Source organism: Hominimerdicola alba (assembly GCF_900112155.1).
Taxonomy (GTDB): domain Bacteria; phylum Bacillota; class Clostridia; order Oscillospirales; family Ruminococcaceae; genus Hominimerdicola; species Hominimerdicola alba_D.
The window spans coordinates 48,816-94,160 of sequence record NZ_FOKQ01000014.1; the positions used below are offsets into that span (position 1 = coordinate 48,816).

The following is a 45,345-nucleotide window of genomic DNA, read 5'->3' on the forward strand; positions in this document are numbered from 1 at the left end:
GCTGATACGGTGGAAGATACCACTGATACCGATACGGAAGAGTCTGAAATGACAGAAAACACCGATGATACGGCTACTGACGATGAAGCTGATACAGCGGAAGATTCTGCTGACACCGATACGGAAGAGCCTGAAATACAAAAGAACATGGAAGGATCAACCGATGATTACAATATCAACCATTCAGATAATAACGAATCATCGACAAAACACATGGACTTTGATGAACATCAGCCAGCTTCAAGTGTATCTGAATATATGAATAGTCATGGGTATGGTAGGGATGATTTTGCAACATACTCTCAAGATCCAGAATGGCGTAATCTCATGCGAAAAGAGTACCCTGATTATGAACTGCCTGAGTTGACGCAAGAAAATGCTAAATCTCAGTTATCCGATTACATGAATGCTCATAATTATGGACAAGATGATTTTGATACATACTCACAAGATCCTGTTTGGAGAGAACTTCAAAGTGCAGCTTATCCTGACTATGAAATGCCACCCTTACGAAGAAAATTGACGGATACACAATCAAGAGAGTTGATAAACGGAAAAATACCCAGTGAGTTTTTTGCTTCTGACACTTCTGAATCATCATCAGATGCTGACACAATTGCAGAAAAACCAATATTGGAACAATTGACAGAAACGGAATATAATGAAATCAAAAAAAATGATCCCAAAACAGCAAGTCAGTTACTGACTGATTTTAATGCCAGACAAATTAAACCTGATGATTTAAGAACACTTCCAAGATCAATAAATTTTGATAATGGTTCAAAAATGGAAGTTATTGATGAGGAACTAACATCAGAATCTGCAACGCTTCAAAATACTGATACAAAAGAAGAACTTACTGTTTATCCAAATCCAATGGGAAGAATATCTCATATGGATGGCAGACAAGGACAAAATGACATCGGTATGCATCAAGATTGTGGAATAGCAAGCACAGCAAAAGGTATTAATGATTTGTATTGCCGTGAAGTTACAAGCGAGAACAGATTAGCAAATTATGCATTGGATACTAAAAACTGTAGTATGGAATACAATAATGATGGTACTGTCGATTATTACAATAGCGGTGGAACTTATGAGAAAAATGTCAAAGAGTTCTATGAAGCCAATGGATTAGAAGCAGACGAATATATGAATAGCGACGTTCCGGATATTGATTATGTAGGTGAACAAATAAAAAATGGTGGCGTAGCAACAATGGCTGTTAATCACGATCTTATGTGGAATTATGATAAAGCAGTTGAATTTGATCCCAGCACAGTTGATATGAATCGCTATCAATCCGATTCAAGATATGCCGATAGAGTAAATACCTATATGAGCATTAAGAATGGAGATGGCGTTTTTAAAGCCGATCATTTTGTAAATGTTTCAAATGCAGTTTATAATTCTAATGGTCAACTAACACATTTTATCGTTTCAGATACAGGTAACGGTACAACAAAAATGTTGCCAAAAGAATATCTGTCTCGTGCATACAGAGGTTCAGGCAATATACACATATCTGCCAAAGGTTGTGTCATCGCAAGGAGGAAGTAGCTTTGAACGAAATAATTGAAAAAATATATGATTCTCCTGAATACAAGACAAAGGGAAAACAGATCCTATACAAAGATGTTTTTATATGTAGAAATAATAATGCTTGGCTCGTTGTTTTTGTGATACAGGTGAGTGATTTCGATGGAAAAAGCAGTAAATATCGTTATTCAGTTTACAACGTAAACGCCCATAAGGTATTACAAGCTGATACAGATGACTACCAAAAGATAGTTTCAGCATTCCCAGCTCTTGACTCGCTTGATTACAATGGTGGAAGAATGGATTTTATCCAGTTTCAAAATCAGAAAAAAATAATATCACAGGTAATTGATACGCTGGATACAAACGGTGTGTTGAACTCTGATGAAATATCTGTTTATTTAGAGTATCTTTCGATTATGAATAACATGACATCAGATTCCGTAAAAAAGGTCTATTCATTTTTTAAGGAGGAAATCTAATGGGACTTTTCAGAAAAAATCCAAATGAGGTGGCTTATACTGGCGGTGAAAAGCATTGGGCTGATGTAATAAAGAACTCAGGTCCGGGCGAACTGCTAATATGGAGACAGCCGGAAGAGGATTTCAATACCAATTCTACACTTATTGTAATGCCCGGAGAAGAAGCTATTTTTATCAAAGGTGGAACCGTTGAGCAGACTTTTGATAACGGTACATATAAGCTTTCAACAGAAAATTATCCGTTTATCAGTCGCCTTCGTAATGCTTTTACTGGCGGAGTAAGTACATTTAACTGTGTTGTTTATTTTGTAAGAAAAGCACATAGTGTTGAGATCAGATGGGGTACTGACTCCCCGATACAGGTTAGAGATAAAATGCTTGGCATTGCTACAAAGCTTAGAGCAAGAGGAGCATATAAGGTTCAGATTGGTGACCCTGTGAAATTTTTAGAAAAACTTATTGGCAATAACGTATTCTATCAGACGCAGGAAGAACTTAACAAGTATTTTATCAGTGAATTTCAAAGTAAAGTCAAGTCTGTCATAGCAAGAGCAATCAATGAATCGAATACTGAAATACTTGGCATCGATTCCAGGCTTGATGAACTGTCTGATACAATAGAACCGTTCATGCAGGAAATACTTGATGATTATGGTTTGAAGTGTGTTAAGTTCACTGTCGCGGCTATCGATATTGATGATGATGAACTTAGAAGGAGATATGATGAGATAGGTGTTGAAAAACTGAGAAATGCTCAGGCTGATAAAGCTGTTATGGGTATTCTTGGTGATGACTGGGGTAAACAACAGGCGGCTAACATTCTTGGCAATCTGTCGATGAACCCCGGAGCTGGCGGTGTAGCAGCTACTGGCGCCGGAATGGGAATGGGAATGGCGGCAGGTGGTGTTTTCGGCAATATGGCACAACAAATGTTTGCACCTATGAGCAACAGTACGCCCGTTCAACAACCACAACCTTTTCAGCAAGCACCTTCTGGAAGATTCGCACAGCCGACACAAGGTAATAATTCTCCAACATCTTCTAATACATCTCAGGAAGATCCTATGGAGGTTTTGGGCAAGCTCAAACGAATGCTTGATGCGGGTTTGATAGAGCAATCGGAGTATGATGCTAAAAAAGCCGAAATATTAAGCAGAATGTGAGGTGTCCAATATTGAAGAAAAATGTTCTGTGGATTCTTTTGGATTTAGTATTCCTCATAGTCTTTAATACGGTATTCTTTGTTGCTGGTGGTACAGACCATAATGCTTCAGTATGGATTTCATACGGCTTTATTCATCTGTCTTATATTTTGTTAATCATAACACCATTTCTGATTAGGAAGTCAAGCAGTGCAGCAGTATTTGGTTTTTCACTATATTCGATTTCTTCAACTTATTTTCTTGTTGAATTTATAGTTGGCGTGATTTTCTGTCTTATAAATATGGAATCATATAAACCAGCGTTAATAGTCCAGGTAATAATTGCCGGTTTTTATGCAATTATGCTTATTTCAAATATGATAGCAAATGAAAGTACAGCTGATAGCATCGAAAGGCATGAGATTGAGTTGAGGTATGTTAAAGATTGTTCAGCTCGTATTCTTCCATTAGTAGATATGGTATCAGACAAAAAGATAAGAAAAAAAGTTGAAGCGGTTTATGATATGATACATGGCAGTCCAGTTAAATCAAGCAATTCTGTTCGTCAAATTGAATTAGATGTGATAGATCAAATTGATTTGCTTGAAGCTGCTGTTAACAGTGAGGATAAAGAAAAAATTGAAACGGTTTGCAAAAAGATCACAAGATTAGCAGATGAAAGAAACAGACAACTGAAATATAATAACTGATTAAGACAGACTCTCTAATGATACACGAATAAGGAGCGTTTCCTTTAACGGCAACGCTCCTTATTGTTTATTCTTCCACATCGGAACACTCCGACAGTCCGTGTATGAGCTGAATGTATATGCACTCTGCTCGTTCACGCTCCTCGCCCTCTGTAGTCATCATAAGTTCGAGGAAATACGCCTTAGCTTCTTCGTAGTCCGTCCAGACCTCACGCTTACCGTTGCAGACGGTCGTGACGGTACGGCTTCGGGGCATTGCCAATTCAGGATAATATAACATATCGCACCTCCGTGATATTTATTGTAGCTATATTATATATCACAAGATGGCAGGAGTCCAGCTCTGTGCGAGAACTGTAATAATCTTTGTGCAGGGCGCAGCAACAGAATAATAATCCCCGGTGTAATATGCCTTATATCGCAAAACGCTCTCTGAACGCTCAGGGGGCGTTTACTATTTCAGGGTATCAGTTTCCTCATAATCATCATGGACGGCTCTGAGAGGCGTTTCCGTTCGCCAGAGAGCCTGTTATCATTCAAGATAAGAGTTCTTATTTTTAGTCTGTGTCCGCTGACGGCTTTTCTCCCTCTCACGCTTCATGTGCTGTTCGTTAAGGTACTGACGCACCTGTCTGGTGTACTTCATTGCTGTGTCATGCTTAATGATATATGCCTTTTGTTTCGGGAGAAGTTCGTCACGCTTGGCTTTCATTCTCTTTAACAGCCCTTGTAAATCTTTCATTAACGGCTGTGAACCATCGGAGGTATACTTTGTGATATGTTCCTTGATGTAGGCTTTTGTTTGTTCAAAGTCCTCGATTTCCTCGGAGTGCTTTTTCCTGTATCGGCTCTGTTTCCAGCCAGATAATCCTGCATACTCGTTATATGTCGGCAGGAGTTCGTTGTAATGTTTCATCTTGGCAATGATCGTTTCAACAGTTTTGATATGTGTTTTCAGCTCTGCAAGCTCGGCTGTATGGTCATCATCGTGATGGGTATTGTGCAAAAATCCAGAGAAATCGTAGAATGAGGTAATGCCGCTGGCTTCAAGTTCTGCAATGATCTTGTCGCTGTTACGCATACCCCTGATAGATGCCCATTCATCATTCTTCTTTTCAGGTGCTTTACTTTCGGTCGACTGAGGTGCAGGCGGTGGAGTTTCAGGCTTATCGTACAGCGGTGCAAGAAATTCCTCTGCTGTAATAACAACTCTGTCAGTGTCGGGCTTGGGTGCTGTCTGTGTAGCTGTCGGCTGAGGTGTCTGTGATGCTTTTTGTTCACGCACTCTTGCAAGAAATTCGTCGCTGATGAGCCGATTGTTCTGAACAGGTTCGGCAGGCTTTGGCGGTATAGGCTTCGGCTCTGTCTTGGGTGCTGTGATTTGCTTGGGCGGTTCAATGAGCATATCGGGAGTGATGTTCGCCTCTGACAGCTTTTCCTGTATCTCTGCTATCTGCTCGGTGATACGTTCGGGAGTATAATCTGCCCCCAGCGTGTCGGCTCTCGTAAACCTCTGCTGACCGTCACCTGACAGCTTGAATTTCAGCTTGTACTTGTTTTTCGGAGTATAAACATACTCGATGCCGCTGAAGGTACAGTTGCGGAGAAAATCAGCAAAGTCACGGCTATAAAGCATAACCTCTGCAATTCTGATACGGAGCTTGTCTTTCCACGACTTGCCCTCTTTTTGCATAGTGCGTTCATGATGTGATACACCTTTGCCCTTCGGGTCGATAAGTGATAAGCCGTGTTCTTTGCATATCTCGTCGGATATTTCACGCAACTCTGCCCACGCCCGTTCCGACTTCCTGCCTTGATTATGCTCGGTGGTGAAACTTAGTCCGTTGTAGAGGTTCGTGTTATTGAAAATGATGTGGCAATGCAGGTGGTCTTTATCATTATGAACGGCGATAACATACTGATAATCGCCTTTAAGATAACGGTCACAAAGCTCCTCTCCGATTTGCATAGCCTGTTCGGGTGTAACTTCATCGGGAGCAAAGCTCTGTATCATGTGATATGCGAGGATTTGTGTTCGTCCTGTTCCTGTGTCTCGGACGGCTCGGAAGTCCTCGCTTGCTCCTGCGCTGTCGGCTCGGCAAGCATAAGAGTTGACATATACACCGTTGACGGTCTTATCTCCGTTTGTGATGTAAGCGATCGCCGCACTGACTGTTGCCCTGATTGTATGGATAGAAGTGTATGCCAAATCTCGTTTACCCCTTTCTTTATCTCGGTAATATCCTCAGCATAAATATGACCCGTGCTGTGAAGTCGGATAAGTATCTGATTGATATTTGCCCCGATACGTTTCATAAGCCTGTTGCTTTCAGCTATCTCGGAACGGTCGGGGGTGAGATCAACTCTTGCCCGAACGCAGTCACGGATATACTCCGTTTTGTTCTTGTAACCGTACTGCTCACACTTCGCAAGAATATCCTGCATTTCCGATTCCGTAAAACGAACATTCAGCGTGTAGGACTTCTTCTCACGCTTTCGTTTCAGGTACTTGCGTTCATCATCGGAAAGCTCATCCTCTGACTTGTGTGCAAGGGTATCATCAAGTTCGGATTTGACCTCTTGGTCGAGAACTTTGTTGACAGCTCCCTCGTAGGTCATACCCGTCAGTTCTGAAAACTTCTGCTTGGGCGGTCTGCCCCTCTTGCGTTTTGCATTTTCCATAGTGGTGTCTCCATTCTTTTTATTTCGGCGTAAGCCGATTTTTTTATGACCGCTCTGCGGTCATTTCGGGGCTTGGGGTGTCCCCAACAAGCATTTGGTATTTTCGCTCGCTGTGCGGCGCAAAATACAATGCTTGTTATTTTTGACGCGCTGTTGCGCGGTTTTTGTGCCTGAGCTTTTCTCTCTGCTCAGGCTTTCGCTGTACCGTCAGCGAATTTGGAGCGATAGCGACTTATCTTCACCGCCGCTTCGGTCGGCGGTCATTCTCACTCACGCACCTGCGTGAGGACTTTTTTCTGTCACAATCAATATTCTATACTGGCTCGGCGCAGTTATAGCGCAACTTGGGCGGCAGTCTGGTGAAAATCCCTCTCAATAGTTATTACCAAAATAATCATTGCTTCGTTAAGCATAGCCTGCAAAAATATTCACTGAATTTGCAATAGCCTGTTTGTGCATAACGGAGAATATCTCGGTGACACTTAACGATTGGCTGAAAAATTTGGTATTGATATGTAGGAGAGTATAACTCGCCTGCGGTCACTGGCTATAAGAGTGCCGCCATTTTACACTGGGGAATTTTGAATAATTCCTCAAAGTTCATGCGCACTGCGAATAGACAAACGCTTTCGTTGCGCGCTATAATATTATCGTGGGGTATGTGAATATCCTGCAAAATCAAACGGAAGCGAGGTGATGTGAATGAGAAAGTCAAAGGCTGATACCGTCCAGGGTGGAGTGCTTGCTGAAAATCAGGCGAAGATCGACAGCTACGAAAAGTCTATCAGGGCAGCTCTCGAACGCAAGCGCAAGGTCATCATTGAGAGCAAGCTCTACACCTACGGACAGCTCTCAGAGCTTTACGGCGGTGCGGAAGGACAAGCACTTCTCGATGCTGTGACAGCGGAGCATACGCTGATCGGAAAGCTGACTGCAAGCGGTATGAGCTATGCTGACATTGAGGGACTTGTAGATAGTCCTGCTATGAAAGTGTCGGACAAAGATAGCTCCAATACCGACAATGGCTATTCCCATTATGCCGACAGCGAACAGCTTGACGGACAGACTTCTTTATTCGGATAATATTCCTATTCAGGTTTACATATATCCGACAACAAAACGATAGTTGTATTCGGGACGGTGCTTACCGTTCCGCACAGCTTTCACACACAAACAACAATGAGGGATAGAGATAGAAAGCGATGCCCTCAACTCTAAAAGCATAGAAAGATAGAAGCTAAGGAGATAATTTCGCTATGAATAACAACAGAACAATGCAGGAAATGAACGAGCAGTACAAGGACTGTCCCGTTCAGGTCAACACCTATGTGGTGGACGGTCGCACATACAGAGTGCATAGTCATTTTGTCGGCGACAAGGACATCAATGATGTAATGTATCGGTACGCTGAGGACAGGGCGATGAGTGAAATGCTCGGCTCTGCTCCGACAGCGGAAAAGGCATAAGAAAATTTTCCCAAACCTCTTGCCTTTACCGATATATTGCGCTATAATAAGTATATCGGTAAAGGTCGCTTTGGGAGGAAAGGAGTTATTGATGTTACCAAAGCAGACCGAATATAAAGTGGGAATGTACCTCCGCTTGTCAAAAGATGATGAACGTGCAGGCGAATCCCTTTCAATTGAAAATCAGAGACGAGTTCTCAAAAACTACATCGGAGAGCAGGGCTGGACGCTGTATGACGAGTACGTCGATGACGGCATTAGCGGCACTACGTTTGAGAGACCGGGTGTGCAGAGATTGCTTGAAGATGCAAAGGCAGGAAAGATCAATCTTATCCTCTGCAAAGACCTTTCTCGTTTCGGCAGAAACTACATTCAGGTAGGTCAGTACACGGACTACATTTTTCCAATGTACAATATTCGTTTCATCGCCCTCACGGATAATGTTGATACGGCAAATACCGAGAGCGCAGGAATGGATATGATGCCGATAATGAATGTATTCAACGAGTGGCACAGCGCCAACACGTCCAAGAAGATCAGGGCTGTCATTGAAACCAATGCAAAAGCAGGCAAGTATATGACTACTTTTTCTTCATACGGATATGACAAGGGCAGTGATGAAAAATGCACACCTGTTATTGATCCCGAAGCGGCTGCGGTTGTCCGCCGTATCTTTGAAATGAGGGTATCGGGAATGGGTTACAAAAGCATTGCGGCGGTTCTTAATGACGAGCATATTCTGATACCTACCGACTATAAATACAAAAAGCTCGGCAAGGAGATCGGGCGTAAAAGCGAACACCTTTGGACAACGCATACAGTCAGATGTATTCTGCAAAATCCAATTTACATTGGTACTCTCGTACAGCTCCGCAACACTACTGTCAGCTATAAGAACCATAAGCACATTGACAGGAACGAGGAAAACTGGGCTGTAGTTGAAAACAATCATGAACCTATCATCTCAATAGAGTTGTGGAATAAGTGCCGTGAGATCGATGCGTCGAACAGCAGAGGAAAGAAAACCCAAATAGGAGAAATGTATCCGCTTTCGGGTTTCTGCTACTGTGACAAGTGCGGTTCAAAAATGAAGCTGACAGGCAATGACAACGATAAGAACAGAATGACTGCTTATAGCTGTGGACGATACTCACGTTTCGGCACTAAATACTGCACCTCACATTTTATAACCAGACGTGCAATTGAAGGCATTGTCCTTGCGGATATAAAGCGTCAGATCGACTTTGTGTTGAATGATGCCCAGGCAAGAGAAAAGTATCTTGCGAGAAAAAGGAAATCCTCTGCCGAGCAGGAACACTCTGACAAAAAACGGCTTAAAGACACCGAAAAGCGTATCAAGGAGCTTAACAGACTGATACAGAGTATCTATGAGGACAAGGTTGCAGGCAAGATGCCCGAAGATATGGCATTTGAAATGCTCGAGAAGTATCAGGCTGAAAAGAAGGCTCTGCAAACGGAGTATGAGGAAATGCAGAAGCGGACGGCAGAAGCCCAGCAGGACGAGGACGATGTTGACGAGTACATTCGCCGCCTGAAAAGCTATGCAGGTGCAGAGGAGCTTACAAGGCAGATGTGTTTAGAATTGATCGAGTATGTCATCGTTGATGAGAATCCGAAGGATAAAAAGGCAGCCCGTGATATTCACATCTACTACAAGCTGATCGACAAGCCGTTAAAGAATAAACGCAATGCCCTTGCATAAAGCGAGGGCTACACAGAAAACTATTGATTGATACTCAAAAAGCTATTTTGTTGGATTGAAGTGAATAGACTATCCTTTTTGGACTTTTACATCTGTCATATTCAGTCCGACATCGTTGATGAGAAACGGTATTTTGTAATTCGGGAATACAATCGGCGAACCCATGACCGCAACAGCGGGTCTGTTTTGCCCGACATAAGCAAAACGCTTTGTCAGTTCGGCGACTTTTTGAGTGAGCATTTGCAGTCGGTATGTCCATTCATCAATGTGATTGGTGCGGTAATAGCTGTCCTGTATTAGCAGTCTTACCGTATCCGGAACAATATCAGGACGGTCGTGAGAGTATTTCAGAAAAGACATAAGCGCGTAACGGGCTTTAGACACTCTCTTTGCCTCCGATATAACAGAGCCTCGTGTAATGCGGGACTTTGTATGCTCGGCTATAGCTTTCATCATATCGAACATCTGCCTCTGATATTTCACCTCAGCCTGTCTTTCCGAATGGTCGGGTGGGATATCCACAAGGCATATCTTTCTGCCCTCTGAGTTGAGCTGATAGGCTATTTTCCGCATACTGTCGCTCACCATAGGTATGATAAACAGCGAATCGGAAAAGTCAGCACCATCCGTCCGATGGATAAACCCGAGTATGGAACGGCTGACAGGGTCGGTGTCTCTCGGGACTTCATCATCTGACCATGCTGTTGAAGCCAAACTTCCGCCGATGATCCAGTAAGGCTTTTCTCCCGAAGCATAGACAAGCTCTTCCGGTATACCTGTACCGAGTATAACGACGCTCGGCTTCGATTTATTCATCGCCCATGTATATTCAGTGTCAAGAAAATACTTGATTTCGGGAAGGCGTTTGCGCTGTGACCATATTTTATCAAGGGAAACCATATATTCGTTTTCAAGTATATTTATTTTATCTTTCATGTTCATCACGCTTTCTTCTGATGAGTAATTTCTTAGAATCTTCTGCCTCCGCCTCCTCCGAAGCCGTCCTTTACGCCATGCATACCTCCGCCCATCATGTTTTGAGGTATCTCGGATACTTCCGTACCGTTGATAATTATAGTTCCGTCGTTGAATTCGGAAGTCCTGTCATAGTCGAAAGAAGACATCTGCGCTGTCACATTGATAGTACCGCCGTTCACATATATAGAGCCGTTGGAGTCGATAGCGTCGGTGTCTCCCTGCCCGACAGCAACGTTGATATACCCGCCGTTTATCTCTATCGCAGTCTCATAAGCGTTTGTGCTTTTGTCGGTTTTTGTTCCTGTGACTAAATTATACGCTCCAAATATGAGAGGATAATAGAATGAGAGTGGAATATCGAGCGCAAATTGTGGAATTGGTATCGGCTTATGTGAAATCCGCAAACACATTTCACGACCAAAATTCCACATTTCGCGCCGATTATTCCACTCACGTTCTATCTCTCTGTCAAAGAACCGCGGTATAATAAAATTACGGTAAGAAATACCGGAAACAGAACCGAAAGGAAAGTGGTCATAATGAAATTATTCTCCAAAACAACAGCCTGCATCTGCGCGGTTATCATAGCGACTTCCGCGGCAACTGTCATCAGCGTAAATGCCACTAAGATTACTGCACCGTCAACCTCGTCAGCACAGACCGAAAGCAGCAAGACCAAATTAGCAGAGGAAAATGTCAAGTACGGCAAGGTCACGGCGGTTGACGGAAACAAGATAACCGTTGCTCTCGGCGAGTTCGCGGCTAAGACCAAAACAACCGACGACAGCACTTCGTCCGAAAAGGCGGCAAAGAAGAAAAAGAGCTCCGACAGTACGGAAGCCCAGAGCAGCGATTCTTCCTCAGCCGAAAAGACAGTAACCAAAAAGCACAGGCACAAAGGCAGGCATTCTGGCAGCTTCACGGAAAACGGCACTTCCCTTACCGTAACTGTCACCGATAATATCACCATTGAAAAGAAAGGTGAGACGGCAGCCGTTTCCGACATCAGCGAAGGCGATATTGTAAAGCTCACATACAGTGACAGCGGCGAGCTTACCGGGGTGAAGCTGAAAGGTCACAAGCACAGCAGAAGTACAGACGGCACTTCCGACAGCACCACAAAGAAAAAGAGCAAACGCAAAACCTCCGTATCTGCCGAAGAAAATACCACAGAGACCTGAAATATCAGACCATGAGTGAAAAGCCGCAGCCCGCGATCTTTACGACCGAGGGCTGCGGTGTTTGTTATATATTTCACTTTGTTATATTCATCATCGGAAACAGCCTCACACCATTCCGTACCGCCGTCCTCGATATCTTGACACGATAAGATCAAAGTGTCCGTCATCAAACGGAAAGTCGATCCCGTCATAGCTTACAAACGACAGATCATCAAGCCCCTTTTCCTCGGCTATTTTACGGTTCACATCAATCGCATTACTTACGATATCTAAACCGATCACTTGACAGCCCGGATGATTCTCGGCAATAGGAAAAGAAAGGTACCCGTTTCCACATCCGAGGTCAAGTATCTTCATGTTGTCCTTGATCTTTATAAACCGCAGGATATTTTCTAAATGCTCCGCATCCTGCGTTTGCCTGTTGTAAAAATCCCCGGAAGCAAAGCTTTCCTCAAAGTGCTTTTTTGTAGCAGATATACTCGCTTTTATATTCATTTCATTCCCTCACTTTTTCTCTGAAACATATTTCGATGTGCAAGCACCCTCGCACATTGCTTTCATTTCCAATTATACCACAAAAAGCCCCGATTTTCAATCCGGTATTCAAAAATAACGGGAGCAACCCTTAGCGAGCCGCACCTGTTTACAATATCTTCAAATCAAAGCTCAATCTTATCGGAGAAATCACCGTTGATAACGTAGTAAACTGCCTTATCCTCCGGCTTGATATAAAACTCGATAGTCTTGACCTTGCCCTTGAATTTGCTCTTATAATCGGCTTTTTGAATTGATAATGGGGCTGCAACAGCCCCTTTTCGTTTGTGCTTTCTTATTTGAAAAATCTATATGACTTACATAATATAAAAAACGGATAGCCGTCTGCTCGGGACGGTCTATCCGTTTTACGTGTATTACCATCGGGAATTAATCATAGAAGTCAAAAATGCTATGCAGACATACAGAAAGAAAACCTATGCTTGAGCTTATGTTTTGTCTCCTTAGGAACTGCTGCTAATAACAAAGGGGATCAACCTCATCACTCCCCCACCACAAATTTTCATACATACTTTCAATTAATTATAGAATAGAAAGATAACTGATGACAATAATAATTGACATTTTATTGTAAAATAGCAAGATAACTATTGACAAATATAAATGATAATAATATAATCTATATGTTAAATATATTAATGTATTTAATTAAGACAAACAGGAGGGCATAATTATGCAGATAAAAAAATTATTAGCTGTAGTAATGTCACTTTGTATGGTAGCTGGTGATGTCAGCTGTGGTGCGCCTGTTATAACGCAGAGCATAACCGCACAGGCTGCTAACACCAACATTTCAACCTATCCCAAAAACATCAAGGTTGAATACAGCGAGAAATACCGTCAGGTGAGATTTACATGGGACAAAGTCGAAGGTGCCGATAAGTACGCTATAGCTGTATATCTTGCGGGCAAATGGAAAGTTCAGGCGCAGAATATCACCGATACAGTTTACACTTCTCCAAAGAATCTGACACCGGGAATGACTTATAAAGTTGCTATCGCAGCAAAAGTGAACGGCACTTGGGATACAAAAAATGCTATCAAAAACGCTGTGACCTGTACCATAGGCAACGATTCAACTTCTATGAATGAATTGATTCTCACAGATATTGATACGGATAAAGACGGTATTTGTGATATGCTTGAATTGCAAATGCAGCTAAATCCGCATTCAAAAGACAGCGATGGCAATGGTATCCTTGACGGAGATGAAGATTTTGACGGTGATGGAATAACCAATCTTAAAGAAATAAAGTACGGTATATGCCCATATGCCAAGGACAGTGATTATGATGATATAAACGACTATGATGAGTTGTTTGTTTATGACACTGATCCTTATAATGAGGATACTGATGGTGATTTCATTCCTGATGGTGATGAGCTAATTATCAATACCGATCCTAAGGCTGTGACTACCAACGGCATCAAGGATAATGAAAACACAAAGGAATACAAATTCTCAAATAATTGCGATCAGACAAAAGATTTCAATACAGATGATCAGCCGTTCAAGTTCTCTTTCGACATTACAGCTGCCGGACTTGTTGACAAAACAATAAAAGTCTCTGAGACTGGCTATAGAAATGCTATCGACGAGAACCCATACATAGTCGGAAAAAGTCCTTATATTTCTTATGACAAGAATATGAAGACAGATAATGTATCGGTCTATTTTGCTATGCAGGATGGATTTGAAGGAAATATAGAAGACTACACCGTATTCTTCTATTGGGAAGGATATAATCTGCTTATCCCGATAGAAACATATTATGATAAATCCACAAAGACTGTATACGCACACAACAATTCTGCCGGAACATATTGCCTGATGAATTCCAAGAAGTTAACCGGTTCTCTGAATAAAAGCGGTAATAATAGTTCAAATACAGCAATTTCTGCGGCAAACACCACTTCACCAAGTAACGATGATGGTCTTAATGTTGGCAATCCAACATCCTGGAACGGCAATGAGTATTTCCTTATCACTTCCGATAATGCAATGACCTATGACGAGTGGGTGGGAATATGTGCTAGATACGGAGGATACCCTGCGACAATAGCGGACGCAGACGAAAATGAGGTCGTTAGTGATGTTTCTAGTTTCAACGAAATATGGCTTGGTGCAAGTATTGAAAAACCGTCTATAATAAGCTATAAGATAAACTGGATAACCGGAGAAGAAACAGGCTACACAAGCTGGGGTTCCGGCTCTTACATTTTTGGAATGAGTGAAACAGATCATATAGAAGCTTTCTGGGGACTTTGGTTTATAAAAAGCCAAGATACAAAGCTCAATGCGGTTGTTTGTGAACGTCCTCAGGGTGGTACAGATAAAGAAGATGATGAAGAATATTCAGGTCTGTCTTACACTCCTTTAGAGGATCTGAAACTAAACAACAAATCGGATAAAGATACAGACGGAGACGGTATCCCTGATTATCTTGAATTATCCGAATATGATCTTGGCACATTTGATAATACTACCGGAGACTATAAACCGGCTGATTACGGTCATTATTTTGATTTGGCTTTAAATATTGGCATCTCTGTAAGCAGTTCAGTTGGCGATAAAATGAAGGATATCCATACTTCGTCATTCCGTTCGCATCCATTTAAAAAGAATAGTGATAAAGATGACTATCCTGATTCTAAGGATGGAACACCTGAAGAAGAGAATGAAGATCTGATTGAAATTTTATCATTAAAAGGGGATAATTTGTGTACATATGAGTCACACTATCTTGAGGACTACTATGAATCAAAAGGGAAAAATTGCAGAATTCATTATTTTAATGGCTATGATTCATTTATAAGACGTTGGAATCATATAGGTAACAGAGATTGGGATGATCCTAAACCTACCGACTCCGACTCTATCAACGACTATTACTACCATGTAACTGATGTTATTTTAGTATCTCATGGATACTGTTTAGAGTATCAAGGCAATGTATATACAGGATTTGGTTTTATTCTTGGTAACGATGAGATTCTTACTCATAGAAACACCAGTGAAGGTATGAATGAAAATTGGCATCGAATCGAAGACATCGATGCTAACTGTAGACAATTTGATAATTTAGAAATGATGATATGCTTTAGCGATTGTGTTGCTGAACCAGATAATTATACTAAAAGCACCGCACAAGCGTTCTTTGATCGTTTTCCCAGCATAAACAGAGTATTCGCATTTGATTGCAGTTGTACAATTGTATCTCGTTTTGACAAACCAGTTTGGGTAGGAGCTGTCGAATATGAAACAGGCAGAAATTATATCTCCCCTTCTGAACCTAGTGAAGATGAACAAGATATAGAAGAATTTAAAGAAAATGTGAGTTGTAAAGGTCAAGTTTTGTATGAAAGAGGTAAGGATAAAAATAGTGACTTGTATGATGGATTAGAGGATGTTCAACTAGAAATCTATTATACGAAAATTGTTGAAACATCTGGTGGACGAATAGGAGCAGTTCGATTTGTAGATGATATGAAGCCTTTCCTTGAACCTAATGAATATGGCTTTGATCCAGTATTCTATGACGAATATTTAGCAAACTAGAATTAAATCATCTGATCTTGATCAACTTATCGTCACTATAAAGTGATCAGCTAAAATTGATTTGATACAAGCAAAACGGATAGACATTCTTTATTGGATGGCTATCCGTTTTTGTTGTGTTGGGTTTTGCGTACCGCGAAAAAATGCAAGATATAAAAAGATCCCACCGAAGTGAGATCTATAGACTCATTTTGGAATTCTTTCGGATCTTTCATTCTTTTATTGGGATAAAATCCTACATAGCAAGGACTCTGCATCATGATCGACACAGAGTCCTTATCAATATGTTTTATTTGATTATTATGGTACAGCAGGTTATCATACTGACCGTAGTTCGTCATTATGATGTAGATATGTCTCAAAATAACTGCAAATATTATCAATAAGAAAACAACGGCAGATGTAGGTAAAATCTACATCTGTCGTTGCTGCAGGTCGAAAATATTGTTTTATAACGATTATAAATAATGGAAAAAATAATCAAGCAAAGATCATCGATTGTTTTTACGATATTTAGCCGGAGAATCACAAGCGTATTTGGAGAACACTTTAGAAAAATGAGCATAGTCGTAATATCCGCATTTTTCAGCTATTTCGGTCGTTGACAGTTCGGTAGTGAGCAGCAGCTGTTTTGCATACTCCATTCGGCTTGTAAGTATATCCTTCATACATGGTATACCGTAGCGTTGTTTGTACAAACGTTGAAAATGCGAAACTGACAGATTCATATTCTGAGCGATCTTAGCGACTGACCAATCGGCAGAGGGATCGTCATATATTTGTCTGCGTATCTCATCCAGTTCATTTTCATATTGGGAGCGGTGCTTTTTAGTATCGGAATTGCAGCAGCTTTTGATGTTAAAAAATATGGCTTTTATCAAACAGCGCAGAGTTTCCTCTTTTTCGCTTTTATCAGACTCAAATATATCTGTGCATATCTTTATCAGATCGGATACGATATTTGAATCAAGCTTGATAGGAACGTTACGTTCAATTCCGAGAGACTCGAGAAAATCGCGATCGTCATCTTCGAGGTCGAATCTGATCCAGTCATCAATATATTCTGTACCGACACCATAGAGAGAATGGGGATAACAGCTGTCGATGATAAAAACAGTGTTTTCCTCTACATTGAAAAAATTATCGCCCATAGCTATACGTGCTTTGGAACGCAGTAAAAGGATCTGCATCCCGTGTATCCCGTTCGGGCGCTCTTTGCAGAGATAGGGAGAATGCTTGGTGTGCCAGCCTAACATATATGCTTTCATAGGTTTTCTCTCCAATTCTGAAAAATATTTTACAACATTATACAATACCGCTTGTTTTTTGTCAATAACGAGATGCAATAAAATGACAACTAAATGATAGATTATTACATTGTAATAATAATAGATAAATGATATTATTAATTAAAAAGTTGATATGTGAGATTGGAAAACGTGAGATTAGAAAACAATTAAAACAGGAGGAATCTAGTATGAAAAGTAAAGCAAAAAGAATTGCTGCGGCCGTAGCTTCCGCTGCGATCGTACTCACCAACAATGTCGGTCTTACGAGTATTCTGAAAGCCGATGCTGCTTATGGTGTGGGAGGAAACGGCAAAGCTATCATGGAATACCTTGACAGAGGTATTTATGCAGTGAAAAGCGGAAACGGGATGTTCGTAAGCTGGCGATGGAATGCAAATGATGCTGATAATGCCGAATTCAGGCTGTATCGTGACGATAAACTGATCTACACCAGCAGATCGGGCGATGCGACATCCTATCAGGATAATGGCGGCGGAACAGGCTCAAAGTACCGTGTAGACTGTATCGAAGGCGGAAAGGTCGTAAACTCACAGAGCTGTCGGTTCACATCGGGAACTAATTATTTCGACATAAAGCTCAACCGTCCCGGAAGTCAGTACTCTCCCAATGACTGCGTGGTAGGCGATGTTGACGGTGACGGTCAGTATGAAATATTCCTGAAATGGGACCCTTCCAACCAGAAGGATAACTCTCAGGAAGGAAAAACGGACAATGTGTATATAGACTGCTACACCCTTGAAGGAAAGCAGCTGTGGAGAGTTGACCTCGGAAAGAATATACGTGCAGGTCAGCATTACACCCAGATGTGTGTTGCAGATTTCGACTGTGACGGCAAAGCTGAACTCATTACCAAAACTGCCGATGGAACCAAAGACGGCGAGGGTAAGGTGATCGGTGACGGAAATAAAGATTACCGTAACAACAAGGGTTATATTCTTGATGGTCCTGAGTATATGACATTGTTTGACGGACAGACAGGTGCTGCTTTAGATACGATCGATTTTCCTGTGCCGAGAGGTAAAGTATCTGACTGGGGCGACAACTATGGCAATCGTGTTGACCGCATGAATAGCGGTATAGCTTATCTGGATGGAGTACATCCTTCAGCTATATACGGCAGAGGTTACTATACAAGGCTTACTTGGACAGCAGTGGATGTCAAAAACAAAAAGCTGTCGATCAGGTGGAAGTACGATTCGACCTTCAACAAGAGCACAAAAGGCTGGGGATGCGGAAACCATAATGTTATGGTAGCTGACTGCGATAATGACGGAAAGCAGGAAGTATTCACCGGTGCGAATTGTATCGATGATAACGGCAAGCTGCTGTGGTCAACAGGTGATCTCCATGGTGATGCGATGCACGTTGGTGATCTTATCCCCGACCGTGAGGGCCTTGAAGTATTCGAGTGCCACGAGGACAAGCCCTATGGCGAGACCTGCTATGATGCAAAGACAGGTCAGAAGATATTCCACATCAACCATACAAAGGATACCGGACGATGCTGTGCGGATAACGTATGGGCAGGCAGCAAGGGTGCTGAGTTCTGGGGTGCTGCGGATGGTAATGTTTACAATACAGCAGGCAAAAAGATAGGCGGAACAAAGCCTGCTCAGAACTACCTTATATACTGGGACGGCGATTTAGAACGAGAGATACTTGACGGTACAAAAATATCCAAGATGACAGGCGCTGATAAGGTAGGAACGATATTCACAGCTTCGGGATGCGGATCGAATAACGGTACAAAGAATAATCCGTGCATGACAGTTGATCTGTTTGGCGACTGGCGTGAAGAACTTATACTGAGAACCGATGATAATTCAAAGCTGCGCATTTGGTGTACAACGGATACCGCCAAGGTTCGTCTGACGACCCTGATGCATGATATGCAGTACCGTGCGCAGAATTGCTGTCAGCAGAGCGCATACAATCAGCCGCCTCATGTAAGTTATTATCTTAGCAGCGATGCTTCGCTCCCGGCAAGACCGAAGGTTCGTATGAACAATGATTCGGCTCATACAGAACCAGTGACACCAGTTAAGGATGTAAGCTATAAATTCGACCTCGGAGCAAATGCTCAGAATGGATTCACTTTTGTAAAGTCATCTGATAAATATGATAAGCAAAAGGGCTATGGATTCTCAGGCAATGATGTCAAGGATGTGGCAGCAGCAGGAAATAATGAACTAAACGATGCTGTTCAGTTTACAGGTAATACAACATTCAATGTTGATGTACCGAACGGTCTGTATAGAGTTAAGGTAACTCTCGGCAATACTTCCCGAACAAGTGTATATATGGAAAATATGTTACAGATCGTCAATATGACAGGCAATAATGCAGTTGATGAGATCATTGTTCCTGTTAGGGATGGTCAGCTCGATATCCGTGCTGCAGCAGGTAAGGAGGGGTATGCATATTCTATCAGTGCCATAGATATCACCAAGATATCTGACAGCACCGATATGCCTTCTACCGTATGGCTTTGCGGAGATTCAACGGTGTGCAATTACTATCCTCTTGATTCGAGCAGCCAGGCAGGATGGGGACAGATGCTCGGCAAGTATATTGACAACAAATGGTATATAAGAAATATGGCTGCGAGCGGAGAATATGCCAAGGGCTTCGTTGAACACGGCAATTTTAAATGTATCGAAAAATATGGCAAGAGGGGCGATGTATTTGTGATCTCCATCGGGATCAACGATGGAAAGTATTATAATGGAGACGAGTATAAAAAAGTCGTTGTCGATATGGTGAAGAGAGCTAAAGATAAGGGTATGGACGTTATACTTGTCAAGCAGCAGGGAAGAAAAGGTGATTATTCACTTTCGCCTCTTCTCAGTAGCAGATATTTTGCAAATGAACTTGATCAGATAGCTTCTGAACAGGCTTGCAGTGTGGTTGATCTGTTTTCACTCTGGCAGAACTACTGCATATCTATCGGTGCAGCAAAGGCTGATGGAATGTATATAGACAATGTTCACCCCAATCGTGCAGGCGCAGATAAGCTGGCAGAATTATTCGCTTCTGAATTCGGAAAACCGAACGGTGATGATATAGTAACTCCTCCGACAGTTCCCGATACTGACATTATTGATGGTCAGATCTATACATTTAAGAATGTAAACAGCGGTCTGTACCTGTCGACAGAGAAAAGCGAAGCAGCAAATGGTGTTAATATTCAGCAGGACGCATTAAACGGCAAGAAAAATCAGTTCAAAGCTGTATCAGCAGGCGGAGGATATTATTACCTCATATCACAGCTTGGCGACGGGAAGACTTATGCACTTGATGTAAACGGCAAGAAAACTGATGATGAGACAAATATCGAACTTTATACCTATAATATGGGTGATAACCAGAAGTTCAGGTTTAATAAGAATAGTGACGGATCTTACAGTATTCTGACAAAAATATCAAATGACGCATCTGCACTTGACGTAAGTAAAAAATCCAAGGATCCGGCAGCAAATAATCAGCAATACACATACAAGGGCAGCGATAACCAGAAGTGGTACGTTGAACTTGCTCAGCAAACTGATAAAACTTCTGTTTATCCTGAGATAACTGCCATTGAACATAACGAGCAGTATCATCAGATAAGATTCACATGGAAACCTGTTGATGGAGCATCCAATTACGGCATTGCAGTGTATCTGGCAGGCAAGTGGAGAGTTCAGGCACAAAACATATCTTCTTCGACCCTGAGCTACACTACTCCCAAGAATCTGACACCCGGCAAGAGCTACAAAGTAGCTATCGCAGCAAAGGTTAACGGTCAGTGGACTGTAACAGAAGCTATCGAACACGCGGTGACGATCTCTGTTAGATAACAGGAACACACAGTGTAATAAAATATATACTGTGTTGGATGTTAAATCTTGGGCTGTACAGGTTGTAAGACTGCTTATGGTGGTTGTGAAGTCCTAACGATTGGCTGAAAGACTAGAGAGAAGAAATGCAAAATAAAGTAACAGAAAAGAAATTGACATATCGTCAATGATTCAAAAGCGAAAAACTCCTTAAATCCTATTACTGACAAAGTCCTGCACCAGATGATGCAGGACTTTGTTTTGCAGGTGAATGATCATCGTTGTGATTTTGTGTAAATAAATATGTATTAATATGGGTGATAAGCCTCGTATCGGTGAATATCTATAAATCAGGAATTATGTTCATCGTAAAACTCTTTCAGCCAGCAATAAATAGTTTGAAGATTATAGTATTAACATTACGGATTAAGGAGTGTAACGGCCTTTTCCATTACCATCTTTGTTAAAGCCGTTTTTGCTATCTTATTAGGATCTCCGTTTGGATGTATCCATTCACTCAGACTGTCTTTATTGTAAAAAACAATCAGCTTAAATTGATTTGATACAAGCAAAACGGATAGCCGTCCTTACAAAAGATGGCTATCCGTTTTCATTCGCAGTCAAAATATACATTAATAATATTTTCTCTTATTGATAATTGACGAACAATTAAGAAGATGTATCGAAATTATTGACATCAATAAGTACATGTGCTATCATAATTTGGGATATATTGAAATATATAACCATTTTCAACAAAAGAATTCAGGAGGTAATAGAAATGCAGATGAAAAAAGTTTTAGCAGTAGTAATGTCACTTTGTATGGCAGCAGGTGCTGTCAGCTATGGTGCGCCTATTATAACACAGAGCGTAACCGCACAGGCTGCGGATGTTGAGGCTGTCACCATCATTCCGACCTTCCCAACAAACATCAAGGTTGAGTACAGCGAGAAATACCGTCAGGTGAGATTTACATGGGACAGAATTCCAAATGCTGATATGTACGGTATAGCAGTATATCTTGCAGGCAAGTGGAAAGTTCTGACACAGAATATAACTGACACTACCTATACTTCTCCCAAGAATCTTACAGCCGGCATGACTTACAAAGTAGCTATCGCCGCAAGAGTAAACGGAACTTGGGATGTAACAAGCGCAATCAATAATGCGGTGACTGTTACCGTAAGAGGCAATAATTCCTATGTCAAGCCTGACAGAGAGATCAAATATGGTTCGGAATTATATGTTATTGACGATGAGGTCACTATGTATCTCGGCCCCGATACAAGCTATGGTAAAGTTACAACGATTCCCCAGGATACTTACCTTCAGGAACTCGGCGTTATGAATAATAACGATAACTGGGCATTTACAAAGTATAAGGGACAGTACGGCTGGGTACAGGTCGTAAATGAATTTGGCGATAGACAGATCGATTTTTTATCTTATATGGTTAACAAGCCTGTTATCTATCTCTATCCCGAAAAGGAGACAGATGTTCATGTTGAGGTGGAGTTGACCGAAGCTGATCTTGCTACTACCTATCCTAAATACAACAACGGCTGGGATGTAGTTGCTAAGCCCGACGGATCACTTGTGAACAAAGTTGACGGAACCCATCACAGATACCTGTTCTGGGACGCAGTAAACTGCCGTACAGAATTTGATTTTTCCAAGGGATTCTGTACGGCAGGCAGTGATACCGAGAGTTTTCTCAAAGAAAAGCTCAGCTATATGGGTCTGACCGAAGATGAGATGAACGAATTTATCGTATACTGGCTGCCCAGAATGGAACATAACAAGTATAATCTCATTTCTTTCCAGAGTGACAAATATACAGATTCCGCAAAGCTGAACATCACACCAACACCCGATAGTATGCTGCGCGTATTCATGACTTATGTACCTCTTGAAGAGGCTGTAGACATCGAACCGCAGGAGCTTTCCACATTTGAAAGAAAAGGCTTCACAGTCGTTGAATGGGGCGGTTCCGAAATATAAAATAAGATTGTTAACATGATGCATTTTTAAAGGGCTGTGTCAGCCGTGTGAGAGATCTTACTCTCATGCGGCTGTTCACAGCCGCTGTTTTTTCGTTACTTCGTGAACGGTATATACAGATGTCGATCAAACTGATCGAGGAAGGTCAGAACTTATAGGACTACTGTATATAAAATTCTTTGTAAAGTAGTCTGCGGAAAATCATATCTTCTTTACGGGTACAAGCTCGATATAGCCTCTTGTGCCTATGGGTTCCAGCTGTATCCTCGGGTTTGAGTCATCGCGCATATATCCCGCAGATGTAAGATCGAACTTCTCCTCCGCCTGCCACACCTGCTGTATCGCCTGAACGTACTGCTCTTCCTCAAACGGCTCGCCGCGGAACATCAGGAAACTTCCTGCCGGCAGGTCTATGACATCAAAACCCTCGGGAACGGTGCCGTCAAAGTCCGTAGGGACTTCCGCTCCCTGAACGTAGATATTAGCTTTTGGATCTCTCAGATGCTCGGGCAGCCACATACACACAGGCTCGCCGTCAAGGGTGCGTATACTTGCAAGTATACCCCACACATCACAGCCGACCTCTTCGCAGTAGCTCATATACTCATCGGCCTTTATGCCGCGCTTGATTATTACCTTTCGTGCCGGTCTGTTTACCTCGGTGACAAATACGGTCTTAACGTTTTCCATAGTATCATTCCTTTCGCTGTCTTTCGGTTTCACGAGGTATGGGATAAACAGCGGTATGGGAACGGGTGCTTCGGCATATGCTCTCGGGTTTATCCCGAACTCATTTCGGAACGCACGCTGATAACCTTCGGCACTTCCGAAGCCCATATCCAGTGCGATATCCAGTACACCACATTTTTCGTCACGCAGTCTCAGTGCAGACCTGCTTAGTTTCAGTCTGCGGATATACCGTGCAGGTGTCAGACCTGTGTACTGCTCGAATATCTTCCTTGCGTACCACGGGCTGAACAATGCTTCCTCCGCAAGCTGTGCAGGAGTTATCTGTTCACTGATATGACTGTCGATGTACCTTTGCATTCTCTGTACCGCTCTGAGTTTATCGTCCATTTCTTCTCACCTCGCATGTATATGATAGCATATCAGGCAATGATTTCTCCCGACTTTTTTTGCTCAGTTTATACTTTTCTGTTCTTTGAGGTTTACTACTTTTTTGCAGGGCGTATATCGTCCTGCTGTTGAAATATACTACAAAGGATATTATACCCCATAAGCGTAACTAAGTCAATCTCTACCAAAAACTATCTAGCCCTAAAGTAAAGATACTATAACGCACACAGCCCCGCGTCCTTTTTCGGACACTAAAAATCGCTGTCAGGATTTCTCAGGACAGCGATTTTTTAAATCTAATATACAATCAGGAAAAATTCCATTTGTTCATAAAACAGAGTAATACTATATGAAGCTGATTAAATGAAAAATTTACAATCCAGACTCTTAACGGTACGATAAATTTTATTGGGCTTCATGATAGTCCTTAGCCTTTTCCATAATCATTTTTGTAAGAGCCATTTTAGCTACCTTGTATGGATCACCGTTTGGACGAATCCATTCTCTTAAGCTATCTTTACCTAGTATCAAAGGCATTCGATCATGAATGCTACTTACGGGAGCCACAGCTGCTCTTGTAATCACGGTGAACATCGGAACTTGAATTCCCCTATGTTCCTCAAAGCGGTACAATCCGGCTAGGTATGTAATCTCAGCTCCTTCGGGCTGTATCACATACTTTTCTTTCTTGATGTTACGTTGCTAATTTGAATTCGTAAAACCAATTTTCGAAGGCGGTATACCCCATTCATAATGTAGACTGCCATATCGTATCACTCCCAAGCAAAGCAGATTATAGATTAATTATACCACACCGGAACGGAAAGGTCAATCGGCAGAAAAGGAAAAAGAGCTGTTTCTGCAGTAACAGCCCTTTCACCGTAACTTTGACTCCACTGGGTTCAAAGTTAAATTATTTGACAGCCTTACGCTTACCCGTTACGCTTTCGACTTCCAAAGCGTACACAAGTGTCCTCGGAATAGCCGCTGTGCTGAACGGCACATCTTTTCCGTCATGGTAATGCGCCATCAGCAGTTTCAGTGCTGGGAGCTTTTCCTCATCGGGAAGGATACGGATACGCCCTCTGCCGATAACGCTCTCATACGCCATTGTGCAGTAGCCCTTATCCTCAAAGTATTGAAGTTGGTGCTTGCAGTCCATCTCAAAGGAAGCTCTGTTGTCGTTTCGGATAAGACCGACCTTGTATCCCTCTAAGGCACTATGAAAATACAGCGTTATCTTATCGCCGTTCACAGCCATACCGAAGTTCAGGGGCAGGATATACGGATAGCCGTCATCGTTCAGTGCTAGCCTGCAAACATCGCAGTTCTCCATTATACCGATAATATCGCTCAGGTCGGTGACTTCTCTGTCTTTTCTTCTCATAAGCCGAATATCCTCATATCTTCCGGGGCTGTCGTGATTCCTGCAATACCAAAGTTTTCTACAAGCACGCTTGCGACATTCGGTGACAGGAATGCAGGCAGAGTCGGTCCGAGGTGGATATTCTTCACGCCGAGATACAGCAGAGCCAGCAGTACGATAACGGCTTTCTGCTCATACCACGCAATATTATAGGCGATAGGCAGATCGTTCACATCGTCAAGTCCGAATACCTCTTTCAGCTTCAGGGCGATAAGAGCAAGTGAATAAGAATCGTTGCACTGTCCTGCATCAAGCACTCTGGGGATACCGCCGATGTCACCGAGGTTCAGCTTGTTGTACTTGTATTTCGCACAGCCTGCTGTCAGTATAACGGTATCTTTCGGCAGAGCCTTTGCAAAATCCTCATAGTAGCTTCTGGACTTCGCCCTGCCGTCACAGCCTGCCATAACAACAAATTTGCGGATAGCACCCGACTCCACGGCATCGACTACCTTGTCGGCAAGGGCGAATACCTGTTCATGGGCAAAACCGCCGATGATAGTACCAGTTTCGATCTCGGTCGGAGGAGGACATTTCTTTGCCTGCTCAATAATTGGCGAAAAATCCTTGACCTCACCGTAAGGATCGTCAATATGCTTGCACCCCGGATAGCCTGCAGCACCCGTAGTCCAAAGCCTGTCCTTGTAGCTGTCCTTCGGCGGAACAATGCAGTTCGTGGTCATAAGAACCGGACCGTTAAAGCTCTCAAATTCCTCTTTCTGCTTCCACCACGCATTTCCGTAGTTTCCTGCAAAATGGGGATATTTCTTGAAGAACGGATAATAGTGCGCAGGGAGCATCTCCGAGTGGGTGTAAACATCAACGCCTGTGTCCATTGTCTGTTCAAGGAGCATTTCGAGGTCTTTCAGATCGTGACCGGAAATCAGTATCGCAGGATTTTTGCGTACACCGATGTCAACGCTGGTTATTTCGGGGTTGCCGTATGCGGAAGTATTTGCAGTGTCGAGGTCAGCCATACCCTGAACGCCGTACTTGCCGACTTCAAGTGTTAGAGCCACAAGGTCATCAACGGAAAGGCTGTCATCAAGCGTTTTGGCAAGCGCCGACTGCATAAACGCATCAAGCTCCTCGTCATCACCAAGCAGAGCATTTGCGTGTTTGGTGTATGCCGCAAGTCCCTTGATACCGTAGGTTATCAGCTCACGCAAAGAACGTATATCTTCATTTTCCGTTGCAAGCACACCGACAGACTTTGCTTTCTCGGCATAGTCCGTTCCGTTCCAAAGTGCTGCTTCGGGGAGTGATTCTTTATTCTGCACCTGTCCGAGCAATTCTTCTTTGACTGCAAGTGTTTCAGTAACCTTAGTGGTAATGCTGTCGAGATCGAAATTGGCATTGGTGATCGTGATAAACAGGTTCACGCTGATAAGATGATTAACAGTCTTATCGACAGTCTTTCCCTCTGCACGAAGCTGAGTTGTGACCGCAGACAAGCCTTTTGTCACATAGACGAGCAGATCCTGCATAGCCGCAACTTCGGGAGTTTTTCCGCACACTCCACAGGCGGTACAGCCCTTGCACCCAGCGGTTTCCTGACACTGATAGCAAAACATTTTCTGTTCCATGATAGATGCCTCCGTTATTTTCTTATTTCAACTATATTTCCGTCGGGCGAGATAACAGCGACTTCAAGCGGAATGGTCTTACCGCTTGCTTCGATAGCTCTCTTGATAGCATACTCCATACCACCGCAGCAAGGCACGGTCATTCTTGTGAGCGTAATGCTCTTTATATCGTTGTTGCGGAATATCTCAGTCAGCTTTTCTGCGTAGTCAACAGCATCAAGCTTAGGACAACCGATCAGCGTTATCTTTCCCCTGATGAAATCATGGTGGAAGTTCCCGTAAGCATAAGCCGTGCAGTCCGCAGCGATCAGCAGGTCAGCACCGTTGAAGTACGGAGCGTTTGTGGGGAGCAGTTTGATCTGCACTGGAAACTGTCTCAGACAGCTCGTCACACGGACACCTGTGTCATCTTCCTTCGGTGTGAAGCTCTGCAAAGCCGAGCCGGGGCAAGTAAATTCTGCACAGGCGGACTGCTTCTGCTTATTTGCCTGTACCGCCTTTTCGTCATAGGCTGCTGCTTCACGCTCTATGAAGTGGATAGCGTCCATAGGACAGGCAGGGAGACAGTCCCCGAAGCCATCGCAGAAATCGTCACGCATCAGCTTTGCCTTGCCATCAATAATAGCGATAGCACCCTCATGACAAGCCTTTGCACACAGACCGCAGCCGTTGCATTTTTCTTCGTCTATCTCAATTATTTTCCGTATCATAGGTCATACCTCCTTGACTTTCTGTATCCATTATAGTATAATCAAGAATGAAAGTATGTTGTAATTACAACATTTCGGAGGTTTTATGGATATTTCTGTTTTAAGTGGTTCGGCACTGTTCAATGGCTTTGATGAAACCGAGGTAAAAAATCTGCTGGGCTCGTTGAATGCGAGGGAAAAGCGGTTCAGGAAAGGCGCAATGATATTTCATTCGGGAGATGTCATCAGCACGTTATGCTTTGTGATTTCAGGCAGTGTGACTATCGAGAGCAATGATATGTGGGGCAACCGCACGATACTAAACCTTGTCAGCAAGGGACAATTCTTCGCTGAGAGCTATGCTCTGCTGCCTGATGAGCCTATGCTTGTCGATGTCTGTGCCAACGAGGATTGCACCATTGTTTATCTTGATATGAAGTCTGTCGGCAGGCTTGATGAAAGCATGAGGGTGAGACTGCTTGCAAATCTGTTGACGATCACCACAAGAAAAAATCTCCACCTGTCAAGCAGAAGCTTTCATACTGCTCCGAGACAAGTGCGCGGACGTATTATGGCGTATCTGAACACTGTTTCCGTTCAGAAGAACAGCCGTGAGTTTGATATACCCTTTGACCGTCAGCAACTAGCAGACTATCTCAATGTGGAACGGTCGGTGCTGTCCAACGAGCTGAGTAAAATGCAGAAGGACGGACTTATTAGGTGCAGGAAGAACCATTTTGAGATATTATAACGAAAAACGCAAATCTGTGCTGAATGATGCTGACTGTCATCGGTATGCATCCGATAATATGCGATCATTTCCGATTTATCAACATATATCTTGGAGTTATTGCCTCTTGAAAAGCTGTATTATCTGGATTTAGGCAGATGCCAATATTATCGTCTGCTGCCCTATGGTTTTCGTTATCAAAGACAGAACCGATTTCATACATCGTTCTGCGTAGAAACGAAAGGTAAGTGTATCATACTCACCTTTCGTTTGCATGTATCGGACATATGTATTTTTTCACAGTAAATACTATAGCTTTATTCATTCTGATATTGAAAATTTGTGAAGTACATGTTATAATAATTATATATTATGCTATATTTCTACAATACAGGGAGAATACATAAATGAACGAAGAAAACATGAAAATTAAAATCCATTACATCTGGTTCAAAGACTATCGCGGATTTATCAATCAAGGAATAAATCTTTCTTCTAAATATGATTTCAAATATTATCCTGATGACGGCGAATATGGTTCAGTAACAATCAAAAATAATAGTAGTGACTATATAGAAGATTTTTTTGGAAAGAACATTGATGTTACGGCGATCGTAGGTCAGAATGGAATAGGCAAAACGAGCTTATTGAGATTTTTTCTTAGTCTAAAAACACCTGACAAATTACGAATAGAGTGTGCTATAATATTCGAAATAAATGCTATTTTTTATATTACTATAAAAATCAAGGGAAAGGAAAAAATAACTTTTGAGATTACAAAAAACAAAATCAGTTCATCGAATAAATTGATCTTGGGTGACGCACATACGAATTCCTTTGCATTTAAAAATCATATCAGGTATATTTACTTGACAGAAATGTTCAACATGAACCAATATACAGCGTCTGAATTTGGAGAAGATGATTTGTCGTTTGCATCTGTTTTATATAACCAAACAACAAATGGAAATGAAGAAAAACACGTGGACAATCCTGTTACAAGGTATATACACAGAATAAACGAATGGCAGCTGGCGTTTTTATCTAATGGGCGTGAATTTGTTGAGCAGTTTAAGATAGGTTTCCCGCCATATTTGAATATTGTACCAAGTTATGATGAAAATGCTTTTAATGACTTCTACATAAAAGCCCTTAGCGCTGGTAACAATATATCACCAGATAAGAAAGAAAACTTAAAAAAAGATGCAACTGAATTATGTAATACGTTTTTGAAAAAAGACGATACTAATGTCCGTTTAATAGAAAATAAATGTGCCACTGCTATTTTTATGAATATTTTTTCTTCACTAAAAGGAAATGGATTTGATGAAGCGTTTATTATTTATCACAAAATAATGACTGAAATCTTTAATAGCGACGAGTTCAAAAATGCAACATGTGCGTGGGAAACTGTAGGCATACTGCTTAGAATGATAAAAAACAACGATCTATCCGTCAAAAAAAACGGAGAAAAAGATGCTACGCCACTTAAGAACTCTATAGATGCTGAAAGCTACATCGCTTTTATGGATTATTTTCAGAGCATTATTTCAGATAAAAACACGGGAATAATAGTAATACATAATAAGAAGATAAAGTTATATCTTAAACCGTTTACTATTCAAATACCTACTGAGAACACAGAACAGATATATGAATTCTTTGAAAAGTATATACAATGTATAAGTACGGTTGATTTCCTGTCATTTTCATGGGGACTTTCTTCGGGCGAGACGTTACTGCTAAATCAATTCGGTAAACTTATGCACATATTGAAGAAAGATCCACTTGGCAATTATTATTTACCTGAAGATAATTCATCTCCAAAACCTGCCCAAAATGCAGTTATCATGCTTGATGAAGCAGAAGTTGCTTTTCACCCTGAATGGCAGCGTCTTTACTTTGAGCAGTTTCTGAATTTTGTGAAAAAGAACATCTCAAGAAGTGGTACACACGTTCAGATAATCATCGCCACACATTCCCCCATAATGCTTTCGGATATACCAAGACAGAACACTCTATTATTGAAAAAAGATAATAAAACAGGAGAAATCATTCCCGAAAAAGGTAACGAAACTTTTGCAGCTAATATTTTTTCTTTGTATCAAAATTCGTTTTTTATTGATGATACAGGTATAGGGGCTTTTGCCAAGAATAGGCTTGAAGATATAGTTAAAGCTATCCATAAGAATAATCAGAAAAAAACTAAAGTGTATGATACTGAACTAATGGAATGCAGTAACAAAGAACTCATGAAGTATATCGAATCTGTCGGAGATGTATACCTGCGTGCTAAGCTTAAACAAGAATTCTTTATGTATCGGGATATGGATAAAAAAACAAAGGAAGATATAAAAGTCAACCAGATGCGAGCAAAATTGAGAGAAAATTATAAAGAGATAGCTAAAACAAAGGCAGAATTGAAAAAGAAAGATGATGAAGTTGCTAAGAAAAAAGCTGCGTTGGAAGAAAAAGATGTTGAGCTTGCAAAGAAGAACAAAGAACTGGAAGAACTGAAAAAGAAAGTTGAGGCACTGACCAATGATAAAAATTAAATCGTGGTTTCCAGATGATAATAGAAAAGATTATTTGGAATTTATTCTTTCAAAGCTAAATATGAATGAAAAAGATATGATAAAATTCCTGCCTGGAAAGAAAATCGATCTGAAAACACTTCTTATCGGTACACGTGAGGAAGTTTTAGATGTTACTGGAATTGTGGAATATATTGGTGTTTTCAGATGTAAAGTGAAAAATGATTCAAATTACTCGAAAGCAGTATATTTAGATGAATTGCATAATGCGTTTTATAATGATATTAAATGTGAGAAAAAAAACAAACATATCGAATATAGTTATGGTCCATATACTGTTATTTTAGATGATACATCAGGAAAAAAAATAGTTAAAGGAGATATGGATCCATTTTATAAATATTACATGAAAATAATTTATCATAGAATTCCAAGAACGCCAAAGAACTATACAGATTTCAAAAAATTAGTAGTTAATCGAATAAAACATCTAAAAGATTATATCGTAAAACACAACCGGATAAATTATGATCTTATAAGCAATAATATGCACCACAGATTGCTCTCCTCTCTGCATATAAAATGTTGCCCTTACTGCAACAGACAGTACATAACAACATGGACTGATGAAACAAAGGGTGTAAACTCAACTGCCGATCTCGATCACTTTTATCAAAAATCAACATACCCACTGTTTGCGTTATCATTGTTTAATTTTGTACCTTCTTGTCAGATTTGCAATTCAAGAATGAAAAATAGTAATGATACCGAAACTCTATACCCTTATGAAGAGGGCATGGACGAATTTCGATTTAGATGCTACCCCAAAAACAGCAGCAGTGACGATCTTGTTGATTTTTGGCTTTCTAACAAAACAAATGACCCGAATAAGTTACTGGAAAAATATAAACTGGAACTATATGATGATTCTGACGATAATGCAGATAAAAACCATATCCAGCGTATAAAAGGCAGCAAAGAAGTTTTTCATCTTGAAGAAGTCTATCAGACGCATCTGGAAGCCGCAATAAATGAGATGCTGAAAATCCGAATATATTTTTCAGGTGATTATTCTAATTACGCTAAAAAAACGCTGGACGATATAGGATTGAAAAATGAAAACCAACATAATGATTCAGCAACAAAAGATGATTCATCTAATCATAGTGAAAGCAAGTTTTCAGAGGATGAAATGCGTGATATCATACTCGGCTTTGTTTATGACGGACAGGATAAGCTGGATCAGCCGCTTGGAAAGATGTTAAGCGATATTTTAGAAAATGAATTAGAAAACAAACAAATATACGATTAAAACATATCGTCTGGCGCACTACTTTTCAGTGCGCCAGATGCTATAAAGAGCCTGTATGTGATATCACCAATCTTATATTCCCGTATTAGTCGCCTGAAATCAGCCTGATCCAACTGTATACAGTAAGAAACCGGAGCGATTTTCAAACCGCTCCGGTGATATCATATATAACAGTCCGTTTATTTATACACTTCACCCTGCAGAGCCGTTTTGACCGCTGCACAGTTTCCTGTATTGCTTTCCCCTGACAATGTCTGTGACAGACACCACTATCAGCATAAACACCAGAGTGAATATCAGCGAAACGTCCTGACCTGTAGGTTCTGCGCTGTTTATGTAGTAATCCGAAATATCATCGGGAGCATAGTGTATATTCACACTTTCACCCTTTGTATATTCGTGCCTTACGGAATGCGTTTCAAAGCTCATATCGTGAGCCTCTTCGGAGATCACATACGCTATATAATAATATCCGTGTCGGGTATCGCTTTTTTTATCCACATCGGTCACAACGCCCTGCATTACCGACGAGCATTTTTCCATTGAAGCCTTATAGCCGAAATAACTTATAAAACAGTATATAATACTCATCATTTCTAACTGGCTCATATCTTTTGGCTTTTTTCGAGCATTTTTATCACCATCTTCTATTATACCACACTTCATCAAAAAAGCCTACCCTTGCGGATAGACTTTTGCTTGTTTCATGGACACATCACCGAGCCGAACTCTGCTTGACGATACCCGTCAGCGGAACGGATTAGCCACATAGAGCCATCCGACCTTGCGAAGCATAAACTAACCGCTGAAAAGAATAAGCCCTCAGAAACGCTTGCGAATCGTTTTCGAGGGCTTGCAGTTAGATATTCAGTTTCAAAAGGATATGTGCCGATTGTGGTATGCTCCACAATACTGATTATGACTTGTGTGGAACGGAAAGAGAGTGCGCCAATAGACTACGGTCATGTGAACATAATATTTCATTCAAACTTCTTTCCGACATTCCAAGCTCCGCCGATGCTGTCACCAACGGTACGATAGCACAGACCGACCGTGTCAAATACGACAAGACCGACCTTGCCGAGATCGACCTTTCCGTCTGTCAAAACTTCTTCGTCAGCTTTCAGCCCGACGATCTCCGCAACAACTCTCGTCTCCTTGAACTCCTCCTGAAGCTCAATTACCTTGCACTCGATAGTAACAGGAAGCTGGTCGATAACGGGCGCATTGACCTTGTCGGATTTAGTGACGGTGAAACCGCACTTTGCAAGCTTATCAGCCACCTTGTTGCCGGACACGATACCCACATAATCGCAGGCAGCGATCTGAGCAGCGGTCGCAAATGCAACCGTAAATTCCTTGTTCAGCTTGATGTTGTCGGTGGTCTTGTGCGAGGAAAGGCTGATCGAGATCTGATTTCCGCCGATCTGTCCGCCCCACGCAGCGTTCATAGCATCGGGTGTACCGTTCTCGTCGTAAGTGCCGATGATCAGCACGGGGTGAGGAGTGATAAAGCCCTTGTCGAGTGATTTTTTCATTGCAGTTACCTCCTAAGTATTTTCACGGCTGAAATGCCGTTATTTGACTGATTATTTGGTTATCAAAAATCTATCTCGTCCGGATCAAGTCCCGAACCGCCGCAGTATTCCATAGCGTTTATGACCTCCATATCCTCCGCACCGATCTCAAAGCCGAAAACATCAATATTCTGCTGAATACGGTTAGGTGTCACGGACTTCGGCAGAGGTATCACATCGTTCTGCAAGCACCAGCGGATACAGAGCTGTGCAACGGAAACGCCGTACTTGTCGGCAATGGTTTTCAAAGTCTCGTTTTGAAGCATTTTGCCTGTACCGAGAGGACTCCACGCTTCAACGGCTATCCCGTTTTCACGGCAGAATGTTACTGTTTCGGTCTGCATAAAGCCGGGGTGAAATTCTATCTGATCGACCATAGGCTTTATTTTGCTGTCAGCGATCAGGGCTTCGAGGTGGTGTGTCTTGAAATTGCTCACTCCGATTGCCTTGATCCTGCCCTGCTCATACAGATACTCAAAGGCTCTCCATGTATCGGCATTGATCTCGCGCCAGTTTGGGAACTGCTTTGCGTTCGCTGTCCAATGGATAAGATACAAGTCGAGATAATCAAGCTGAAGATCGGCAAGCGTTTTCTCAAAAGCAGCAATGGTCTTGTCGTATCCGCGCTCTGTGTTCCACAGCTTGCTTGTGATGAACAGTCTGCTTCTGTCATATCCCGACTCTTTCAGAGCCTTGCCGATACTCTTTTCGTTTCCGTAAACAGCGGCACAGTCAAGGTGTGTGTACCCGTCGCTCAGAGCTTCCTTTACGGCAGCGACAGCCGTCGCACCGTCGGGCGTCTGCCATGTTCCGAAGCCTACCGACGGTATCTCATATCCGTTTGCGAGCTTTACAGTTTTGTTCAGCATGATTCATTCCTCCGTATCATTTTCAATGTCTTTTATCTTCCTTGCAGGCACACCACCCACAACGCAGTTATCAGGAATATCCTTTGTGACAACAGCTCCGGCTGCGACCACAACATTATTGCCTATCGTTACGCCCGGCAGGATCGTTACATTTCCGCCTATCCATACATCATTTCCGATATGGACTGGCTTGGCGAAGGCAAGGTGCTTTCTTCTGCCCATAGGTGAAAGAGGGTGTCCGACCGTTGTGATGAGTGTTCCCGGACCGATCATCACATTATCACCAATATAGACTTCACGAATATCGAGTATAGTCAGATTGAAATTGCCCGTAAAATTGTTGCCGATATAGATGTTTTTGCCGTTGTCACAGCTAAAGGTCTTGGCGATCCATACCTTTTCGCCCACGCTGCCGAGCATTTCTTTGAGCTGTGCGTACTGTGCATCATAGTCGGTATCGTCGATCGCATTGTATTTCCTGCACTGGATAATTGCAGTTTCCTTTCGTGCGGAAACTGCCGCGTCATCATAGCAGTATTCAAGCCCTGCTTCGAGCTTTTCAAGTTCTGTCATATCCTAACCTCCCATTATTATACTGTGACTGCCAGTTTTCTGTCAACCGCTGTTTTATCGGTTTTTCGTATAAATACGCTGTAATCTATCAGCACGATAACAGCACAGGCTGCCCATATGATCGGCTCACAGATGCATATACCGAAATATCCGAGCTGCGGTGCAAGCACAGCCACAGCAAGTATTTTCAGCAGAAACTCTACGATACTTCCAGTGACGGGAACGAGCTTTCTGCCAACGCCCTGCAAGCTGCTTCTGAGGACGAGAAGCACTCCGAGAACGAAGAAAAACGAGATGTTCCAGACGATGTACTTTGAAGCGGTGGAGATAACGGCTTCATCGGTGGTTCCGGTAAGAGCCTGTATCAGCGGTCTGCGGAAAAGAACGCAAACGACTACCGAAAATGCGCTCCATATCTCGGCAATGATGATACTGCTCTTTATGCCCTGCTTCACTCTGTCCGTCTTGCCTGCGCCGTAATTCTGGCTTGCAAATGTGGACGATGCAAGTGCGATAGTTCCGAGCGGCAGCATGAAAATATCGTCTATCTTCCGTACGGCGGTGTGTGCGGTTATGGTGCCTGTGCCGAAGCTGTTGACTGCGCCCTGCAATATCACCGAGCCGACGGACACGATTGCATACATCAGCCCCATTGAAAGCCCTGTGCTTATGAGGTCTGAAAGCAGAGCTTTATCATATACAAGCTCGCTCTTTCCGAAAACGAGAATATCACATTTTTTCAGAGCGTAGATAAAGCACAGAACCACGGACACACCCTGCGAAATAACAGTTGCATAGGCGGCACCCGAAACGCCCATATCAAAGCCCTTTACGAACAGGAAGTCAAGCCCGATATTCACAAAGGTCGAAACGATCAGGAAATACAGCGGAGCTTTGCTGTTGCCTATCGCCCTCATCATACCCGCAAGCATATTGTAGGCTATCGTCACAGCCGAGAACAGAATGATTATCCGCATATAGTTCTCGGTGTCGGCTATGATCTCGTTTGGAGTTTTGAGCGACTTCATCAGCGGGTGCAAAACTGCAAGGCTTGAAACTGTCAGCTCAAGAGCAATGCCCGCCGAGAGGATATAGGTCAGTGCCACCGACTTTTTCATCTCACGCTCATTTCCTGCGCCGAAATATCGGGCTATTACGACCGCAAAGCCGTTAGTCAAGCCCCCTGCAAAGCCTATCAGCAGACCGTAAACGGGTGCGGAAGCTCCGACCGCCGCAAGTGCGCTGTCACCGAGGATATTACCGATTATCGCAGTATCCGCAACATTGTAAAGCTGCTGAAAGATATTGCCGATCAGTACGGGGATAGCAAAATATATCAGTTTTTTTAGGATATTGCCATCTGTCATGTTTATCGAGTTTTTCATCTGTATCACTTCCTTATGTCTGAATTATACCACAGACAAAGAAGAAAGTACAGCACTCATATTATATTTTAGTCATATATCTTGACTGAATCAAAGATATATGCTATGATAATAAGGGGTGATACCATGAAGGAAACTATGGACAAGCAAGTGGCTTATCTTGAATACATCAACCGTGAGAACAGCTTTCATCATCATCGCTATGACAGCGAAATGCTGCAATATGAATATCTGAAAAACGGCGATCCTCGTGCGATAGATGAAGCTGAGCGAATGATACGCTCTGCCGAAACAGGGCATCTGTCCGATGATCCGCTGAAAAATCTGCTCTATCTCTGTATCTGCAATATCACGCTTGTGACACGATTTGCGATCGAAGGCGGCATGGACGCTGAAAAAGCCTACAATGCCAGCGACCTTTACATCAGGAAATATGATAAGGCAAGAACTATAGACGAGATATATGCACTTCACCGAGAAATGACAGAATATTATGTAAAAGCAGTTGCTGCCGCAAAGAAAGAAACAGTTTATTCCAAGCAGATCGTTTTGTGCATGGACTACATACAGCTTCACCTGCATGAAGCGATAGTGGTGAGGGAGCTTGCTGAAATGGTGGGGCTGAACGAATCCTATCTTTCCACTCTTTTCAAGCGTGAAACGGGAGTGCCGCTTACGGAATATGTGATCCTTAAACGAATGGAAGCCGCCGAGAATATGCTGAAATACTCCGACTTTTCTCTTTCGGAGATCTCGGATATACTTAACTTCTCATCGTACAGCCATTTTGCGAGGACTTTCAGGAAGTATTATGATACGAGCCCGAAGGAATACCGCAACAGATATTTCAGGCGAACGGCGATGACGGAGTAGAGCAAAACTATAAAAGAATACGATCAATACGATCAAATAAGGGCTATGTATCCAATTAGCGGAGTACATAGCCCTTTTGCTTATATTATGAAAATATTAGTCGTGAACTTCTTTCATCAGAGCCGCACCGTCCTTGAACCCGACCTTGTAAGCAGCTCTCATCTCAGAGGCGGCGGTATCGCTCACGCAGTCGAGTATCTTGTGAAACACATCGATCTGCTCCTCGCTCAATGATTTTTCAAACGGAATACAGAGCTTGTTAAACTCGTCAGAGAACTCGGCAGCATGAATATCACCCTGCCGATAGTTGTAAATAACATCAATCATTTGTATCTGTCCTTTCGGTTTTATAGTGTAAAACCAACCGTCCAAACTTTACCAAATAATCGTTGTTAAGGTGTTGCTTACGCCACACCTTTGGCAAGAGCATTGATTTTCATAGTATTCTTAAAATACTCTTCTGCAGCGAAGCCTTTGTATTGCTGAGTCAGTGTTCTGACAGGCAACCCTGTAGATTTTGCAATTGCAGACTCATTCATCCATGACGCATAGTTATCCATTGCAGTTTGTAGACTTATGGTTTGTATTCCCGCTTGCGCAACTGTAGCTTCTGACACAGCATCCGCAAGAACCTCACTTAGTCCGCTTTCATCTGAGAATTCTGTTATCTCATCGTAGTCCATAGTATCCTGGGTCATAATTCCATTATTATTCATGTCTGCACCACTTTCACATAAAAAAGGCTAATGTCATTCAAAACTCTAAGCTTCGTCACTGAGGATTTCATGATAATTATTCTTTATAGTACTTATTATATCACTTTATTGTATAGTTTGCAAGTAATATGGTCACATAAGCCTAAATGGCAAGGCAGCGGTTTACTAAACCGAGAGTAATCGCATTTGCAGTGTCCGAGTTCAAGTCTCGGTGTGACCGCTATTTATCAAAACAACGTGCAGATACTATTTGTCTGCACGTTGTTTATATTACAATGCTACATATTATCTTGTGATTTCCACTCATCAAGCATTTTTCTGAGAGCTTCTGTATTCTTCGGATCAACACAGAATCTTATAAACTGTTCAGCCAGCCATTCGGGTGTAATACCTAACGGTTTTATTATCTCATTAAGTTTGTTGAGCAGTTCTTCTTCGACCTCAATCTGTATTTCTTCCATTTTATTCACCGATCCTTTGATCATGCAGCAGTCGTATTTCATTTAACGGCTGCCAGATGCACTTTTCGGCAACCTTGTCACTTTCCTCAAATGGCAGGTTCATAAAGCTGATTATCTTTTCATGAGGGAAATAGTGACCGCAGTATCTCGGTATCACGCCTTCTGGTACTACACCAATCATTTCTGTCTCATTGAACCTCGCTATAAGTTCGTTTGCATTATGGATATAAACGGGATAGCCAGCTTCTTTAATAGCCAGATAGAATTTGACCGCTTCCACGCATCTTGATTCAGACTCTCCTGCTATCGAAAGATAAAATCCTCTCTCATCGTGATAGACATACAAGGAAATATGCGTAGAATTGCCGCCCCTGCACACTTCCCACGGATGCCCGATCTGTGTTTCGTGATACCACCTTATAAATTCATCTACTGAATCACCGTCTATCTCGCCCAAACCGTCATCTCTGCCGTCCGAGTGCTTGTAATACTGCTCCTTTGGCGAAAGCTCGGTGTATTCATAGTTATTTGCCTTGTATCCCAAAGCACAGCACTTGTAAAACTCGTTTGCAGTGAACTTTTGCATTCTCGGCATATTGTCATATCTTTTCTGCTGTGACGCAAGTTCTGTAAACTCTCTGATCTCAGCTTTTGAAATATTTTTCAGGAAATCTTCTCTCATATCGGGGAATATATCATATAGATCACGACGCATTATTGTTCCAGTTCTATGCTCGTAAGGTACACCTTTATTTATGCTGTCATTGTAAGTTCCTGCTTTCAGCTCGTCTATACATTTATTTACAGATTCAAGCAGCCATTCAGCAAATTCTGTTATATCATTTTCAAAGCCGTGTTCCTTGCGAGGATCGACTTCAATAACCTGCCTGTTATTCAGCAGAATTGTTTTGTATCCTGTTTCTGTATCTTCCACAGCGACTAAATGATACCATTGAACTTCTTCGGGATAGCTTTCAAGCCACCATTCTTCAAGTTCTTCGGCATTTTCTACTTCGCCCTCAGCGATAGCATCTTCAAGTTCACGAAAATCATTTATGCTTCCTCTTTCGGAAGTGAACCACAGTTCACGATTCCCATTTTTGTTTACAGGCTCTATCAAACGGAGCATAGCAAATATTTCATCTATCAGCCTGTATGATTTTTTTGTATAAGTGAATGTGTTTCCGGCAAGTCTATATTCTATATGACCTAGCCAGTCAATATAACCCGATATTGCAGGAGATTTTATGGAATCCGACATTCATGACCACCTTCCTTCGTCCTGACGCTGTTTTCGCTCTTCTTCCGCTTTATCTTTCAGGTGAAGCCATATATCAAGCTGTGGCATCTCACCGTTTCTGAAACGAAGTTCTTCCGTTATATCATTAATGATCACCTGTATTGTTCTGTTGTCAAGCATCGGCATAAATCCTATAGTAAAATCAGAAACAGACAGGGGCATATACGTCTGCCGACCCATAGCATACCTTATTGCGGCGTTCACTATCAATCCAAAATCTGAATCTCTGAAAGGATCGTACCATCTTGCGGGACACAGCACAAGATCTTTCTTTCCTTCATCTGTTATCAGAAAAGCGGTATTCTCCTTTATCGCCTTATCAAGTATCTCATCAAGTTTTTCTCCAAGCTCGTGACGTGATATCTTAGGCATATCTTCTGTTTTCATATTTATTCTGTTGTTTATCATTATCATACATCTCCTTTTTATTCAGACAGGAGCACAGAACTTATCGGCATATACATTATATCACAATTCGTTTTTGAAATAAAGGTATTTTGCCACATGATTTTGAATATGATAAATCATGTTGGAAACCTCAAAGCGCCTGAAATGGCGCATCTTACAAAAATCGCATATAGTTATTTCAAAGGGATACAGTCTGTAAGACAACCTTTGACTATTGGTTTATTGTAATTCGGTCAAAATACCATTATACTTTATTTGTTTCTTTAGTTATCAGCGGTCTGTTCTGCCTTATACTTTCTTTCAAATAGTCCATCATCTCAAAAATAATGCGCTTTTCGTAGGGAGAGCAATCGCTCAGTTTTTCCGCTATCTCTCTTTCGTATGTTCCAGTGTCGAAGTTCTGATTGCCTTCCAGCAGAGAATCAACGGATGTATCAAGGGCTTTCGCTATCTTTACTATCACCTCCAGACTCGGCTTCTTTCTTCCGCACTCTATGTAACTAAGGTAAGAGTCGCATATGTCAGATTTTTCCGCAAGAACCATCTGCGGCATCTTCCTCAGGTTACGCACCTCTTTTATACGTTTCCCGATAAGTTTTGCATCAATACTCATTAATCGCAGCCTCCTGAATGCGATTTTTGCAAAATGTCCTTATCTATTATAATCTATCGTTTAAGTCTTAGTCAATCGTTTATTCCATTCATCGATGAAAACTTATATAATAGTTAAAAGGATAATCAATCGGTTAAGGAGAATTGCTGTGAGTGATACAAAAGAAAAGCTCGTCCCTATCGGAGAGCGAATCAGGCAGGCTCGAAAAGAGCTTGATATAAGTCAGACCGAGCTTGCGGAAAGAGCAAATATCTCCGTTCCGTATCTCAGCAAAATAGAAATGGGCAAGTATATAGTCTGTTTGTCAGCTTCTGCTACAAAAGGAAATGCAGATGAAATCGCTGTAAGCGTTATACCAGTTGCTAATGCACACGATAGTTTTTTCAGTAATTTTTTCATGTTATTCTCCCCCATTTCTATTTGAAGTGATAATAATAATAATACATAAACAAAATAAGTATTAGTTTACTTTCTCAAAATTATTATATCACAAAAGCTTCAATTGGTCAATGTCAAAGAAATTAAAAGTTAATTAGTGTATTTAAATCGTGATATTGTACAAATAATTTATCTTATCTTTGTTATATTCATTGTACCACATCTTAGAAAATGACTATAAAAATGGATTCCAAGTCAAACAGCACCCGGATCACTCCGAGTGCTGTCTTTTCTGTATTCAAGGCTCAATATAACGCTGTATGTATCTTTTCATTAACGTGGTATGTTCCTGCGATCATAGCTTTGAAGTTCGAAATGACCTTGTGCGTCCAGACCAGCTGACCGCTTTCAGGATCGTATGTTTCAAAAACATGAAATTACTTCTGAGCCAACGGCTTCTTATATCCCTTGGCATTGTCGCTCTCGATCTTCTCGATTTGGTGAATATTTCGGATGACAGGATAACCATGTTTCATAATAACAAAACTCCCGAAGCCAACCACGCAAGTCATCTTCGGGATCTTATTTTTCATATCAAACGCGTCCTCAATAATTCGGTCGTAAGTTGGTCGTAAATCTTGATTGTCAGGTCATAAAGGCCGCATATTTACGCCGTTTATTAGTCAATACTCTTCATCGTACAGAGAAAAATGCTCCCAAGATCATACCCTGTCATATTCTAATAAAAGCCGATATTACGTCGTTTTGAAGCACTACAATACGCATAAAACCATATATTTATTATCATGTTTTTTGGATTTGGGCGTAAATCAGACGAGGGCTTCTATGATCGTTTTTTTACCGATCTTCAGTTCACTCACGCCGACATTTTTACTCTTGTTAAAACAGAAACTCAGCAAGTAACCCGTGTCGATATGATAATAATCAAGGTACTCCGTTAACTGCTGTTCACCTCTGGCATTGTACTCTTCACCACGCCAGATCTTCATTTCGATAACGAACTGTTCGCCCTTGTAGTCAACTATTACATCTGTGCGACGATCATTTCGTGTCCGTGCTTCAACATAATAGTTGCCTGTTCCGTTTATGATCGGGCGCAGGTACAGCAGGAAGAAACGTCTGCCGTCCTCTTCAAGAAACTTCTCGGAGGAGTCACCGTAAAGTTCATCAAAATGTGTGACAAACTTCTCAAGCACAAGCTTCATGTTCAGTCTGCCGTTTGTGATGAAACGGTTCTTGTCCGCAGACCAATCCTTCTTGTCATTGTCAGCCACTGTGTCATAAATAAACCAGTTGTACAATCTTGTTTCAAAGATCCTGTTTGCTATCGCAACATGAGTATCACAGCGGGTGACAAAGCCATACATTTCCGCCTCACGTGTAACTTCGCTGTCAGGTCCGTAAATGAAAGTCCTGCCGTTTATCAGGATATCATAGACCATGTTTCTGAGCTGTTTGTTATCCTCCAGCTTATTTATCAAAGAATCAAAAAGCGGCGAAGAACTGTTGATAAGCAGCTTTACTGCCTCCGTAACACCATGCTCATCCCATTCATGTATCTGTTCGTCAATGTGTTTGCAAATAGTCGATACAAGCACCGGATAACCCGAGGTGTTATCGTAGATCAGCTGCGCCAGTCTGTCGATATCCATTCCGGTATGATGGTCATTCTCATACTCGCTCAGCATTGTTGAAATGTCCGCAGGCGAAAAATCCATATCCACATCAAAACTCGATGCTATGTTCCATGGGCTGTTGTGCTTGAGCGCTTCATCGGGACGTATCTTCTGTTTGAGATTGCGTATGTCATGAACGCCCGCAAGTATGACCGAATGGAACGTCGGAGAAACATCACGGTTTATATAATAGCCCCTCAGCTGCGCCAGAAAATCGAGAAAGACCTGATTATTCGATGCCTGATCCACCTCGTCTATCATAAGCACGATAGGCTTGTCGGAAGCAGCGCATATATCATTCAGCGAAATAAAAAGATCGACCAGTCCATAATTCTCTTTCATATAAGCAATATCGGAACCAATGTCGTTTATTTCTTTTTCAAACTGCCTGTCAATACCGAGCTGTCTGAAAACCCTGATGATGATCTTAGCAAGTGTGACAGAAAAAATATTCTCGCTCTCAAATTTCTGACTGCTCATCTGCATCTGAAAATCCAGCGATAACACATAGTATTCATCGGAAAGGAACTTCGCCAGAGCACGAAGCGTTGTGGTCTTACCATACTGCCTGCCACGGTTGATGACAAGATACTGCCCGTCATCGACTTGCGCTTTTATCTGTTCAAGCCTGCTCGTCAGGTCTACCATATAATGCCTGTCTGGTATGCAGTTGCCTGTGATATTGAATTTTTTCGGCACTGTTTTCGCCTCCTTGCTGTGATGTCTTATTGATATTATTATAGCACGTTTGGCGTGTTTAGTCAATAAAGGAAATAATAAAGTCAAACAATTGTTGTAAGATAATGGAAGATCCGAATACTAAAGCTGTTTATTGTAATAAACAGAAAATCACTGCCGCAATACTCTAAGATGATACTCTTTCACTTGAAAAGATCGCTGAGATATCCAGCTTTAACCTTGAAGAAGTGTTAATGTATTTGGACTGCCCGAACAGATTTGTGAAATCAGAAGCGAAGATAATGCAATAGATATTCGAATTCAAAAAATAATGTTTGCCAATTCATGTAACAACTTTTTCCAAGCAAAAGGTTCTTCTTGAAGAATGCATCAAGAAGAGCTTTATTTTAACATATCCCAATTATCTTTATCAAAATCACCTATGCTGTTTAACCCTATGATTTAAGTTAAATATGTCCTTTCAAAATCGTTTTTAACAATAAGAGGTAAATAAGAGGTTTTTGACTTAATGACAAAAAAAGAAAAGCTTCAAAACAACGTATCTGCGCTGTTTTGAAGCTTTCAGTTGATATGACCCGTACGGGAATTGAACCCATGATTACGCCGTGAAAGGGCGTCGTCTTAACCTCTTGACCAACGGGCCATAATATACGGGAGATAAGTGGTGGCGGTAACTGGATTTGAACCGGTGACACCCTGGGTATGAACCAAGTGCTCTAGCCAACTGAGCTATACCGCCATTTTGTTATCTCCCGTAACGACTTGTTTATTATACACCAAATAGCCGCAGTTGTCAATAGTTTTTCGAGAAAAAATTTAGCTTTGTATACTTGTACTATTTTACTGCACTTTTTGTATTATTTTTGTAGCCTAAATTCAAAAGCATACCATTTCAACTGATATTTTGCCTTTGAAGTACCGTTTTCCTGATTATTTTTCTGCTGTGAGCATCATAATTATTGAAATTAAGTCTTTAAAAATGAGGCTGTTGCAACCGCAGCACCCTCGAACCATATCCGAACATCAGAGTAAAAAAACATATTAACTGGTGAAATAAGCTGTTTCAGAGCGCACACCCCCAAGCCCTCTTCAAAAAAGAGGACTCGGGGGTGTTATGTTCTGCTGGTTTTTATGCCGTTTTCAGTTCAAAAAGAGAAATTCCAAGTCGGTTTTCTGAGATCTTAGCAAAAAGCTTCTTTATGTTGTATGCAAGTCCCAACAAAAGGAACTCAGTTCTGATGTTGTTTTTGCCCCTGCACAGGAATCTTCTGAAGCCATGATCCTGTTTCAGCACT

The 45,345-nt window shown here is 41.7% G+C and carries 41 protein-coding genes, 3 tRNA genes and 2 pseudogenes; 17 read left to right on the top strand and 29 right to left on the bottom strand.

Annotated features, from left to right (window positions below):
• From BM265_RS09230 to BM265_RS09245, 4 genes are all read left to right on the top strand, one after another.
• Nucleotides 1–1,560, top strand: a 1,560-nt coding sequence (locus tag BM265_RS09230) for a hypothetical protein (RefSeq protein WP_207646970.1), incomplete at its 5' end; no start/stop codon positions are given.
• 2 nt (nucleotides 1,561–1,562) lie between these two features.
• Nucleotides 1,563–2,021 (top strand): hypothetical protein, encoded by a 459-nt coding sequence (locus BM265_RS09235; RefSeq protein ID WP_074961282.1) that lies wholly within the window; start codon nucleotides 1,563–1,565, stop codon nucleotides 2,019–2,021.
• Nucleotides 2,021–3,184: an SPFH domain-containing protein gene (locus BM265_RS09240; protein WP_074961283.1), complete on the top strand. Its 1,164-nt coding sequence runs from the start codon at nucleotides 2,021–2,023 to the stop codon at nucleotides 3,182–3,184. The genes BM265_RS09235 and BM265_RS09240 overlap by 1 nt, the downstream gene beginning before the upstream one ends.
• Nucleotides 3,185–3,195: 11 nt before the next feature.
• A complete protein-coding gene (locus BM265_RS09245) occupies nucleotides 3,196–3,873 on the top strand; it encodes a hypothetical protein (protein WP_074961284.1) in 678 nt (225 codons plus the stop codon).
• 67 nt (nucleotides 3,874–3,940) lie between these two features.
• Here the strand turns inward: BM265_RS09245 and BM265_RS09250 are convergent, their stop codons facing one another.
• The 3 genes and pseudogenes from BM265_RS09250 to BM265_RS09260 all read right to left on the bottom strand — a co-directional run bounded on the left by BM265_RS09250 (nucleotide 3,941) and on the right by BM265_RS09260 (nucleotide 6,555).
• On the bottom strand, nucleotides 3,941–4,153 hold the full coding sequence (locus BM265_RS09250; protein WP_074961285.1) for a hypothetical protein: 213 nt from the start codon (nucleotides 4,151–4,153) through the stop codon (nucleotides 3,941–3,943).
• Between the two features lie 252 nt (nucleotides 4,154–4,405).
• Nucleotides 4,406–5,968 (bottom strand): annotated as a pseudogene (locus tag BM265_RS09255) (relaxase/mobilization nuclease domain-containing protein); the annotation flags it as partial.
• A complete protein-coding gene (locus BM265_RS09260) occupies nucleotides 5,884–6,555 on the bottom strand; it encodes a plasmid mobilization protein (protein ID WP_074961286.1) in 672 nt (223 codons plus the stop codon). The gene BM265_RS09260 and the pseudogene BM265_RS09255, both read right to left, overlap by 85 nt.
• Nucleotides 6,556–7,257: 702 nt before the next feature.
• Between BM265_RS09260 and BM265_RS09265 the strand changes: the two genes are divergently transcribed.
• The 3 genes from BM265_RS09265 to BM265_RS09275 all read left to right on the top strand — a co-directional run bounded on the left by BM265_RS09265 (nucleotide 7,258) and on the right by BM265_RS09275 (nucleotide 9,744).
• Entirely contained in the window at nucleotides 7,258–7,638 is a 381-nt protein-coding gene (locus BM265_RS09265) for a hypothetical protein (RefSeq protein WP_074961287.1), read from the top strand.
• A gap of 173 nt (nucleotides 7,639–7,811) precedes the next feature.
• Entirely contained in the window at nucleotides 7,812–8,021 is a 210-nt protein-coding gene (locus BM265_RS09270) for a hypothetical protein (protein ID WP_074961288.1), read from the top strand.
• A 91-nt stretch (nucleotides 8,022–8,112) separates the two neighbouring features.
• Nucleotides 8,113–9,744, top strand: a complete 1,632-nt coding sequence (locus BM265_RS09275) for a recombinase family protein (RefSeq protein ID WP_074961289.1) — start codon at nucleotides 8,113–8,115, stop codon at nucleotides 9,742–9,744.
• Nucleotides 9,745–9,813: 69 nt separating this feature from the next.
• On the opposite strand, the gene BM265_RS09280 is transcribed toward BM265_RS09275, so the two are convergent.
• Entirely contained in the window at nucleotides 9,814–10,680 is an 867-nt protein-coding gene (locus BM265_RS09280) for a 2-hydroxyacyl-CoA dehydratase family protein (RefSeq protein WP_207646971.1), read from the bottom strand.
• A gap of 32 nt (nucleotides 10,681–10,712) precedes the next feature.
• The gene (locus tag BM265_RS09285; protein ID WP_242940813.1) at nucleotides 10,713–11,126 is read right to left on the bottom strand and encodes a carbohydrate-binding domain-containing protein; all 414 of its coding nucleotides are present in this window, start codon (nucleotides 11,124–11,126) and stop codon (nucleotides 10,713–10,715) included.
• Between the two features lie 135 nt (nucleotides 11,127–11,261).
• On the opposite strand from BM265_RS09285, the gene BM265_RS09290 reads away from it, so the two are divergent.
• Nucleotides 11,262–11,903, top strand: a complete 642-nt coding sequence (locus BM265_RS09290; RefSeq protein WP_074961291.1) for a hypothetical protein — start codon at nucleotides 11,262–11,264, stop codon at nucleotides 11,901–11,903.
• A 105-nt stretch (nucleotides 11,904–12,008) separates the two neighbouring features.
• On the opposite strand, the gene BM265_RS09295 is transcribed toward BM265_RS09290, so the two are convergent.
• Nucleotides 12,009–12,398 (bottom strand): class I SAM-dependent methyltransferase, encoded by a 390-nt coding sequence (locus BM265_RS09295; protein WP_074961292.1) that lies wholly within the window; start codon nucleotides 12,396–12,398, stop codon nucleotides 12,009–12,011.
• Between the two features lie 164 nt (nucleotides 12,399–12,562).
• Nucleotides 12,563–12,745 (bottom strand): DUF6465 family protein, encoded by a 183-nt coding sequence (locus tag BM265_RS20900; RefSeq protein WP_347500920.1) that lies wholly within the window; start codon nucleotides 12,743–12,745, stop codon nucleotides 12,563–12,565.
• A gap of 386 nt (nucleotides 12,746–13,131) precedes the next feature.
• On the opposite strand from BM265_RS20900, the gene BM265_RS21000 reads away from it, so the two are divergent.
• The gene (locus BM265_RS21000; RefSeq protein WP_431767990.1) at nucleotides 13,132–16,017 is read left to right on the top strand and encodes a C-type lectin domain-containing protein; all 2,886 of its coding nucleotides are present in this window, start codon (nucleotides 13,132–13,134) and stop codon (nucleotides 16,015–16,017) included.
• 491 nt (nucleotides 16,018–16,508) lie between these two features.
• On the opposite strand, the gene BM265_RS09305 is transcribed toward BM265_RS21000, so the two are convergent.
• Nucleotides 16,509–17,285, bottom strand: coding sequence for an AraC family transcriptional regulator (locus BM265_RS09305; protein WP_074961293.1), 777 nt, complete (start codon nucleotides 17,283–17,285; stop codon nucleotides 16,509–16,511).
• 209 nt (nucleotides 17,286–17,494) lie between these two features.
• Between BM265_RS09305 and BM265_RS09310 the strand changes: the two genes are divergently transcribed.
• Together BM265_RS09310 and BM265_RS09315 are read left to right on the top strand one after the other, a co-directional pair.
• Nucleotides 17,495–21,166, top strand: a complete 3,672-nt coding sequence (locus tag BM265_RS09310; RefSeq protein WP_074961294.1) for a rhamnogalacturonan lyase family protein — start codon at nucleotides 17,495–17,497, stop codon at nucleotides 21,164–21,166.
• A gap of 892 nt (nucleotides 21,167–22,058) precedes the next feature.
• Nucleotides 22,059–23,147: pseudogene (locus BM265_RS09315) on the top strand (BspA family leucine-rich repeat surface protein); the annotation flags it as partial.
• Nucleotides 23,148–23,348: 201 nt separating this feature from the next.
• Here the strand turns inward: BM265_RS09315 and BM265_RS09320 are convergent.
• The 5 genes from BM265_RS09320 to BM265_RS09340 form a co-directional block, all read right to left on the bottom strand.
• Nucleotides 23,349–24,224, bottom strand: coding sequence for a helix-turn-helix domain-containing protein (locus tag BM265_RS09320; protein WP_074961295.1), 876 nt, complete (start codon nucleotides 24,222–24,224; stop codon nucleotides 23,349–23,351).
• Nucleotides 24,225–24,629: 405 nt separating this feature from the next.
• A complete protein-coding gene (locus tag BM265_RS09325) occupies nucleotides 24,630–24,917 on the bottom strand; it encodes an SOS response-associated peptidase family protein (RefSeq protein ID WP_143098700.1) in 288 nt (95 codons plus the stop codon).
• 220 nt (nucleotides 24,918–25,137) lie between these two features.
• Nucleotides 25,138–25,611: a pyridoxamine 5'-phosphate oxidase family protein gene (locus tag BM265_RS09330; RefSeq protein ID WP_074961296.1), complete on the bottom strand. Its 474-nt coding sequence runs from the start codon at nucleotides 25,609–25,611 to the stop codon at nucleotides 25,138–25,140.
• Nucleotides 25,608–27,236 carry a hydroxylamine reductase gene (hcp, locus tag BM265_RS09335; protein WP_074961297.1) on the bottom strand — a complete coding sequence of 543 codons (1,629 nt, stop codon included), beginning with the start codon at nucleotides 27,234–27,236 and terminating at the stop codon, nucleotides 25,608–25,610. The genes BM265_RS09330 and hcp overlap by 4 nt, the downstream gene beginning before the upstream one ends.
• A 14-nt stretch (nucleotides 27,237–27,250) precedes the next feature.
• The gene (locus BM265_RS09340) at nucleotides 27,251–27,946 is read right to left on the bottom strand and encodes a 4Fe-4S dicluster domain-containing protein (RefSeq protein WP_074961298.1); all 696 of its coding nucleotides are present in this window, start codon (nucleotides 27,944–27,946) and stop codon (nucleotides 27,251–27,253) included.
• A gap of 85 nt (nucleotides 27,947–28,031) precedes the next feature.
• Between BM265_RS09340 and BM265_RS09345 the strand changes: the two genes are divergently transcribed.
• The 3 genes from BM265_RS09345 (at nucleotide 28,032) to BM265_RS09355 (ending at nucleotide 32,501) form a co-directional block, all read left to right on the top strand.
• Entirely contained in the window at nucleotides 28,032–28,676 is a 645-nt protein-coding gene (locus BM265_RS09345) for a Crp/Fnr family transcriptional regulator (protein WP_074961299.1), read from the top strand.
• Between the two features lie 386 nt (nucleotides 28,677–29,062).
• The gene (locus BM265_RS09350; RefSeq protein WP_074961300.1) at nucleotides 29,063–31,210 is read left to right on the top strand and encodes an AAA family ATPase; all 2,148 of its coding nucleotides are present in this window, start codon (nucleotides 29,063–29,065) and stop codon (nucleotides 31,208–31,210) included.
• Nucleotides 31,197–32,501, top strand: coding sequence for a hypothetical protein (locus BM265_RS09355; protein WP_074961301.1), 1,305 nt, complete (start codon nucleotides 31,197–31,199; stop codon nucleotides 32,499–32,501). The genes BM265_RS09350 and BM265_RS09355 overlap by 14 nt, the downstream gene beginning before the upstream one ends.
• Nucleotides 32,502–32,693: 192 nt before the next feature.
• Here the strand turns inward: BM265_RS09355 and BM265_RS09360 are convergent, their stop codons facing one another.
• From BM265_RS09360 to BM265_RS09380, 5 genes are all read right to left on the bottom strand, one after another.
• Nucleotides 32,694–33,095, bottom strand: coding sequence for a hypothetical protein (locus BM265_RS09360; RefSeq protein WP_207646972.1), 402 nt, complete (start codon nucleotides 33,093–33,095; stop codon nucleotides 32,694–32,696).
• 386 nt (nucleotides 33,096–33,481) lie between these two features.
• A complete protein-coding gene (locus BM265_RS09365; RefSeq protein WP_074961303.1) occupies nucleotides 33,482–34,039 on the bottom strand; it encodes a flavin reductase family protein in 558 nt (185 codons plus the stop codon).
• 62 nt (nucleotides 34,040–34,101) lie between these two features.
• A complete protein-coding gene (locus BM265_RS09370) occupies nucleotides 34,102–34,947 on the bottom strand; it encodes an aldo/keto reductase (RefSeq protein ID WP_074961304.1) in 846 nt (281 codons plus the stop codon).
• A gap of 3 nt (nucleotides 34,948–34,950) precedes the next feature.
• On the bottom strand, nucleotides 34,951–35,520 hold the full coding sequence (locus BM265_RS09375) for a sugar O-acetyltransferase (RefSeq protein ID WP_074961305.1): 570 nt from the start codon (nucleotides 35,518–35,520) through the stop codon (nucleotides 34,951–34,953).
• A gap of 17 nt (nucleotides 35,521–35,537) precedes the next feature.
• Entirely contained in the window at nucleotides 35,538–36,905 is a 1,368-nt protein-coding gene (locus tag BM265_RS09380) for an MATE family efflux transporter (protein WP_074961306.1), read from the bottom strand.
• Nucleotides 36,906–37,010: 105 nt separating this feature from the next.
• On the opposite strand from BM265_RS09380, the gene BM265_RS09385 reads away from it, so the two are divergent.
• Nucleotides 37,011–37,778, top strand: coding sequence for a helix-turn-helix domain-containing protein (locus BM265_RS09385; RefSeq protein WP_207646973.1), 768 nt, complete (start codon nucleotides 37,011–37,013; stop codon nucleotides 37,776–37,778).
• 96 nt (nucleotides 37,779–37,874) lie between these two features.
• Here the strand turns inward: BM265_RS09385 and BM265_RS09390 are convergent, their stop codons facing one another.
• A complete protein-coding gene (locus tag BM265_RS09390; RefSeq protein WP_074961308.1) occupies nucleotides 37,875–38,105 on the bottom strand; it encodes a DUF6809 family protein in 231 nt (76 codons plus the stop codon).
• A gap of 77 nt (nucleotides 38,106–38,182) precedes the next feature.
• Complete coding sequence (locus BM265_RS09395) at nucleotides 38,183–38,494, bottom strand: hypothetical protein (RefSeq protein WP_074961309.1); 312 nt, start codon at nucleotides 38,492–38,494, stop codon at nucleotides 38,183–38,185.
• 130 nt (nucleotides 38,495–38,624) lie between these two features.
• On the opposite strand from BM265_RS09395, the gene BM265_RS20045 reads away from it, so the two are divergent.
• Nucleotides 38,625–38,714 (top strand) — tRNA-Ser (locus BM265_RS20045).
• A gap of 58 nt (nucleotides 38,715–38,772) precedes the next feature.
• Here BM265_RS20045 and BM265_RS09400 read toward each other — a convergent pair.
• The 4 genes from BM265_RS09400 to BM265_RS09415 all read right to left on the bottom strand — a co-directional run bounded on the left by BM265_RS09400 (nucleotide 38,773) and on the right by BM265_RS09415 (nucleotide 41,276).
• Nucleotides 38,773–38,955, bottom strand: coding sequence for a hypothetical protein (locus BM265_RS09400; RefSeq protein WP_242940815.1), 183 nt, complete (start codon nucleotides 38,953–38,955; stop codon nucleotides 38,773–38,775).
• 1 nt (nucleotide 38,956) lies between these two features.
• Nucleotides 38,957–40,216 (bottom strand): hypothetical protein, encoded by a 1,260-nt coding sequence (locus BM265_RS09405; protein ID WP_074961310.1) that lies wholly within the window; start codon nucleotides 40,214–40,216, stop codon nucleotides 38,957–38,959.
• Complete coding sequence (locus BM265_RS09410; RefSeq protein WP_074961311.1) at nucleotides 40,217–40,663, bottom strand: hypothetical protein; 447 nt, start codon at nucleotides 40,661–40,663, stop codon at nucleotides 40,217–40,219.
• 244 nt (nucleotides 40,664–40,907) lie between these two features.
• Nucleotides 40,908–41,276, bottom strand: a complete 369-nt coding sequence (locus BM265_RS09415) for a helix-turn-helix domain-containing protein (protein WP_074961312.1) — start codon at nucleotides 41,274–41,276, stop codon at nucleotides 40,908–40,910.
• Between the two features lie 148 nt (nucleotides 41,277–41,424).
• Here BM265_RS09415 and BM265_RS20635 point away from each other — a divergent pair, with 148 nt between their 5' ends.
• Nucleotides 41,425–41,700: a helix-turn-helix domain-containing protein gene (locus tag BM265_RS20635; RefSeq protein WP_074961313.1), complete on the top strand. Its 276-nt coding sequence runs from the start codon at nucleotides 41,425–41,427 to the stop codon at nucleotides 41,698–41,700.
• Nucleotides 41,701–42,091: 391 nt separating this feature from the next.
• On the opposite strand, the gene BM265_RS20640 is transcribed toward BM265_RS20635, so the two are convergent.
• The 5 genes from BM265_RS20640 to BM265_RS19720 form a co-directional block, all read right to left on the bottom strand.
• Complete coding sequence (locus tag BM265_RS20640) at nucleotides 42,092–42,247, bottom strand: hypothetical protein (protein ID WP_242940816.1); 156 nt, start codon at nucleotides 42,245–42,247, stop codon at nucleotides 42,092–42,094.
• A 237-nt stretch (nucleotides 42,248–42,484) separates the two neighbouring features.
• The gene (locus BM265_RS09430) at nucleotides 42,485–44,050 is read right to left on the bottom strand and encodes an AAA-like domain-containing protein (RefSeq protein ID WP_074961314.1); all 1,566 of its coding nucleotides are present in this window, start codon (nucleotides 44,048–44,050) and stop codon (nucleotides 42,485–42,487) included.
• Nucleotides 44,051–44,621: 571 nt separating this feature from the next.
• Nucleotides 44,622–44,693: transfer RNA gene (locus tag BM265_RS09435), tRNA-Glu, on the bottom strand.
• A 19-nt stretch (nucleotides 44,694–44,712) separates the two neighbouring features.
• Nucleotides 44,713–44,789, bottom strand: a tRNA-Met gene (locus BM265_RS09440).
• Nucleotides 44,790–45,179: 390 nt separating this feature from the next.
• Nucleotides 45,180–45,344: a transposase gene (locus BM265_RS19720; protein ID WP_143098701.1), complete on the bottom strand. Its 165-nt coding sequence runs from the start codon at nucleotides 45,342–45,344 to the stop codon at nucleotides 45,180–45,182.
• Nucleotide 45,345: the final 1 nt, after the last annotated feature.

What these genes read in the sequence shown, in the direction of transcription:
- BM265_RS09240 (WP_074961283.1), top strand. Translation starts at nt 2,021, where the DNA reads ATGGGACTTTTCAGAAAAAATCCAAATGAGGTGGCTTATACTGGCGGT.
- BM265_RS09250 (WP_074961285.1), bottom strand. Translation starts at nt 4,153, where the DNA reads ATGTTATATTATCCTGAATTGGCAATGCCCCGAAGCCGTACCGTCACG.
- BM265_RS09260 (WP_074961286.1), bottom strand. Translation starts at nt 6,555, where the DNA reads ATGGAAAATGCAAAACGCAAGAGGGGCAGACCGCCCAAGCAGAAGTTT.
- BM265_RS09265 (WP_074961287.1), top strand. Translation starts at nt 7,258, where the DNA reads ATGAGAAAGTCAAAGGCTGATACCGTCCAGGGTGGAGTGCTTGCTGAA.
- BM265_RS09270 (WP_074961288.1), top strand. Translation starts at nt 7,812, where the DNA reads ATGAATAACAACAGAACAATGCAGGAAATGAACGAGCAGTACAAGGAC.
- BM265_RS09275 (WP_074961289.1), top strand. Translation starts at nt 8,113, where the DNA reads ATGTTACCAAAGCAGACCGAATATAAAGTGGGAATGTACCTCCGCTTG.
- BM265_RS09280 (WP_207646971.1), bottom strand. Translation starts at nt 10,680, where the DNA reads ATGAAAGATAAAATAAATATACTTGAAAACGAATATATGGTTTCCCTT.
- BM265_RS09290 (WP_074961291.1), top strand. Translation starts at nt 11,262, where the DNA reads ATGAAATTATTCTCCAAAACAACAGCCTGCATCTGCGCGGTTATCATA.
- BM265_RS09295 (WP_074961292.1), bottom strand. Translation starts at nt 12,398, where the DNA reads ATGAATATAAAAGCGAGTATATCTGCTACAAAAAAGCACTTTGAGGAA.
- BM265_RS21000 (WP_431767990.1), top strand. Translation starts at nt 13,132, where the DNA reads ATGCAGATAAAAAAATTATTAGCTGTAGTAATGTCACTTTGTATGGTA.
- BM265_RS09305 (WP_074961293.1), bottom strand. Translation starts at nt 17,285, where the DNA reads ATGAAAGCATATATGTTAGGCTGGCACACCAAGCATTCTCCCTATCTC.
- BM265_RS09310 (WP_074961294.1), top strand. Translation starts at nt 17,495, where the DNA reads ATGAAAAGTAAAGCAAAAAGAATTGCTGCGGCCGTAGCTTCCGCTGCG.
- BM265_RS09320 (WP_074961295.1), bottom strand. Translation starts at nt 24,224, where the DNA reads ATGGACGATAAACTCAGAGCGGTACAGAGAATGCAAAGGTACATCGAC.
- BM265_RS09330 (WP_074961296.1), bottom strand. Translation starts at nt 25,611, where the DNA reads ATGAGAAGAAAAGACAGAGAAGTCACCGACCTGAGCGATATTATCGGT.
- hcp (WP_074961297.1), bottom strand. Translation starts at nt 27,236, where the DNA reads ATGGAACAGAAAATGTTTTGCTATCAGTGTCAGGAAACCGCTGGGTGC.
- BM265_RS09340 (WP_074961298.1), bottom strand. Translation starts at nt 27,946, where the DNA reads ATGATACGGAAAATAATTGAGATAGACGAAGAAAAATGCAACGGCTGC.
- BM265_RS09345 (WP_074961299.1), top strand. Translation starts at nt 28,032, where the DNA reads ATGGATATTTCTGTTTTAAGTGGTTCGGCACTGTTCAATGGCTTTGAT.
- BM265_RS09350 (WP_074961300.1), top strand. Translation starts at nt 29,063, where the DNA reads ATGAACGAAGAAAACATGAAAATTAAAATCCATTACATCTGGTTCAAA.
- BM265_RS09355 (WP_074961301.1), top strand. Translation starts at nt 31,197, where the DNA reads ATGATAAAAATTAAATCGTGGTTTCCAGATGATAATAGAAAAGATTAT.
- BM265_RS09360 (WP_207646972.1), bottom strand. Translation starts at nt 33,095, where the DNA reads ATGATGAGTATTATATACTGTTTTATAAGTTATTTCGGCTATAAGGCT.
- BM265_RS09365 (WP_074961303.1), bottom strand. Translation starts at nt 34,039, where the DNA reads ATGAAAAAATCACTCGACAAGGGCTTTATCACTCCTCACCCCGTGCTG.
- BM265_RS09370 (WP_074961304.1), bottom strand. Translation starts at nt 34,947, where the DNA reads ATGCTGAACAAAACTGTAAAGCTCGCAAACGGATATGAGATACCGTCG.
- BM265_RS09375 (WP_074961305.1), bottom strand. Translation starts at nt 35,520, where the DNA reads ATGACAGAACTTGAAAAGCTCGAAGCAGGGCTTGAATACTGCTATGAT.
- BM265_RS09380 (WP_074961306.1), bottom strand. Translation starts at nt 36,905, where the DNA reads ATGAAAAACTCGATAAACATGACAGATGGCAATATCCTAAAAAAACTG.
- BM265_RS09385 (WP_207646973.1), top strand. Translation starts at nt 37,011, where the DNA reads ATGATAATAAGGGGTGATACCATGAAGGAAACTATGGACAAGCAAGTG.
- BM265_RS09390 (WP_074961308.1), bottom strand. Translation starts at nt 38,105, where the DNA reads ATGATTGATGTTATTTACAACTATCGGCAGGGTGATATTCATGCTGCC.
- BM265_RS09395 (WP_074961309.1), bottom strand. Translation starts at nt 38,494, where the DNA reads ATGAATAATAATGGAATTATGACCCAGGATACTATGGACTACGATGAG.
- BM265_RS09400 (WP_242940815.1), bottom strand. Translation starts at nt 38,955, where the DNA reads ATGGAAGAAATACAGATTGAGGTCGAAGAAGAACTGCTCAACAAACTT.
- BM265_RS09405 (WP_074961310.1), bottom strand. Translation starts at nt 40,216, where the DNA reads ATGTCGGATTCCATAAAATCTCCTGCAATATCGGGTTATATTGACTGG.
- BM265_RS09410 (WP_074961311.1), bottom strand. Translation starts at nt 40,663, where the DNA reads ATGATAAACAACAGAATAAATATGAAAACAGAAGATATGCCTAAGATA.
- BM265_RS09415 (WP_074961312.1), bottom strand. Translation starts at nt 41,276, where the DNA reads ATGAGTATTGATGCAAAACTTATCGGGAAACGTATAAAAGAGGTGCGT.
- BM265_RS20640 (WP_242940816.1), bottom strand. Translation starts at nt 42,247, where the DNA reads ATGAAAAATAAGATCCCGAAGATGACTTGCGTGGTTGGCTTCGGGAGT.